Raw genomic sequence first — 57,671 nt, 5'->3', positions numbered from 1 at the left:
ATAAGATATTTCGCTAGATTACTAGGTATTCATGAAGATTATAAAAAAGATTTAAAAGAAACTAGATTACCTAGAAAATTAGAAAAAGATATTTACTCTAAAACCTTAGAAGTAAAATATTCCAAAAATAGTAATGCAGATATTTTGGATAAATTGATTTCTGAATTAGATGAATTAAAAAATAAAGCAAAAAAACATTTGGAAAGTGATGAAACAAAACAAAAAATAAAAGAATTAAAAGTGCGTCATATGGAATTGATAAAGAAATTTTCAAATCCAAAAAAATCCAAAGAAACTTCATCTATTAAAATGATTGTTCCATGTCCAAAGTGTAAAACAGGGACAAAAATATGTAAGTTTGATCATGATAAACAAAACACTATTATCGAAAAAGAAGTTTTTACAAAAAATATAGCTACTCGTCAAAAAATAGGAATGAGTCATATACCAGAAGATCGACATAAACATGGAATGTTGCTGGATGTTAGAATAATGGAGAATATGGTGTTAGAAGATATACCTTTTAAACCTTATTCACGTTATGGGCTAATAAACTCAAAAGAAATTCAAAGAACTGCGCAAGACACAATTAAAAAATTTGATGTTCGTGGAAGTAATTCCGGTTTTTCAATTGCGAGAGGGCTATCAGGTGGTAATCAACAAAAAGCGGTATTGGGTAGAGAAATGACAAGACCACATAAAGTTCTTGTGGTTGTTCAACCAACACGTGGTTTAGATGTAGGTGCTATTGAATTTGTTCATAAAAAAATTCTTGAAGAAAAAGAAAGCGGAGTTGCAATCCTGTTGGTTTCATATGAATTAGAAGAAGTTATGTCACTTGCGGATAAAATTATCGTTCTAAACAAAGGAAGGATTATTGGTGAACTTGATGGTAAAAAAGCCAAACGTGAGGAAATAGGTCTAATGATGGCTGGTGGGAAGAAGGTGATCAATAGTGAACTTTAATGTAAAATTTTGAAATATAAAAACGAAAGGTAAACTTTATAAGAGTTCGAACGAATTACATAATAAAACCAAATATTTAAAAGCTTCAATCTTAGCGATTTTATTCGGTATTGTTATCAGTATGATTGTAATTTTGTGCAATGGTGTTAATCCGTTCTTGTTTTTTTGAAAAAGTATAGAAGTTTCTTTTGGAGTTTTTGATAAAACAAGAACTCTGCAATTTGTTACTTGCTTCACTGTCGCAGCTTTAGCAATAGCAATAGGTTTTAAAACTGGAATATTTAATATTGGAGTTTCTGGTCAAATGCTAAGTGCTGGTTCTGTGGCATTAATAATTGGTATATTATATGGCGATCAAATCGCAAATAATGGGGCAGCTACTTTTGGAGTAATCCTATTATGCATATTAACAGGAGCATTATTGGCAGGAATCGCCGGAGTTTTAAAGGCTTTTTTCAATATTCATGAAGTTGTAACAACTATTATGTTAAACTGAACTGCTTGATATTTCTTGAAATGAGCTTTTACAACTCATTCATCTATTTATGATTCAGGACAAGGAACATCGATTCCTGTTCAAGATGGAGTGCTAAGTTTAGCTGCTGGTGGTAACGAATGAATTATTCCGTTCCTTATAGCCATACTTTGTGTTTTAGGAACTGTATTCTTGTTATCTAGAACTGTTCTAGGTCATAAACTAAAATGTGTAGGTCAGTCAGCAAATTGTTCAAAATATGCTGGGATTGATGTAAAAAATAATATAATTTATGCAACATTAATTTCTGGTGGAATGGCCGGTCTTGCAGGATTTTTGTATTACACAATCGGGTTGCAATCTTCTATTTCATTCACAAGTGATACATTGCCCACTATGGGATTTGATGCAATCGCAGTTACTTTAGTGTCATATAACAATCCGTTCGGAATTTTAGCAACATCATTCTTATGAGGTATTTTAAAAGACGGTACATTTGTGGCTTCACAAATGCCAGAAACTAAAATTTCACGTGAAATGGCATCATTAGTATTTGGTATTATTTTGTATGGTGCAGCAATTTCTTCATTATTCATTAAATTTACTCCAATTCTATGGTACAACCGTAAATTAAAAGTAAAAAATAATATTAAATATGAAGATGATCTTCAAAAATTAAAACAAGATTCATTAGCATTGATACAAGAAAAAAAAGAAATGTACAACACTAAAAAAATAGAATTAAAAGAAGCTTTGAGTAAAGCTCAAAATAATAAAGAAAAACATGAGTTAAAAGTAGAGTTTAAAGAATACATTAAAACATACGAAGATAAATTAAAAAGTTATCGAAATTTAAGAGAAAAAATATATAACGATGTTTTAGATGATTCTAAAAAACGTGGAACTTATGGTATTAAAAATGTTTATAAAAATAAAATTAATAAAATTTACGGAACTACTTTAGATCAAATTATTTTATTAAAAAATGATTATTTTCATAAAGTTGAAGAATTAAAATTACAAAAACAAAGTGGCAAAATAGAAGAATCAAAATTTAAATTAAAAATAACTGATTTAAAATTAAAATTAAATGATGAAGTCATGAAAATTCAGCAAACAGCAGATAAAAATGTTGAAATAAAAATTAAAGAAAAAACTACTTTAATGTTAAGTATAAAAGAAAAAATTAAAAATGCTGATAAGGATGAAATCAAAAAAATTCAAAATATTGACGTTAAAGAATTACAGAAAGGATTGGTGGTTTAATTTATGTGAAATGAGTTTTTTGGTAGTTTTACCATTTTATTTTCAGTTTTTCTAATAGCATCAACTGCTGGGCTTTTTGCAGAAAGGTCAGGGGTAACAAATATTGGTATTAACGGAATGATGATATCGGGCGCATTAACTTTCGCTTTATTTGGTTATTCAATTCATAAAGTTAATCCAGATGCTTCAAATTGATGGCAATTAATTGGTTTCATTCTGGCAATGATGGTTGGAGCTTTATTTGGTTTATTACACGGTTTTGCATCAATTAGTTTAAAAGCTGATCAAGTAATTGTGGGAATGGCGATAAATGTTTTAACAGCAGGAATTGCATTGTTTGTAGTAACATTACCATTTGCAGTTGGAAATAGATTGGATACTGGTTTTGATATTTTAGCTTTAGACGCTTATAATATAGCTTCTCTTTATCTCTTTTTAGCAATTATTTTAATTATTGTAACATTTATCTTTTTTAGATATATAAAAGTAGGTGTATGATTTGCAGCTACTGGAGAAAATCCAAATGCTGTTGACGCAGTAGGTATTAGCGTTGTAAAAATGCGTTATGCTGGAATTTGTATCTCTGGAGCTTTAGCTGCTTTATCTGGTTCAATATTCACGTTTTATATCAGTAGTGCTTTTTTAGGTAATGTTGCTGGTTCAGGATATATTGCTTTAGCAATTATGATTTTTGGACAATGAAGAATTCAATACATTGCTTTTGGAGCAGCACTATTTAGTTTCTTATATGTATTTGCATTCCAAGCTGCCTTCCTTGATGGTGTTCCTGAATGAATTAAAAGTAATGGAGACTTATTAAAAATGCTACCATTTATAATGGCAATTGTGACTATGGTCATCTTTTCCAAAACTTCGAATGAACCCAAAGCATTGGCTCAACCATTTGATAAATCGAAAAGATAAATTATTTAAAAAGAAAAATAAAAACCTAATTCAGGTTTTTATTTTTTTATATCCTATTTTTAATATAGAATGTAAAAATAGGATATAAAAAAATAAACAAATTTTATGGAGTGTAATATGGCCCAAAATTGTATAACAGAAAAACCGAGTAAAAGAGAACATAAACCAGAAGTATTCGCTATTGATATAGATGGAACAATTACCTTTAATGATCATTCCATTTCTGAATATACAATCTCTGAATTTAGAAATATTAAAAAGGATTTTCCGAATATTAGATTTATTTTAGTAACTGGTCGTAGTTACAAAAATGCAGCACGAGTTTGTCACAAACTATCTATCACTGATGATTTATTGATTACAAACAACGGAAGTGTTTTAACAACTATTCATAAATTTGAACCTATGATTCAAAATATTTTAAGTCAAAATGCAGTAGAAATAGTTTTTGAATACGCCAAAAAAAACAATTTAGCAGCAGCAGCACTTTATGGTGATGGTGAAGAAATTTTAATCCCTGAGTTTATAACAAATACAGAAGAAGATATGTTTGCGTGATTAGGCGATTCTAAAATAGTTAGAGATGCCAATAAAATTTATACAGAAAATATTTATCAACTTTGTGTTTTTGGTAATAATAAGTTAATCGAAAAAACTGTGGCATATTTTGAACAATATGGATTAAATGTTTGAGTTTACGAAAGAGAGAAATCTTTTGCTCTAGAAATAAATGGGCCTACCACAAATAAATGAGGAATGATTAAAAAATATTGTAAAAAAAATAATTTATTTATCAATAATGTTGTTGTAATGGGAAACGGTACTAATGACGTTCCGATGTTTGAAAATGCAGCTTATAGTGTTGCTGTGAATAACGCGGTTCCTGTACTGCATGATTTAGCAACAGAAATATGCTTGTCTAATGAAGAAAATGGTGTTGTTAAATTTATTAGAAAACATTTAAATAAATATTATTCTCAAAAATAAAAATTAAATAAATTAAAAAATAATATATAATTAGTACTATTATGTACATTTAGGAGAAACTAATAAATGGCCATTAAATTAGAAGGAATCGGTTCGAGCGAAGGAATTGCTATCGCAAAAGTTTTTAAACTGGTTGAACCTGAAATTATAATTCCAGATAAAAAAATAACAGACGCTGTAAAAGAATTAAAATTATTTAATTTATCGGTGCAAAAAACTAAAAAAGATTTAATTAACTTAGAAAAAATTAGTATGGAAAAACTTGGTTCAGAAAAAGCAGCAATTTTTGGTGCACACCAACAAATCTTAGAAGATCCTGAAATGCAAAAGCAAGTTACTGATTTAGTAAATAATGAAAAAATTAATTGTGCTAAAGCACTTGAACAAGTTTCGAAACAGTTCCAAGCAATGTTCACATCTATGAATGACCCTTATTTCAAAGAAAGAGCTAGTGACATCAAGGATGTTACTAATCGATTATTAAAATATATTTTGAATTTAGAGGTATTAGATTTAGCAACAATTTCAGAACAAGTGGTTATTATCGCTGATGATTTAACACCTTCACAAACTGCACAATTAAATCCGGAATTTGTTAAAGGTTTTGCATGTGATATGGGTGGTCGCACTAGTCATGCAGCTATTATGGCAAGAACATTAGAAATTCCAGCAGTTCTAGGTTTAAAAACAATTGTAAAAAATTCTAAACATAATCAATCAATATTAATGAATGGTAAAACTGGTGAAATAATTTTAGATCCAAGCAAATCTGAAATAGATTCCTGAACAAAGCAAAAAGAACTGTTTTTAAAAGAACAAAAAGAATTATTGTCTTTTAAAGAAAAATCTACACATTCAAAAGACGGAGTAAAATTTGAACTAGAGGCAAATATTGGTTCTTTAAAGGATGTTGATGCTGTTCTTGAAAATGGTGGAGAAGGTGTCGGACTATTTAGAACTGAATTTTTATATATGGACAGTGATCACTTTCCAACAGAAGAAGAACAGTTTGGTGCCTATAAAGCAATTATTGAAAAAATGGGTAATAAAAAAGTTATCATTAGAACTTTAGATATTGGAGGAGATAAAAAATTAAGTTATTTCCAATTCCCTGAAGAATTAAATCCATTTTTAGGTTATCGTGCTATTCGTTTGTGTTTAGACAAAAAAGATATTTTCCGCACACAATTAAGAGCTTTGATTAGAGCTAGTGTGTTTGGGAAAATTGGCATTATGTTTCCAATGATCGCTACAGTAGATGAATTTAAAAGCGCAAAAAAAATATATGAAGAAGAAAAAAATAAACTTATTAAAGAAGGTGTCAAAATTAGCGATGAAATTGAAGTTGGAATGATGATGGAAATCCCGGCTGCAGCAGTAATTGCAGATAAATTTGCTAAATATGCAGACTTTTTCTCTATCGGAACTAATGATTTAATTCAATATAATATGGCAGCCGATAGAATGAGTCAATTTGTGTCTTATTTATACCAACCTTTCAACCCTTCAATTTTAAATATGATTAATTTGATCATCAAAGGTGCTCATAAACACGGTAAGTGAGTTGGCATGTGTGGTGAAATGGCTGGAGACCAATACGCTATTCCTTTATTAATGGGTCTAGAATTGGATTATTTTTCAATGTCAGCTACAAGTATTTTAAAAGCGCGTAAAATTATTTCAGAATTAAATGTTTCTGATATGAAAGAATTGGTTCAAAAAGCATTAAATTCTGAAACTAATGATGAAGTTTTAAATTTGGTTAAAAAAATTTATAATTAATTGTTAATTGATTTAAATGATATTATAATAATAATGTTTTAAAAAAATTATTTATTTTAAAGGAATTATAATGGCAAAAGATATAGTAATATATGCTCCCGTTAGTGGGACTATTAAAGATTTAAGTAAAATTAAAGATGATGTTTTTTCAGAAAAAATGTTAGGGGACGGAATAGCTATTGTCCCGGACAGCAATAAGTTTTTTGCACCAATGGACGGTAAATTACTTACAGTTTTTCCATCAGGTCATGCTTATGGTATTCAACATAAAAAAGGTATTGAAATGTTAATTCACATTGGATTAGATACAGTTAATTTAAATGGCGAAGGTTTTGATGTCAAGGTAAAACAAGGTGATAAGGTCAAAACTGGAAATATTTTAGTGGAGATAGATCTAGAAGCAGTTTCAAAAAAAGTTCCAAGTATGGATACACCAATTGTTTTCACACCTTCGACTTTAGAAGGCAGAGAAATTGAAGTTGTCGCAAAAGGTAAAGTTGAAGTTGGCGATAAAATAGCTATCATTAAAAAAACTAAATAATTTAATATTGTATATTTTAAAATTTCTTTATTCTTATAAAGAAATTTTATTTTTTTTAAAAGGACTAAACTATGAATATTAAAATCAAAAATATTGGTCAGTTAAAAAATGTTAGTTTAGATTTTAATAAGCAAATAAACATCATTTATGCTGAAAATGGAACTGGAAAAACAACAGTTTCTAGACTGTTGGACTCTATTGATAATCAGGAAGCTTTATATAAAATAAAAGAATACTGTCTAGACGATCATAGTGTAAATATTTCATTTGATAATAAAAAACTTAATTTTCAAAATTCTAAATGGGATCAAAATTTTAATAATATTTATGTGTTTAATCAGGATTATTATTCACAAAATATTATTTCGAAAATAGGAGATCGAATCTATTTAGGTGATGATAAAGTAAATAAAATTAGATCTTATTCTCAAATTTGAAAATGGATTTTAGAATTAAAAAAATGTGACAGTAAAATTCCATTCTTTAAAAAAATTTTTTCTACAAAAGAATTATTTTCACTATTGCGTGTTTCTACAGTTAGACCAATTTTTGATTGATATCGACCAGTTTTAAAATTAACAGAATTTAAAAAAATTTCTGTTACAAAACTAAATTATTACATTTCTATCGCTGAATTAGAATACGAAAGAATTAAAACTGACAAAGATAAACTTAAATCTAAAAAATTAACACGTATTGTAGGTTTTATGAACAATCTTTCTAAAAATTATGATAAAAACTCATTTGTTTTAAATTTAAATGATTTTTATAAATATAATGATTACAATGCTAAATCTTCAGATAATTATTTAGGCGCAATAGAACCATGGAGATTTTGAAAAATTACTTTTATTTATCAATTAATGGTTTCTCTTGAAGATGCCCATGATGAGTTACCAGACATTGTGGCAACAAAACAAATTAATGTTAGTGATATTGATAATCAAGAAGAATACAATAAATTAGAAAATTTATTTTTTGATTTAATTAAAATTAATCAAAGTAAGAATGATAAAATCGATAAATATTTAAATATTGTTGGACTTGGGAATAAGTTTTCAATTGAAGATGGTCGCGTTATTCATAAAGGTGGATCTGGTAAGGATGCCATTTCTTTTTTAAGTGAAGCAGAAAATAAATTATTAACACTTTGCTATTTTGTTTCTGACTTAAAAAATAAAATTAAGAAGCCAGCAAAAAACCAGTATATTGTTATAGACGACCCAATTACAAGTATGGATAACAATTATATGCTAAATGTTGTACGTTTATTAATTGATTTATCAACTCGTGAACATCCTGAATTTCATTGAATTATTTTCAGTCATAATACAAATTTTTGTGATATGTTGGTTGAAAAAATTGTTAGAGAACGTAAAAGACAATCTACTAAATTCTTTTTAATGCATTTAAATAATGATTTTCACACAAATATTAAAACTTATAAAAATAATTTTTTTGAAAATGCTATCAAGAGATTAATTAAAGATATTTATGATATTAAAGAAAATATTGATAATTTTAGTTCTATAGATATTTGTAATAAGGCCAGAATCTTATTAGATATATACTCAAATATTCATTCTGGAAATCCAGATTATCAGACATTAATTTTAGATAATAAATTATTTGACAACGATGTTGTCGGTAAATTTAGTTTAGTTGTAGATTGATTAAATAAATATTCTCATGGCGAAATAAATTTAATTAATTCCTTTGATTATAATAGTTTGCAATCAAAAAATAACATTTTAGAATTTATTATAATTGTAATAAAAACTTACTCACCTAAAATTTGAGAACAAAATTTATAAATTGCAAAAAAATAAGACAAATTTAAATTTTTTTATAGGAGTTTTTTTGAAATCAACAGAATCTAAAACTAATTTATTTTGAAAAAAAATAAAATGACAAATCCCTAAGACTAATACCAACAATTATCATGAAATTAATTTTAAAAACATTGATACCAACCCCACGGGATTAGTCTTTTTCTTCACTACAATAATCGCTCCTTTATTTTTAAGTTTACTAAATTTTTTAATTTGAAAAGATAATAGTAGTAATGATTACATTCTTTTTGTTCAATCTATTTTAACTTGAATTATTATCGGAGTGGGATTCTATGTTATTCAAAAACAAATTGGAAAAGATGAAATGTTTCGTAATGGAGCGATGGCATTTTACTTTTTTTATTATATCCCTAATGCTGTTGCTTTAATTTTCAGTTTAGTATTATCTCTGTTAGGAATATCTGAGTATTCTACAACATTATTACTTACTTTTTCTATTATTGGTGATTTAGTTCCTTTGATAATGTGCTTTGTAATGATGCCAATATTTAAAAATAAAATGATAAACACTTTAAAAAATGATTGAAAAATTTTTTTAATAGCAATAACCGCTTTTATTTTTTTAACATTTATTTTAAGTTCATTATTTTCTGAAATTCAACATATAATCACCCCCAATTCTAATTCTAACAATCAAAATGATTTAACTGATTTAGATAGTTGGTGGGATAAAATATTATTATTTATTTTAACAATAATGGTAGCACCTTTTATTGAAGAGATGGCAACCAGACATGGTATTTTTGCTTTATCAAGCAATCGATGATTTGCTTTTTTTAGTTCAATTTTATTTTTTGCTGGAATGCATATTACTAGCTCAAATGATTGAACTCACATAATTGGTTACTTGGGAGGGTCAATAGCGTTAACCACTTGCTTTATGATAGCTCGTGATAATGTAACATATTCTATTTTTACACATATGGGAATAAATTTAATTTCTTATATCTTAATTCTAGCAGTGCCAGGACAAAATTAATGAAAAAAACAGAAATTATAATAAAAGCTAATGATGCCGAACAAACTATTTTTAAATTTATTAAAAAAATTTGCCCTCAAACAAGTATTTCTATTATTTATAAATGATTTCGCAATAAAGATATTCAAGTCAACGATCAAAGAATTAATGATCGTAATTATATAGTTAAAATTAATGATGTTATTATCATTTATGATAATAATGTACACATCATTTCTCGAGGAAATAATATTCGTATTTTAGAAAATAATAAATTAGATATTATTTATGAAGATCAGAACATTATGATAGTAATAAAACCTCATAACATTGAAATGCATAATAATGATAATGATATAATTTGTATGGATAAAAAAGTTAGATCTTATTTTGCTAAAAATGCTAAATATAATCCTAAAAGAGAAAATTCTTTTATAATAAGCAGTGTTAATAGATTGGATAAATTTACAACCGGACTAGTTCTTTATGCTAAAAACAAAAAAGCTTTAAATTATTTTAATGATATTATAAATAATAAAGAGAAAGTAAAAAAATATTATTTAGCAAAAGTTGAAGGTAAATTTAAAAACTCCAACATAACTGTATCTGGGTTTTTACATAAAGATGCAACATCAAAAAAAATGGTTTTTAACAATAAAAGTGAAAATGATTTTAATAAGTTATGCGAAACTAAATTTAAAGTTTTAGTTTCTAACAAGGAATATTCAATTCTAAAAATTAAGTTAATAACTGGTAAAAAACATCAAATTCGTGCTACATTAGAATTTTTAGGACATCCAATTTGAAATGATCAAAAGTATAGTTCTGGTCATATCACTGATAATAAAATGATTTATTTATATGCTTATATTTTGAATTTTGGTAAACTAGACAATGAGTTTGATTATTTATCATCTAAATTTTTTAAAATGAAAAATATAAATTCAGAATTAAATAAATATTTAAAGTTATAAAAGGTATATATGAAGTTTTCAAAAAAAGTATTCGGAATTGCATTAATAGGAGTTTTTTATAATCTATTTATTGCTATTTTTCAATTTTCACTTATTTTTTTAATGATGCAGTGATATGGAACTGAGTTGAACGGGTTTGTTAAAATTTGTATGGTTTTTGCCGGAATTTTTGGTATTTCTGACACAGCGAACGGCATCAACGGAATGCTGCATTTGTTTAAACCATTACAGGCACGTGATTGAACTAAATGTAACGAAATTTTAAGCACCACAAATAAAGGTCATAAAATTGGCGGTTTTATATACACTATTGTATTTTTAGTTTGCTTATTTGGATACACCATTTACACTGATATTACTGGTGGGATTCATATTATTGATGAAAATAATGTGACTGAACAGTTATCTTACTGAAAATCAGTGTTAATTATGTTTTGTATTTCTTCGAAAAATATTTTGTCGTTATTTTGAACAGCTAAGTATGAAAATTTATTATCTGCTGATAATAATAATCATTATCGCTATATTGTAGCACTGATATGTGATTCATTAATTTATGGTTCAACTTTTTTGTTAATAATTAAAGGTGTTGATGTCAGTTTGGTATTTTTACCATTTTTAGCATTTTCATTAATTAAATCTTTATTATTATATATATTTGTAAAATATCGATATCCATGAATTAAAATATCAAAAGAAGTTAACAATTTAGAATTAACAACTAATTCAAAATGAATTTCATTTCGTTTTGTAGGACAAACACTTTTAGCAAACACCGATATTGCAATAATTGCTTTATTATTTGGATTGAATATCTCATCTGCTTTTGCATTGTATATGTTGATTGTTACTGGAATTAGAGAAATTATGATTACTTTAATAGTTGCGTTTCGCGCCTTTTTTGGAAATTGAATTTCTCTTTATGGAAGAGTTAATTGAAGTGTGTTCCGAAGATTCGAATTGTATTCTTATTTAGTAGGATTGTTCACATTTGTGAATATGTTTTTATTAACTCCTTATTTTGTCGACGCCTTATATGGAAGTGTTATTGTAAATTCAGCAAATACATGAACAGATGTTGAAACTCAATTGTATACACAGATTTTTTTAAGACCTGAATTTTCATTATTAATTTCATTAATTAACTTTTTTATAATTATTTCTGAACCGGCCAATACTTTAATTTTCGCAAAAAATCATTTCCGTAAAACATCGAAATTTACCTTATCATTAGGAATTGCGAACACATTAATGATGGTTATTTTCGCCTTTATGTCAGTATGGGTCGGCCATAATTATACCTTCGCCTTGTATTCTATGTTTACAATTGAATGCATTTCTTATTTTATTTTATTTGTTTATCAATGGGTATACGTTCGTCTTTATTTAACTTATAATGCTAACATAAAAGGTTTAAAGCAAAATATATTTTTAATTTTTTCAGTAATATTAATTTCAATTATTATGATGTATGTTTATTTATACCCTTCAACAACTTGAACCTTCAACTCAATAGATGGAACAGGTAGTTCCAATGTTTCTAACTGAACATTTTCACAATTTCTAACCTTTTTTCTAACGACATCTGTCATCACATTTATATCAATATTAGGTCTATTCATAATAACTCACCCAATAAAAAGCCTAAATGTCTTTGTTAAGTTACCAATTATCAATAAAATTTATAGTAAGTATGAAAATAAAAATTTAAATAATTCTATCATCAAAGAACAAGATGAAGATTTATTTAATATTGATTTAAAAAATGAAATTATTTCAAGTCAGGTTGATGATAAACTAGATTCAAGCAAAAGAGAGAAAGAAGTTTATATAATTAATTCGAATTAATGGTGAAAAATGGAAATAAAAAATGCCGAACATAAAATAAAAGTTTTAAAGGAAAAACTGAATTACTATAATTATGAATATTACATCAATAATAACTCGGTAGTTGATGATTTTATCTATGATAATAATTTAAAAGAATTAATAAAACTAGAAATCCAATATCCAGAATTAAAATCGCTAGATTCACCATCGCTAAAAGTAGGGGGTGGTGTTTCTGATAAATTTAATAAAATTAAACATTCTTCACCGATGCTAAGTTTAGCAAATGCCTTCAATGAAAAGGATTTATTAAATTTTAATGATAATGTGGTAAACATTATTAAAAGTAATAATGTTGAATATGTTTGTGAATTAAAAATTGATGGCGTATCAATTTCTTTAATTTATGAAAATTATATATTGAAAAGAGCAGTCACTCGAGGTGATGGCCTTACAGGGGAAGATGTAACAGAAAATGTTCGTAAAATTAAAAGTATTCCTCTAAAAATTAATTTACCTTCTGCGATTGTTCGAGGAGAAATATATTTAAATAAAAATAATTTTAAAAAATTAAATCAAATTCAAGAAGAAAACCAAGAACCTCTATTCGCTAATCCAAGAAATGTCGCTTCTGGTACTTTAAGACAATTAGATTCTAGTGTGGTAAGTAAGAGAAGTTTAGATGCATTCTTTTATTATCTTGCCGATGCTCGAAACAATAATGTTGAAAAACACAATGATGCATTAAAATTATTGCGGGACAATTATTTTCCTGTTAATCCCAACAATAAAATTTGTAAAAATATCCATGAAGTTATAACTTTTATCAAAGAGATGACAGATAAAAGAAATGATTTAGGTTATGAAATTGATGGTATTGTAATTAAAGTGAACGCATTAAACTATTATTCAGAAATTGGGAATACTGCTAAATTCCCAAAATGAGCAATAGCCTATAAATTTCCTGCCGAAATAGTGGAAACTAAATTATTAAATATTTTTCCTACTGTAGGTAGAACTGGAAAAATTACTTATAACGCACAGTTAGAACCAGTTCAACTGGCAGGAACAACTGTTAAGGCTGCTACTTTACACAATGCAAATTTTATAATAAGTCGTGACATTAGGGTTAATGATATTGTTTATTTAAAAAAAGCAGGGGATATAATTCCAGAAGTAATTAGCCCTTTGTTAAAACACCGAATAAATTCATCACAAAAATTTAAAGAAACTCTGAATTGCCCTGAATGTAAGAGCAAGTTAGAGAGAATCGGTTCAGAAGTAGACCAATATTGTATTAATAATTTATGCAAAAGAAGATTACTTAGATCTATTGAGCACTTTTGTTCTAGAACTGCTATGAATATTGAAGGATTAAGCAATCAATTAATTTTAAAATTTCACACCAATGGATTCTTAAACTCAATTGTAGATATTTTTGAATTAAAAAATCATCCAGAAATTATAAATTTAGATAAATTGGGCCAAAAATCTTACAATAATTTATTAACAAGTATTGAAAAATCTAAAGAAAAATCACCGGAATACTTATTATTTGGTTTAGGTGTGCGTTATGTAGGTTTAAAATCAGCAAGAGTTATAATTAAAGAAGTTCAAAATTTAAATAATTTGTTTACCATAAAATATGATGATTTAATTAATTTGCCAGATATAGGAAGCACCATTGCTAACTCGCTACTTGATTATTTTCAAATAGAGAGTAATGTTAAACAATTAAAAAAACTGATCGAACTGGGATTAAATCATAAATATGTAAATCAACAAGTCAGTGATTTATTTGCCAATAAGATATTTGTTATAACCGGAACTCTAACACAGTCTCGTGATTATTATGTTAATTTAATCATTAGCAATGGTGGAAAAATCTCTAATACCATTAGTCAGAAAACTAATTTTCTACTAACTGGAAACAATCCTGGTTCAAAAATTGACAAAGCTAAAAAATTAGGAGTTAATATCATTGAGGAAAATTATTTTTTAGAACAATTAAAACTTTCAAAGGAACAATAATGAATTTAAAAGTAACCCAAAAAGACATTAAAAAATATGTCTTAGATATTATGCTAGACCCAAACGATGAACAAATAATTTTGATGCAAAAAGAATTATTGATTATTTTTGAAACTTTAGATAAAAGTTCAGCAATTGACATCAATGGTGTTGAACCAATGAATTGAGTTGGCGATTTTGAACATAATTTAAGACCGGACACTATTGAAGAAATTTTGACACAAAAAGAAATTTTAGCAAACGCCCCTAAAGTTAAGGGAGATTTTATAGTTATTAATAATAAAAAGGAGAATAATGATTAATAAAACAATTGCTGAAATGCACAACATGTTAATTAATAAAGAAATTACACCGAGTGAATTAGTTAAACAAGCAATCGATAGATTAAAAAAAACTAAACATTTAAATTCTGTAATAACTGATACTTTCGAACAAGCTTTAATACTTGCTAAAAAACTGGATAAAATGGAATTTTCGAAAGATGACTTTTTATTTGGTATCCCTTATTCTACTAAAGATAATTTTTGCACCCTAAATGTCAAAACTACCGCTGGTTCAAAATCATTGGATAATTTTGTACCAAAATATAATTCAAAAGTTGTTGAAATTTTAAATGAAAATAATGCAATTAGTATTGCTAAAACAAATTTAGATGAGTTAGGGATGGGCGGTCATGGTCTATATTCATATAAAGGCAATGTTTTAAATCCGTGAGATAACAAACGAATTTCAGGTGGTTCATCTTCCGGTTCAACTGTGTCAGTGGCTGTCGGTGCTGTTGCTTTTTCACTAGGAACTGACACGGGTGATTCAATACGTAAACCTGCAGCTTATAATGGTATTGTTGGTTTTAAACCTTCATATGGATTAATTTCTAGAAACGGAGTTATACCATATGCACCAAGTTTAGACACAGTAGGTTTTTTAACTAGAAATGTAGAAGATAATGCAATTTTATTATCACACCTAGCCAAACATGATCCCAGGGATATGACTTCAAAAAAACAAAATCTAAATAAAATAAATATTAAATTGAAGAAAATTCAAAATAAGAAAATAGCTTTTTTTCAAAATGTATATGATGTGTTAGCAGAACCTATTAAAAAGAATTATGATGAATTATTTAATAAATTAAAAGCTAATGATATTAAAATTGAATTTATTAATTTTGACCAAGAATTATTAGAATCTTTAGAAATAGTTTACACAGTGATTTCTTATGCAGAAGCAGCAAGTACTAGTTCTGCAATTGATGGAATCAATTTTGGTTTTCGTGTCGAAGGTGATAATTATTCTGAAATAATGCACAGAACTAGAACACAGGGATTTGGTAAAGTTGTTAAGCGTCGTTTTGTAATTGGTTCTTATTGCTTATCAGATGATAATCAAGAATTACTATTTAATTCAGCTAAAAAAATTCGTAGATTAATTTGTAATGCTTTAAAAGTTGTTTTTCAAAAATACGATGGTTTAATTTTACCACCCGCCAATGATTATGCCCCATTAATTAAAGATGTGGAAAAAGATCAGGAAAATCCTTATAAACGTGGTAGTTTTGTAGATAATATTTTATTGATTGCAAATTTATATGGTAATCCATCAATAACAATCCCTTGTGGTTTTTGAGATGATTTACCAATTGGAATTAACATTAATACAGACATCTATCACGAACAAGATTGTTTGGATTTAGCATTTACTATTGAACAATTTACAAATTTAAAAAATTTAGTTTATGAAGGAAAATAAATATGCAAAATTTAGAAGTCGTAATTGGAATTGAAAATCATATTGAATTAAAAACCAAAACTAAAATTTTCTCTCCAGGTACTATCACTTTTAACGCGACACCTAATAGTAAAGTACATCCTATTGATATGGGTTATCCAGGAACTTTGCCAATTTTAAATGAAAAAGCAGTAGAGTTAGCACTTCGCGCTTGTAAAGCATTTAGTATGAAAATCGATCCACTAATGAAATTCGATCGCAAGAATTATTACTATTCTGATTTAAGCAAAGGTTTTCAAATCACACAACAGTTTCACCCTATTGGCAAAGAAGGCTATTTGGGAATCGTCGATATTAATGGAAAAGAGAAAAAAATTGAAATTGAAAGATTACATTTAGAAGAAGATACTGCAAAACAAATTATCAATCAAGATGAAATTTATTTAGATTATAATCGAGCAGGTATCGGCTTAATAGAAGTAGTTACAAAACCAGTTTTCACTAACGCTCATGATGTTTGTGCTTATTTAAAGAAAATTCGTGAAACAGTTCTATTTTTAGGGGTAAGTGATGCAAAAATGAACGAGGGTTCATTACGCTGTGATGTTAATATTTCATTAAGACCAGTTGGTTATAAAGAGTTAGGAACTAAAGTAGAAATTAAAAATTTGAATTCTATTAATAATGTGGAACGCGCAATTAATTTTGAAATTAATCGTCAAACACAATTAATTTCAACAGGGAAAGAAATTCAACAAGAAACCAGAAGGTATGATGATAAAACTAGAAAAACAGTTTTAATGCGTTCAAAAGGTGGGGCATTAGACTATAAATACTTTCCAGAACCAAACATCCCACCTATTCAATTAGAAAAAAAATGAATTGAAAACATTATTAATTCCAATAATAAACTGCCAGATCAAATTAGAAAAGAGTATTTTGAAAAATTTAAATTTAAAGAAGTTGAATTAAATCAGTTGTTGACAGAACCTGTTAATGTTGAATTTTTTGAAGCATCTTTAAAATACACTAAAAAACATCAGCTAGTATTAAATTATTTAAATGCAGAAATTCAAGCCTTTTTAAACGAAAAGAATTTAACTATTACTCAAACACAATTGACACCTGAAAATTTAGGGAATTTAATAAACAAATTAGATAAAGAAGAAATTTCTTCTAAACAGTCAAAAACTATTTTGCTAGAAATGTTGAAAAAAGAAATATCAATTGATGAAGTTATCAGTAAAATGAACATCAAACAAATCACAGATGTAAAACAAATCAAAAATATTTTAGAACCAATTTTTGGACAAAATAAAAAATTATTAGAAGAATATGACAATCGACCTGAAAGAGTTAATAAATTTTTTATGGGACAATTAATGAAAGAGACGCGTGGTCAAGTTTCTCCTAAAATAGGCCAAAAAATTATTGAAGAGTTAATTGCAAAATATAAATAAAAAAGTGTGGAATAATAACCACACTTTTTTATTTATTAATTTGAAGAAGCGTTTTTAAAGTAATCTTGAATATCATTAATTTTCTCTACCTTACTGATAATAAATAATTTATCACCAATTAAAATTTTAGATTCCTCTTTTGCCAATTCTACTTTTTTATCACGAGTAATATGAGTAATATTAAAGTTAGGAATGTTTCATAAATTATTTTCACCTAAACTTTTTCCGTCAAAATCAACATTTTCTACAATAACTTCTAAAGCGACAAAATTATCATCAACTAAATGAATATTAGTATTAATTCCGAACATGGCTTTCATTGCTGTAATTTGACCCGAAATTTCATCACGTAAAATAATATTTTTAACCCCTAATTGTTCTAGAATTTTAGCGTGTCTAGAATCACGAGCTTTTGCAATAATATTTTTTACACCAGCTTCTTTTAATGCGATGACTGTTAAAATTGAAGATTCTAATTCACTAGAAATTGTTAATATTACAGCATCAAAATTTTTAATTCCATAACTTGTTAGCGCTTTAGAAATAGTAGTATCCATAATAATTGAATCAGCATTTGGGAACTGAGAAATGAAATTACTTACCAGTCTTTCATTAGAATCAATAACAGTTACAATACTTTTTTTTGAAAATAATTCTTTTGCAACTGCATTACCAAAGGCACCAATACCTATAATCGCAAAATTTTTCTTTCTAGCCATTTTAAAATCCTTAAGTCTTATTATTAAATTATACTATTTAAAAATGATAATATCAATTATATTAAAATGTAGTATAATTTAAGTGTTTTTATTATTCTTATTTCAATGAAGGGTTAAAATTTTATGAACAACTTATCAATAACTAGTTATTCATCTGTTGATAAATCTTCACTTTTTGATTTTTATTGAATTAAGGATTGATTCAATAATTTTAAAACAAAAAGAAAAGCTAAAAAATCTAAAATGGATAAGCATTTTAGATATAATTTTAATAACATTAGAATTAAAAATAAATTCACAATCATCTTGTTAATTTATCTAACAATTGTGTTAATAGCTGGATTATTATTGGCAATCCCTGGAGTTGTTACTAATTCGGAATATAGTTGAAATTACTTGTATTCTTTGTTCAATGCATCATCTGCTTTTTCTGATACTGGTTTATCGATCCCTAATGCTTCAGCAGATTATTCAATTTTTGGTCAAATTTTAATTTTAATCTTGATTCAATTAGGAGGTTTCGGAGTTTTAACTTTGAAGATTGTAATTTGAAGTGCTTGAGGTAAAAAACCGGATATTCAAGAAATAAAGCTTGCAAATGAAGAGCGTGGAAATAACGATTTAGGAAAAACTGTAAAACTAATCAAAGAAACAGCTTTATTTTTATTAATCTTAGAAGCCATTTCCACATCATTAACCTTCATTATTTTCTTTTTTTATCAACCAGATTCTGTTGTCATTGATAATCCTTACCATAATGTTGGATACTCTTTTTGATTTGCATTATTCCACTCAATTTCTGCGCTGAATAATGCAGGTTTCGATATTGTCGGGAATAACTCTTTTCAACCATATAATCATTGTTACTCATTACAATTTATTATAATTTTTGATTTTGTAATTGGTGGGATAGGATTTCCAGCTTTCTATGAAATTAAGAATTGAAGAAAAGATGAACAAAAAAACCGTACTTTATCATTATTTAGTAAAGTTAATATCGTTAGTTATTTGTTGATTTCCTTTGTAGGTTTAGCGATTATTTTCAGCATTGAGTACAGTCATCAATCTTCATCAGTTATTTTGCAAGAGGCTGACACAAATTGAAATGGATTTATGGCAATTTTGTTTAACACTTTATCCACAAGAAATGCGGGTTTTAGTACTGTAGATACCTCTAACTTTTTAAACGCTTCATTGTTAACACAGTCGTTATTAATGTTTATTGGTTCTGCACCATCATCAACAGCTGGTGGGATAAGAACAACAACCTTCGCAATTGTAGTAATGTTTATTATTACTAAATTAAAAGGAAAAAAAGATTTAGTAATGTTTAAAAAACAAATATCAAAAGATACGGTAAATCAATCATTTAGTGTTTTTGCAACAGGTTTTGTTTTAGTATTTATTGGCAGCATTTTTATTTTAGCATTTAATCCTGATGTTAGTTTTATTGGCACTTTCTTCTTAGTTACTTCTTCTTTCGGAACTACTGGTTTAAACATTATGGATACAACACATATGAAAGAATTAGGTGGTCCATGTTTATTGTTAATAATTACCTTAATGTTTATCGGTCAATTAGGAGTATCGAACACATTATTGTCATGATCAAATAATAAACAACCAACTACAAACTTTCATTATCCAGAAGAAACTATTAAAATAGGTTAGAATTAAAAAAATATTTAAAATTATCATTATTTTTATCTTTTATATTGTAATTATAGTTTCATTCATTATAATGTATATGGTAGTTTTATTTTTGCCTAGTTAGCTCAGTGGTAGAGCATTCGGCTGTTAACCGACAGGTCGTAGGTTCGAATCCTACACTAGGCGCCATTTTTAGGCCTGTTGGTGAAGCGGTCAACACACATGCCTTTCACGCATGCATTCACGAGTTCAAATCTCGTACAGGTCACCATTATCGAGTGTTAGCTCAGTTGGGAGAGCGCTTGCCTTACAAGCAAGATGTCGGGGGTTCAAGTCCCTCACACTCGACCATTTTTTTGCTGGCTTAGCTCAGTTGGTAGAGCAACTGACTTGTAATCAGTAGGTCGGGGGTTCGACTCCTCTAGCCAGCACCATATTTATATTTTATTTTTATATCCGGAATTGGCGGAATTGGCAGACGCACCAGACTTAGGATCTGGCGAGGCAACTCGTGGGGGTTCAAGTCCCTTATTCCGGACCATGATAATTAAAACACAAATTTATTTTGTGTTTTTATTTTTTTAATTTTGGGTTATAATGTTTTTTAGAAAAATAATTCTTGGAGGATATTTAATATGCCGTTAATAAAATATAGTAAAACAGATAATTTAGATACTATAATTAAATCAGGGAAAACTGTAATTGATTTTTATGCAGATTGATGTGGGCCATGTAAAATGTTAGCTCCTATATATGAAGAATTATCGAAAGAAATTACAGATGTTAATTTTTTAAAAATTGATGTTGATAAATTTAAAGATTTATCAACAAAATACAAAGTATCTTCTATACCTGCGTTAATTTTAATTGATAAGAGTGAAGTTAAAAAAAACAATGTAGGATTTATGACAAAAGATCAATTAAAAAATTTTATTTTAGATTAATCTTTAAAGGAATAAATAATGAAATATCGTTTAATTGTTTCGGATCTAGATGGAACTTTAGCTAGCACTAAAAGTATTAGTAAGGTTAACATAGATGCGATTAAAAGAGCTTACAATCAAGGTGTCAACTTGTGAATCGCAACTGGGCGATCACCTAAGAATACTAAACCAATTATTGATAAATTGAGTTTTTTAGGTAAAGACTTAAAAGTGATCTGTTTTAATGGAGCAATAGCTTTTAGTCCGTTTGAAAAAGAAATTTATCACAATGTTTTTTTTGATAGTTCAATTGTTGAAAAAATTTTTCACGAATTAAATGATTTACAATTATCAGCATGATCCTATGTTGTAAATAATCTAGATGAAGACAAATTTGGATTAACTACAAACAAAAAGGGAATGACCACCCGCTTCTTAGCTAAACACAATAATTCTAAAGGGGTTATTTATAATAACGAAAAGCATAAAGAATTAAGTTCTTACAAATTTATAGTCTCAGGAAAACATCATAAAATTGAAGAATTCAAAAACAGATTACAGCAGCAAAATATTAAGTGTACTTTTTACGGGTCTTCCTATGTTGGTATTAATAAATATCGTAGTTGTATTGAAGTTAGTCCAGAAAATGTTAATAAAACAACACCATTAAAATTATTAATTACTAAAGCTAAAATTTCTGAAAAAGAAATTGTATCAATTGGAGATGGCAGTAATGATGTCGAATTGTTGCAATTTGCAGGTTTAGGCGTTGCAATGGGTAATGCTAGAAAAATAGCTAAAAATGCTGCAGATACTTCAACTTCATCGTTTTCTAAAAACGGTTTTGCTAAAATAATAAATCAGGTTATACTAAATAAATAGTTTAAAAATATCATGTTTAGTTAATTTTTGAAAAGGTAAAAAATGGATATAGGACCAAAAATCAGAATATTAAGACAAAAATCAGGTTTAACATTACAAGAACTTGCTGAGCGTAGTGATTTATCCAAAGGTTTTATATCACAAGTAGAAAGAAACTTATCGTCCCCTAGTGTAGAAACTTTGTCTAACATCTTAAGAGTTTTAGGCACTAACATGAGCGATTTTTTCAAGGGAACTAAGAATGATAGATTTGTGTTTACAGAAAAACAAATCTATGTTGAGTCCTGCCAAAGTTATGAAATTCGTTATCTTAGCCCTAGTACTCCAACCAATAAATTAGAACCCTTAGAATTAATTTTAAATAAAAATACTAAATCTAAAATAATTAAACCGTTTCATGGTGAAATATTTGGATATATTATAGAAGGTGAAGTTTCTATAATATATGGTGAACACAAAAAAATCGCAATGGCTGGAAATAGTTTTTATCTTTACGGAAATAAAAGTCACCAAATTGAAAATAATACAAACGATAAAGCTAGAATTATTTGAGTTTCAACCCCACCTATTTTTTAATTTTTTTAATATAAGGAGAGACGTTATGGATAATATTAATATTATTGAGGTTAAAAATATTATCAAGCAATTTGATGGCGAAGTCATCCTTAAAGATTTAAGTTTTAATATCAAACAAGGAGAATTTATTTCAATCCTCGGTCCATCAGGCTGTGGTAAAACAACCACTTTAAATTTAATCAATGGTAAAGAGAAACCAGATTCTGGCGATATTTTATTTCAAGGCGAAAGTTTAAAAAATATCCCTATGAATAAAAGGTTAATTAATACTATTTTTCAAAATTATGCTTTATTCCCTAGAATGACTGTGTTTCAAAACATTGCATATGGTCCAATAGTAAGTAAAAAAAAATACAATGATTATGCTCCTGAAGTTTTTAAATTTTTAAATTTAGTTGGTTTAAAAGGTTTTGAAGATAAAAATGTTTCTGATTTATCAGGTGGTCAACAACAAAGAGTAGCCTTGGCTAGAGCTTTGATTAACAAGCCACAAGTTTTACTTTTAGATGAACCATTTGCGGCTTTAGATGTTCAATTAAGAAAAAAGATGCAACAAGAATTAAAAAAAATTCAAAAAGAAATTGGAATTACTTTTGTTCTAATAACCCATGATCAAGAAGAAGCTTTGAGTTTATCTGATCGTGTAATTGTTTTGAATAAAGGAGTAATCCAACAAGTGGGTTCACCTGAAGAAATTTATAATGAACCAGAAAATAAATGAGTTGCAAATTTTATCGGTGAATCTAACATTATTTATGATGGAGTTTTTATTAAAGATAATTGTTTAGGGATTGATCACTTAAAAATTGATTGTTCTGATACAGGTTTTGGACAAATGGAAAAAAATATTGACATAGTGATTCGCCCCGAAGATATAGATATTGTCCCTTTAGGAAAGGGTTATTTTGATGGTGAAGTTATTTCTACAGTTTTCAAGGGAGTAAATTGAGAGATAATTTTTAAAACAAAATATCGTAATTTTATTATTCATACCACTGATTTAGTAGAAATTGGTAAAAAAATGTCTATTATTTGAAATGCAGAAGATAATCACGTTATGTGGAAGGAGGTAGAATAATTGAGAACTAAAAACAATATTACTGATGACACAAATGAATCAATTAAAAAAAATGATAGCCAAAATAATATTGTTAAAAATTCTTCTGATTTACCTGATCTTGACAAAAAAATACTATTGGCAACTAGCGATAAGGAAACTTGTTCAAAAAAAATTAAATTTCAAAATATGTTAAATAGCGTTAAAAAAAGTAAGACATTTAATTTTACAACTAAAAAAATAACACCACTATTATGACCCTATATTTTAATTGCTGTTTTTTTAATAGTTATACCAATGTTTTTAATTTTTTTGTATTCAATCATAACTCCCACAGGAGATGGAGTGAATTTTCTTATAACTTTTACTAATTTTATTAATTTTTTTACATCACCACCTTTTTTAGTTTCCTTAGGATTAACAATACTTTTGTCTTTTATAGCAACAATTATTGCTATTATAATTGCTTATCCAGTGGCTTTTGCTATGAGTTGTATGAATTCAAAAACATCAAAACAAAATATTTGAATTATAATAACAACTCCAATATGAATAAATATGATTTTGAAAATGATTGGACTAGAAACATTATTCAAATTAATTGCACCTGGATTATTAGGAACTGCTTTTTCAGTTGTAATAGGAATGATATATGCTTTTGTGCCTTTTGTTATTTTGCCTATTTATAGTAGTTTAGAAAGAGTTGATCAGAATCTGGTAGATGCATCTAAGGATTTAGGAGCTAGTAATTCAAAAACTTTTTGAAAAATCACTTTTCGCGAGTCGGTACCAGGTATTATCGCCGGTTTTGTAATTATGTTTGTTCAAGCTGCGACTTCTTTGGTGGTTGTACAATATATGGGTCAAGGTAAAATTAATTTACTGGTTCAAATAATTGAATCGTACTTTTTTAAAGGTGTTAATTACGGAATGGGAGCTAGTATTTCTGTGATTTTTGCTGTTTTACTAGGTTCTATAATTTTAGTTTCCAGTCTTTGGAAAAAAAGATTTGATATTACCAGAGTTAATAAAAATAATAAAAAAAAGGAGATGAAAATAAATGAAAAAATTCTGGAAATCTAGTTATCTTGCGATTTTCATTTCCTTAATATATATTCCGATTTTCATTTTCATTTTATTTTCATTTAATAGCAGTGAAAGTATGGGAATATTTTCTGGATTCAGTGATCGCTGATATAAACAATTATTTTTAGAAACATCATTTTTACAATCTATTTTAGTATCTATCTTTGTGGGAATGGTCGCTACAGTCACTTCTTTAATAATCGGTGTCATGGCATCAATTGGTCTTTCTAAAAGTAGAAAAATAACTCAAAAATCCTTATTAACTGTTAATAACATCCCATTGGTTAATGCTGATATTATTACAGCTGTTGGTTTAATGTTATTGTTTTTATCATTAAGTATTCCATTCGGGACTGTAACATTGGTGTTGGCTCATGTTTCTTTTGACGTACCTTATGTAATTGTGATCGTTTTACCAGCAATATCAAAAATTGACCAAAAAACAATTGATGCATCAGTGGACCTAGGTGCTTCATCTTCTCAAACACTTCGTAAAATTATTTTACCTGCATTAAAAGTTCCGATAGCGGCAGCTGGTGCAGTGGCTTTCGCGATGAGTTTTGATGATTTCATCATTTCATATTTTACTTCTGGTGATCAAACAAATGTTTCTACTTTTATTTATACAATGAAAAGAGTGAAACCATATGTTAACGCTTTTGGAACAATATGTATTTTTGTTATTTCGTTTGTTATTGTTAGTTGAAATTTAGGAATCTTTATTCAAAAACGTAATCAAAAATTAAAAAAAGATTTATTAGAAAATACATACCGTGATAAAAAATTATATAGAATGGAATTAAAATTAATCAAATATTATTCTTTACTAAATGCTGAACAAACTTCTTACAAAAAATTATTAAAAATTAATAAATCAAATTTAATTTTAGAATCTAATCAAACAGATTTGGATGATAAACAAATAAGAAGTAAAGACAAGTTACGAAATGCAATTATTAAATTAGAAGATAAATTGTCAGCAGAAATTAAATGAATAAATAAAAAATGTGAAAAATTTATTGCAGAAAAAGAATCTCGCGAACAATATGAAAAAATTATGCGTGTACGTTTTCCTTGAATACGTCGTACTTGAAAAACTATTTTATTGGTTATTATTGTTGTATCTTCATTTAGTTTGTTAACTGCTTTTTATATTATTAGCAGTAATTATGATTTATCAGTTGCCAACTGAGGAGAATATATTGATCCAGAATTAATTACTGAATTTCAAGATGAGTATGATGTGAAAGTGAAATATACTGTTTATGACAGTAATGAAACTCTTTATAACAAATTAAACACAACTGACTATGATGTCTTTTTCCCAAGTGACTATATGGTTAAAAAATTAGCAGACGAAGATAAAATCGATAAAATTGATTATGCAGAATTAAATAGTCAAATGCCTTTAGTTGATGGTCAACAATATCATTTTTTTAAACCAAATGATTTCAGTGACGAACACATTAATACAAGCAATTATATAGATGTGGATTATGAAAATGAGCACTACCCTGGCGTTTATGATGATTTCATACAACACCAAAATGATTCAGACGTGAGAGAACATTATGGTTCTTTAGATCCTAATTTAGTTCAAACACTATGAATCAATTCTTTAGATACCAAAGAAGAATCTATTGTTGAATATAGTGTCCCTTATTTATGAGGTGACATTTCATTGGTTATAAATCCTACCCCAGAGAATTTAGCAATTTATAATAATTATCAAAACGGTTTGAGTTGACAAATTTTATGAGATGCCGCAGAACAAGGGCGTGAAGTTGTTTTAAATAATGATTATAAAAACTTATTTATGATCGCTAATGAAAAAAATTATCATAGTGTATTACCTAAAAATGAAACAGAATTAGAACAAGATGTAAGTGATTTAAGTGATTTATTAAGTTTTGATGATGTCGGTTTAGAAAATGACGAAATTATTAACACTGTTTCGGATGGTGACTTTGATTTTTCATTTATGTACAATGGGGATGCGATATATTGTGATCAAGTTTCACAAGAAAACCATGCAGCTGACCCCTTTATCATCAAAAAACCTTCATTTAATGAGGAAGGAACAAATATTTATTCTGATAATATGGTGATTTCAAAAAATTGCCATAATAAAGATTTGGCATATAAATTTATCGCCTTCTTAATAACTAATGCTGCAGATACGACTGAATATACAGGTTACACTTCTCCAATTTCTCAAATTTTAAATTTTGAAATTCAAAAGGATTCGACTTTTTATGATTATAAAGAACAATATATACCATCAACTGCCAAAAATTCAGGACCATTTACAATAACATCATTGGATCAAGAAATGTTAGAAGCGTATAACCGCTTAATTGCTTCAAAAATATAATTTTATTTAATTGTAAAGCAAGATAAAAAGTGTTATATTTTAATTGTTTCTGGTACCATAGCCAAGTTGGCCAAGGCAAGGGACTGCAACTCCCTGACCGTCGGTTCGAATCCGACTGGTACCTCCAAATTATAAATTATTATTGAAAAAGCAAAATTATTGATATACAATTTAATTATTGCTTTTTCAATTTGCGCCCATAGATCAATTGGATAGATCGTTTGACTACGGATCAAGAGGCTGAGGGTTCGAATCCTTCTGGGCGCACCAATACTCGGGAAGTGGCTCAGCTTGGTAGAGCACTCGGTTTGGGACCGAGGGGTCGCAGGTTCGAATCCTGTCTTCCCGACCATTGGGCTCGTAGCTCAGCTGGGAGAGCACCTGCCTTGCACGCAGGGGGTCGACGGTTCGATCCCGTTCGAGTCCACCATTTATAAAGCATTTATTAATTTATTTCGGCGGGATAGCTCAGCTGGTTAGAGTGTTCGGCTCATACCCGAAAGGTCAAGAGTTCAAATCTCTTTCCCGCTACCAAGGACTCTTAGCTCAGTTGGTCAGAGCCCCCGGCTCATAACCGGGTGGTCGTAGGTTCAAATCCTACAGGGTCCACCATATTTTGGAAGATTACCCAAGTCTGGTTGAAGGGATCGGTCTTGAAAACCGACAGGCCGGGGAACCGGCGCGGGGGTTCGAATCCCTCATCTTCCGCCATATATCGCGGGGTGGAGCAGTTGGTAGCTCGTCGGGCTCATAACCCGGAGGTCGCAGGTTCAAGTCCTGTCCCCGCAACCAAAGGTCTTGTAGTGAAGTGGTTATCATGCCTCTCTGTCACAGAGGAGATCGCGGGTTCAAATCCCGTCAAGACCGCCATTGGTCCGGTAGCTCAGTTGGTAGAGCATTTGATTGAAGCTCAAAGTGTCGGCAGTTCAAGTCTGTTTCGGACCACCATAAGCAAAAGATACTAGTCAATTTATTGACTAGTTTTTTTATTTATAGATGTATAATTAAAATTATAAATATTATATCTTTATAAATAAAAGAGATAGGTGTTAAAAAATGAATAGTATATTATTAATTACAGTTATTACTTTTTCTTCAATATTTGGTGCAAACGCTGATATAAATAATTTTGTTTTAAAAAATGAAAATGATTATCAAACTAAAAATAAAATTATTGATAATTTTGATAATAATAATAATAATGATTTAACAGAATTTAGGGCATATGTTGATAGCTCAGGTGATACTTGGGCACCAAAAGATAATGTAATTGATTTATATAATGGCAATGGACCAAAAGATACTTGACTTGGTGGAGATGTTAATATTGCACAAATTAATATAAATGATTATTCCGATTCTAAAGAAGACTTTATAAATAATTATAATGTTTGAAATTGTAATTTTAATGTTGCATATAATGGATGAGATAGTAAAAATGGATGAACTAATTCAGCAGGAAAAAATGCACCTTATGGAGAATATTCAGGTTCAATTAACATAAACAATAATAATAAAATGGTAATTGTCACTGATTGATCAGATACAAAAAGAAAAACTCATATTCAATTATGATATGGTTATAAATGAAGTGAAGATGAAAATATTATAAATTTTTATGCAGAAGCAAAGGTTTCATATAGTAAAGATACATTAAGTGTTATAAATCATGCATCTCTTTTAGGATTTCAAATTTCAGATTTTAATGGTTCTGGAAGCAATTCAGATTTTAATATTAAAAACAATGTTTTACCAGTTTCAGGTATTTTGTCAACTTTAAATGATTCTTATATGATTATAAGTTTAGACTCATTGTTCGAATTAGCATATCAATATTATTTAAATTCTATTCAAGAGCATTGATTTATAAGTAATTTCATTAATGCTTCTCTTGAATTATCAGGGACAGGAGCAAATGAAAAAGAAATAGTATTTTCACAATTACTAATATTTAATAATCCAATTTTTTTAGAAGATTTAAATAGTACATTACAAACTGGTATTAAAAAAAATAGTGAATTTAAGTTTGTATCTCACCACATTGGCAACGAATATTATGAGTCTGCGTATTATATCAATGAAACAGGTGAATATTTAATATCTACATCAAATACTATTTTAGTATTAGGTGAAATCAATATATTATATAATGGACTATTAAATACATCTATGATGTATACTATTTTTAATTAATATAATTAAAATTATTATTGTGGTGATTTTTATGATATTAGAGATAAAAGAAATAAACAAATTTTATGGTAAAAAAAATATTTTAAATGATGTGAGTTTAAAATTTTATCCAAATCAAGTTTATGGATTATTTGGAATAAATGGAGCAGGAAAATCAACATTAGCAAAATGTATTTTTAATGAAGTTAAAAAATCTGATAATAGTATATTTATTGATGATCATTTGATTAACATACATAATTATGAAGAAATGTACTATTTTCTAGATAATCCTGATTTACCAAAAGAAATGTTGGTTTATGATTATTTATCCAAATTAAATTTGTTAGCTAATAATGATATGAAAAAATTTAAAAAACAAGTTGTGGAATTAGGTCAAGAGTTACTCCCTAATGTAAATATTAAGAAAAAAAGAATTAAAAATTTATCTTCAGGCCAACAAAAATTAGTCTCATTAATGGGTTGTATATTATTAAGACCTAAAATCATTTTCTTTGATGAACCAACTGCTAATTTAGATTTAAAAAATAAAGAATTAATTTTATCAAGTATTATGAAAATCAAAAATTCAGATAATATTATTGTATTCATGACTCACTTAATAGAAGAAATAGCCCCTTATATTGATCAAATGATTATTTTAAACAATCACAAAATAATTTATGATGCACCAGTTAAGTCAGATGAAAGAAATAAATTAAAAACAATTTTTCTAGAATCAATTCGTAAAGATAATAAACAACAAGGGGAATAAATATGTTATTAGAAATTAAAGATGCCACTTGTGGTTTTGGTAAAAAAACAATTTTAAAAAATATTAATTTAGATTTTAAATCAAATACTATTTATGGTTTGTTTGGATTAAATGGTGCAGGAAAAACTACTTTAATAAAAACTATTTTTAATGAATTACCACTCCAAAAAGGACAGATTATTTTTAATAATCATCCAATCAATATTCAAGATTATCGTCAAATGTTCTTTTTTCCAGAAAATATTGATTTACCAAATCAATACATAATTAAAGAATATTTTAGTCATATTAATAATTATGTAAAATGTAATTCAAAAGCATTTAGCGAAAAAACTAAAGAATTATTCAATATTTTATTACCGCAAGTAAATTATAAAAAACAAACTATTGCTTCGTTATCTTCTGGTGAAAAGAAAACAGTTTCTTTAATTTTATGTTTAGCATTAAAACCTAAAATTATTTTCTTTGATGAACCAACTGCTAATTTAGATGTTTCAAAAAAAGATGAATTAATCAAAAATATTATTAAATTAAAGGGCGAAGAAACGATTTTGGTTCTAGTAAGTCATTTAATAAATGAATTATCTTCATATTTAGACGATATGATTATAATTCATGATTCAAAAGTTGTTTATAATAACAATGTTTCTAATAGAGAATCAAAAGAACTTAAAGAAATATTTTTAAATCATACAATAGGTAAAGTGGAATTAGGAAATTTTGATAAATATGCAACTAAAAAAGACGAAAAATAATAATCTAACACAATCAAATTCAGCTAATAAATGAAAATATTTTTATCCTTTTTATGCTAATTGTAAAGATATTTTAAATAATAGATTTAATTGAATTGTTGGTTCAATTTTTATTATTATTTTAATTTCTTTCCACATTAACTCTATTGTGAATTTAGATAATTATATTAATGACCTTAAAAAAATGACCAATTATTATACAGTTGAAACTATTGTATTATCCATTATTTTTATTATTCAATTTGGTTTTTTATCAATTCAATTATTAATATCTAATCCCAAAAAAGGTTATATAAAAACAGAACAACGATATGGTTATTCAATTGCAAATATTTATTTTTCTCAATTAATTGCATTATGACTATATATTTGTCTATTTTTAGTTATACAAACTATTATCAGTCTTTTATTTTATTCAGCGGTGAATGACGCAGATAAATTATTTGGTTATAAATTATTCATTGAAAATATTGGTTGATTGGCGTTAGTAGCTTTTGTAATTTCAGGTCTTGGATTAATTATAGGTTTATTGACTGGTGAAAAATTCAGTTCAGTTGTAACTACTATTTTATTTATTTTTATATTAGGTTTGTCATTGTATTATTCTTTATTACAACCAATCAAAATAGTAGATGAGCGATATCAATATTATTCTGCATCCGATTACGCTACCTTAATAATTTCAGAAGAACATAATTATCAATTACAACAAAGTATTGATGAAAGTAAAAACAAATATACAAATGATCAAGAATGACAAAAGGCAATTGAACAAGAAATAAATTCAATTTATCAACAATATTGAATTAATGTTCCTGATTATGAAAATATAGATAACCCAAATTATTATGTAAATTATTCAAATACATTATCAACAGGTCTTTTATCTAGCGAAGATCCGTTTATAAATTTTATTGGTCAAAATGCAAATTACGCCACAATGTATTATTCACAACAAATTATTCTGGGAACTCAAATTATTAACATGGCATATATATTTAATGTTCAAACTCTCCAACCCTTATCACCAATTGAGTATATTGAAAATGTATTAGAAACCGCTGTTATTAATGCAGATTTGGCAAGTGAAATTAAATTGCAACAACAATCATCATGACAAGAATCATTGCAGAAAAATATTACTAAAAATTTAATTTGAAATCCTATGGTACAAATTATGAATATGTTTAATGGTATTAATTATTATGATAGTAATGATGGTGATTTAATTAATTGTTCTGCATCATATTGTCCTTCGATAATTGATTGAAATATTAAAGATAATGACAAGCATAATGTATATCCTACTGAAATTTTATATGTAACATATATTTTAATTTCAAATGCTGCATCTGGATTGGGTTACTTCTTATTTAAGAAAAATCATTATAAATAATAAAAGGAGATATTAATTTTAAATGAAAACTAAAATTTATGAAAAATCATTACCATTTAGAGTAGTTGTTAAGAATAAAACAAATCTCAAATTTTCACTAATTGGTTTGGCAACATTTATTTTTATAAGTTTAATTTTAAATATCTATTCTATAGTAAATTTAAAAATAGATGAATTAGGTTACAATGATAGCAATTTTATAAGTGAAAAATATGTTTGATTTACACTTCTTTTATCAATTATCATTGCAGTAGTTTTTATACTTTTGACATCAAAAATATTAATTGGTGATATTAAGAATAATATGCATAAAATAGAAATGCATTATGGTTACTCAAAAGTAAATATCTTTTTTTCAAGATTAGGATATTTATACCTTTGCCTTGGAATATGTATTAGTATAAATGCTGTCATGGGTGCTATTTTTTATGGTTGTAGCAATGATATTTTGCATGGAACAGCATACCAATTATTTTTAGCTAATAATCCATGATTATTATTGACTGGTTCAACATCAATTTTGTTCACTATTATTTTAGGTTTCATGTTTCAAGATAGTAAAGGTAATATATTTGTTTCCATCTTATTAATTATTTTTATTGCATTAGCTTCTATTTTACCAATGATTTTGAATGGATATAATACAGAAGAATCAGAATTAAGAGATAAATTAGTTTGTTTGGTAAATGATAAAAATTTATATAATCAATTAGAAGAAGATGAATTAGGACAACTGATTTTTCAGGATATTGATAAAGATTTACATCAACTTTCAAATGGTAAAAAAACAAATGTTATCGATACTAACTATAACACTGAATGAAATAATATGTTTTCAACCTTATTTAGTGATACTGCATTAATTCAAACTTGAACACAAATTTATGATGAATATTTTAAAAATTTATCAATTCCAAATTGAAATGATAGTAATAATAATCCAGGTACTGATACTAGAAATTTGGTAGGTCAACAATATTTTAATTTTTTCTGCTATCACAGTTTAGACACAAAATGTTCTTTATTAATAGATATTGCCAATAATGTATTAAATTTAAGTGCAGATAATAATTATAAAAAAGAACAAAACAGTTTTTTCTTTGAAGAATTTTTTAAAAACAATTGACATATTCAAAATGAAAATCCGGGCACTATTCAAGATGTTTTTAAATATTCAATTGAACATATTTACACAGATATGATTGGTTTAGAAATGATGTTTGGTGATAATAATTATTATTATCAACCTTGGGCAAATACAGGTTCAGCTTATTATTTGGATATTTTAGAAACTATGGCAAACAATGAAAATCCAAACTATGGAATTGATATAATTCAAAATTATAATAAAAAAATTAGAAAAGAGTATATTTTAAATCCAATAAATCAGTTAACTGCTATTTTTTATGGTTATAATTTGCAAGATCCAAAACAAATCACTACAAACAGTAATATGATTTCTACTATTTCTGTTGATAACATAAAATTATCTACTAATATATCAACACCTATTCCTCCAAATGATGATCAACCAAGACATGATTTAAATGTTAAATTTTTAAATATTGAAACTGTTGATTTAATTAATCGTAATTTGTTAATTGCTTCATATATTATAATTAGTTTAGTGATGTCAAATTTAACTTTCTTTTGATTCTCAAAAAAAATTTCAAAATAACATTTATCGTGACGAATTAAGAGATAATTATGAAATTTAATTTTTTTATCAAATTAATATATAATTAATAAATACAATTATTTATTAAGAGGGAATAAAAATGATACTTTACAATGCAAAAATAATTTTAGAAGAAAAAGTTATCAATGAGGGTTGATTAGAAATTGAGGATTCACAAATTAAATCAATTAATGAAGGAAAATATAAAGGTGATGGAATTGATTTAAAAAATAAAGTGATATTACCTGGATTCATTGATTGCCACGTTCATGGTGGTTATGGGTATGATTTTGAATCGAGTGATTCTGCTAAATTTAGCGCCTTCGCCAAAAAAATAGCGAGCGAAGGGGTGACAAAATATTGTCAAGCAACTGTTGCTCAACCATATGATTTAATTGAATCATCTTTAAGTAATTATGCTATTTGAATGAACACTGAAAACAAAGGTCCGCAAGCTAGGCAAATAGGTGCTCATTTAGAGGGTCCTTTTATTTCAGAAGAAAAACGTGGTGCTCATAAAGTTGAGTATTTAAAAGATGCTGATAAAAAAGTTTTTCAAAAATGAATAAAGGCATCTGATAAAAATATTAGATTGATCACTTACGCAATTGAACGTGATAAATCAAATTTTACTAATTTTTTATTAAAAAATAATGTTTTACCATCAGTTGGGCATACCAACACCACTGCAAAATACTTTAAGGCAGAAGGTGTTGATAAAGGGGTTACTCATGTTACTCACTTGTTTAACGCAATGTCGGGGGTCCAACAACACAATCCAGGTGTTGCTACACAATCACTAATTGATGATCGTGTAGTTTGTGAATTAATTTCAGATGGAATCCACGTAAAAGAAGAAGTCATTAAATTAATTTATCGTTCAAAAGGTTTTCAAAAAATTATCATTGTAACGGATGCAATGAATGCGAAAGGAATGCCTGATGGCGATTATAAATTAGGACCTTTAGATGTTGAAAAACATGGTCAAAAAGTGACACTAAAAGGAACTGATATCTTGGCTGGTTCAGGCGCAACTTATGACCATTGTTTTAGAACAATGAAAAAAATTAATGATTTAGATTATTCACAAATGATTTATATGAGTTCTATTAATGTTTCCAAACAATTAAATATTTTTGAACAAACAGGTTCAATTGCTGTAGGTAAATTAGCAGATTTAGTAGTGTTAGATAAAAAAGATGAAGTTTATTTAACTATTACAGAAGGTGAAATTGCCTTTAAAAATAATAAATAATAAATAAAAAATGAAATCCAATTGGATTTCATTTTTTATTTATTATTTTTTCAATTGTTGTGAAGATTTATTATTTTTTCACATTCTACAATAAATTGTTTTGTACTGTCATTAGAACCAACGGTAAATTTTTGATAAGATAATTTTAATGATTCAAAGGCAGTGTGATTATGTTTCCAACTTTTCTTGAAATGCATTCCAGCAAAAAAAGATGGTCATGCCAAAACTTGCAACACTGCCATGATAATCCCAAATATTGTCTCAGTCCCAGTTTGGTCCTTTCATGTTATTCCGAATCCTAAAATAATCGACAGAATAGTTAAGATGTGCATACTTCAAAAAATTGAACGAGAAATTATTTTCAATAAATAATATTTTTTAGTTTTTTCGTTATAAAAATTTATTTTTTCTAAAAAAACATTTTCAATAAATGTTATCCCTTGTTTGTCAATTTTCAGTTTGTCTTTTTCTCAATTAGAGAAAAAATAATTCATTGGTTTCATTTCTATACCTCTTTTTTTATTATACAAAAAATAAAAAAATGTATATAATGAATTTATAAAAATTTAAGGAGAATATAAAAATGTCAAAAAGAAAAGTTGTTTTAATTGGTTGTGGTGCTGTTGGTACCAGTTTTCTTTATTCAGCAATTAATCAGCAATTAGCACAAGATTATGTTTTAATCGATATTTTTGAAAAGGCAGCAATTGGAAACCAATTAGATTTGGCAGATACTTTAGCTGTTTTAGATAAGTCATATGCTACAATAACTGCGGGGCAATACAAAGATTGTAAAGATGCTGACCTAGTTGTTATTACTGCTGGAAGACCACAAAAACCAGGTGAAACTAGAATTGATATGATTGCTGATAATGCAAAAATAATGAAAGAAATCGCAACCCAAGTTAAAGCATCAGGGTTTAAAGGAGTAACATTAATTGCTTCAAATCCAGTTGATGTTATTACAAATGTTTATCAACATGTTACTGGATTTGATCCACATAAAGTGGTTGGTTCAGGTACTTGATTGGATTCAGCTCGTTTAAGAAGATTAGTAGCGAATAAATTAAATGTACACGCAACTTCAGTTCAAGCTTACATTGTTGGTGAACATGGGGATTCTTCTGTTGCTTTATGATCAACAGCAACAGTTGAAGGTAAACCAATGTCAGCTTTTATCAAAGAAGGTAAAATTACTCAAAAAGAATTAGATGAAATTCATAATGAAGCAGTTAATATGGCTTATAAAATTATTGATAACAAAAGAGCCACTTTCTACGGAATTGGTGTCTCATTATGCCAAATTTCAGAATCTATTTTAAATGGTTTGAATAAAGTGATGGTTGTTGGTGCACAACTAAATGGTGAATACGGAGTAAAAAATTTATACACAGGTGTCCATGCTACAATCAATGAAAATGGTTGAAGCTCTGTGTTAGAACTACCAATCACTAAAGAAGAAGAAACTAAATTTAAACAATCATGTGCTGTATTAGAAGAAACTTTTGCTAAAGCGAAAGAAGCATTAAAATAATTTATAGATATAATGCAAACTAGAACAAAACGACTTTTTTAAAGTGTTTTGTTTTTTTATGTATTGTTATAAATCATAAAAAATAAGGAGAATTTATGAAAAATATAATTATCGGTAATTGAAAAATGAATAAAACAAATAGCGAAACAATCGCCTTTATTAAAGAAGTAGATAAGAAATGTAAAAAAATAGATGTTGTAGCAGGAATCGCTGTTCCTGCTTTGAATTTAGAAACTGCTGTAAAACACACTAAAAATTTATTAGTGGTCGCTCAAAATTGTCACTTTGAAGAAAAAGGTGCATTTACAGGAGAAATTTCTGCAGAAATGTTAAAAGAAATTGGCGTTCATCACGTAATTATCGGTCATTCTGAACGTCGTCAAATGTTCAATGAAACTGATGAAACCGTTAATAAAAAATTAAAAAAATTATTATCATTAAGTATGACACCTATTTTATGTTGTGGTGAAGAATTATCAGTTTTTGAAAAAAAACAAACTAAAAAATTTGTTAATGATCAATTAACAAAAGCTTTAAAAGATATCACTGAAGAACAAGTTCAAAAAATAATAATTGCATATGAACCAATCTGAGCAATCGGAACAGGTAAATCTGCAACTAATGAAATTGCGGAGACAACAATTAAAAATATTAGAGATCATTTAGCAAGTCTTTATAATCAAGAGGTAGCAGATCAAATAGCTATTCAGTATGGTGGAAGTGTTAAACCAGAAAATGTCAAAGGAATTTTAGAACAACCAAACATTAATGGTGCATTAGTGGGTGGTGCATCATTAGAACCACAAATGTTTTTAGGTTTAGTAAAATAATTAAGAGGGGGAGCGATACTTAATGAATGCGAAAAAACCAATTGTGTTAGCAATTCTTGATGGTTGAGGTATAAATGATCAATCAAAAGGGAATGCTGTTGAATTAGCAGATATGAAAAATGTAAAAAAATTACAAAAGGAATATCCATGAATAAAAGCAAATGCCGCAGGTGAATGGGTCGGACTACCAAAAGGTCAAATGGGTAATTCAGAAGTGGGGCATATTCACCTTGGAGCTGGACGTATTCAATATGAATCATTGTCACTGATTAATAATTTAATTGCTTCAGGTGAATTTAAACAAAATAAAGAAATTTTAGGGGCAATAAATAATGTGCAAGCCAATAGTAGTGCGTTACATATTATGGGATTATTCTCTGATGGTGGAGTTCATTCACATATGGAACATATACTAGCAATTTATAAGTTAGCGATTGAAAAGGGTTTAACAGAAATATATATCCATATTTTTGCCGATGGAAGAGATACTGCACCAAAAGCCCTTAAAACATATATTAAAACGTTTAATAAGTTAAAGGTTGAACTAAAATTTGGGGAAATTGCGTCTGTTTCAGGTAGATATTATGCAATGGACCGTGATACACGTTTCGAAAGAACTCAACAAGCATATGACACGTTAGTTAGTCGTAAAGGAAATTCGTTTAACGACCCATTGGAATATGTAGATCAAGAATACGGAAAAGATCGAAATGATGAATTTATTGAACCAGGTTTCAACGCCAACACACCAAACGGTTATATCAAAGAAAAAGATAGTGTCATCTTTGCAAATTTTAGACCAGATAGAGCAATTCAATTAGCAAGTGGTTTTACCAATAAAAACTACGCTTGAAAAGCGACACCTTTTTTGAAAGATATTTATTTTGCAACAATGACTGAATATTCAGATTCAGTAAAAACAGATCACATTATTGTTCCAAAACAAGTAGTAATAAATCCGCTAGGTGAATGATTAAGTAAAAAAGGTTACCACCAATTAAGAATTGCTGAAACAGAAAAAATTGCACATGTTACTTTCTTTTTCGATGGTAAGAAGGATTATTTTAAAAATGGTTTAGCTAAACCAGATGAAATTACTTTAAAAAATGCTGCTATTAATTTAATTGCATCGCCTAAAGTTGCTACTTATGATTTAGCTCCAGAAATGAGTGCTCAAAAAATTACTGATGAATTATGTAAGGAATTAGATAAAGATAAACATGATGTAGTGATATTAAATTATGCTAATCCAGACATGGTTGGGCACACAGGTAATCTTGAGGCTGCTATTAAAGCAGTTAAAGCAGTTGATAAGTGTCTAGGGCAGTTGCACGACAAAATTAAATCAAAAGATGGAACTTTAATTATTACTGCTGATCACGGTAATTCGGAAGTAATGTTTGATGAAAATGGTGGTCCAAACAAAAAACACACATCAATGCTTGTTCCGATCATTATTACCAATAAAGATTTAAAATTAAGAACAAAAGATGTTTCAATAGCTGCGATCGCGCCAACTATTTTGGATTTATTAAATGAAGAACTTCCAAAAGAAATGACTCAACCTAGCTTAATAATTAAGTAATTTTAAAATGAAAAACCACTTTTAATAATTAAAAGTGGTTTTTCATTTTTAACTCAAAGCAATTAAAATGATTTTTTGGTATAATATATATAGTGGTTTAATAAATATTTTAGGGGTTATAGAATGAGTGATATCAAAGAATTTGCCATTAATAAAGGCGATGTAGACAATAAAAAACAAACCCAAGATAAAGTTGTAAATAAAGGCAATTATAAAAAGTGGGATACTTTTAAAAAATTATATTTAAATTTTATCCAACAATTGATTGCTGATGGAAAGATTGTTGATTATTTGTGTCGAAAATGTGAACAACATAAAAAGTCTGAGGATATAAATGTCTATGATTTAATGATGGGTTTTAATGTCGAAGGAATCGATCAAGAAAATCAACAGATTAATAAATTAGTTGTGGATGTTTGTAAGGAATGTAATTATTTAGATGATTCTAGAAATCCCTATATTTCTAATAACAGTTCTATTGGTTTAATTTGTGAAGAGTGCAAAGTTAAAATAGATGAAAATGCAGAATATCTTAAAATTTTAAATAAAATCTTTTGTTCTAAAAAATGCGTGAAGAATTTTTTAAATAAAAGATTTGATTCATAATTATTTATAGAGGGTGGTTAAAATGGATTATAAAAATTTATATAAATCTAAGGTGGTAGATAAAAAACCTATTGATCCAAATTGAATGAAGCAGATTGCAAAGAATTTTAATCATTTTATAAAAGAAATGGATTTAGATTTTTTAAATTGTGTGGCTTGTAATCAATCGGAATCAGAAGTGATTAATAAAAGTGGAAACGATGATTATAAACCGATTGAAGTTCGAAATAAAAAAGTTTGTCACCATGATTTAGAAGATGGGTTTCAATTTTCTAGGGTAGTATCAGATGATGGCTTTCATTTTAAATGTATTAATGTTGATTTAATTAAATGCTGAGCAAATAAATTCAATCCTTGTGCATGTCATAAAAAGGAAGCAGCCTCAGTAGCTTGTTCTTATTGTGGATTAATAAAACCCCAAATTACTAAGTTTGATAATAAAAACTATTGTTCATTAGTTTGTATTAAAAAAAGCTTAAATAATTAAGAGTGACCAAAATTTAATTTAATAAGCATGAATACATAAACCTATTTGGTTTATGTTTTTTAAATTATATTTATGTTATTTTTAATTATAAGGAATAGGAGGAAAAAATATGGCAGAAATTAATAATGATTTATCTTGTGAGATCAAGCAACTGTTTATTGAACATAAAATTATTGATTTAAGAAAATTAATTAGTTCACATCAACCAGCAGATGTTTCAGAAGCTTTATCGCATTTAGAAAAAGAAGAAATTTTAAAAGTTATTCGTTGATTAGATACAGCAACAGCTGCCGATGTTTTTTCTTATTTGGATAATGATATTAAAGAGTATATTATTAATGTCTTTAGTTCAGATGAAATTGAAAAAATTTTAGAAGATGTTTATGCTGATGATATTGTTGATGTTATTGAAGAAATGCCGGCTAATATTGTTGCTAAAATTTTAAAATCAGTTAATTCGGACACTAGAGAAAAAATTAATAAAATTTTAAGATATATTGAAAACACAGCCGGTTATATTATGTCGGTTAATAATTTAGAATTACTAATTAGCGATACACCACGAGATGCTCTTAAAAAAATTCGCGATAATAAGGAATTAATCGAAGAAACTGATTATTTTTATGTAATTGATAAATATCATCATTTAGCAGGGATGATAAGCTTACGAACTCTAATTTTTTCTAAACAAGATGAAAATTTAGAAAGTATTATGGAAAGAAATTTTAAATCTGTTAAAACTAACACCGATCAAGAAGAAGTTTTGCAAATCTTTAAGAAATATGACATCAATGTCTTGCCGGTGGTTTCCGAACAAAACCGTTTAATGGGAATTATTACAGTTGATGATATTATTGACGTTTTAGAAGAAGAAACAACTGAAGATATTCACAAATTAGCCGGGATTACTCCCACAGAAAAAAATTATTTCGAAACTTCTGTTTTTAGAATGGTTAAATCACGAAGTGGTTGATTGATGTTTTTAATGATATCAGCAACTTTATCCCAAATTGTGATTACATGTTTTACCAATTTATATAATGTAGATACTTCATCTGATAATAGCAATATTATTAATTATATTGTCAATGGTTTATTAATCCCGATGTTACCCATTATTTCAGGAACTAGTGGTAATGCTGGGAGTCAGTCCTCAACAACTGTCATCAGGGCATTATCGTTACGACAAGTTAAAACAAAGGAATATGGTCGGGTACTATACAAGGAATTAAGAGTCTCATTAATTGTAGGGCTAATATTGATCACTGTTAATTTTTTAAGAATGGTAATTATTTACTTATCAATCGGAGATCATTTAATTGATAATTATGAATGATACGCAATTGCTACATTATCTATTGCGTTGTACCTAACAGTTGTAATTGCAAAATTAGTCGGTTCAGCATTACCAATTTTTGCCAAAGCAATTAAGTTGGATCCTGCAATTATGGCAGCACCATTATTGACAACAATTGTTGATGCTTTATCAACAGCAATCTTTTTCTCTGTAGGATTAATCTTTTTTTATCAATACATATCCTAAAAATAAAAAACCTTTTAATTAATTAAAAGGTTTTTTATTTTTATTTAATATTATACAATTAATAAAAATTATTTTAATTTTAGTAATTTTTATTTAAAAAGGTTTTAGATTTATATGTTTAAAATTAAGAATGGTACTAAAAATTTATTTTTATTTTGTAGTAAATGCTGAGATTATCAAAATTTTATTTTTTCACAAGGGATTTTTTTTGATAAAGATTTAAAATCAGTTACAGGTAATTGTGAAAAATGTAATTGTGAAAGAGAAGTTATGCTCCAAGATATTATAAAATATTATGAAGATGTTTCAAAAGATAATATTTTTGAATAAATTATTTAAGGGTTAAAATGTTAAATATAGATTGATGAGTTTATTTAGTTATTGCTGGAGTTATCTTAATAATTATTTTAATAATGCCATTTTTTAATAAAAAATTTCGTGATAAATTTACATCTAATGATAAATATAAAAATGCAAAGCCTTTAAAAGTTAAGCAAGATAAAAAAGTAATAGATACAGCTTTAATTAGTCATGAAGAATACGACAACTTAACTGAAGCAGAACAACAAGCATTTCAAATATATCAACATAATTTAAAGTTACACAACAATAACAAGGAAAAATTTTTAGGTATCTATAATGGTTTTGGTTCAAAAACTTCAATGCGATTTGAGCCAACAGTGATTGTTTTAGAAAAAAAGGATTCATGTAAATTATGTCGCCCTTATGAAAATAAAATTTTATCATTATACCCCACATCTAAAAAGTATATGACAATGCAAGAGGCTGTAAACAATGGTTTCCATCATTTAGGTTGCTCGCATAAAGAGTTAGATTATTATCCCTCAGATTCCTTAACCAATGATAATGTTTATGATGATGAAGAAAAAGATAAGAATTATAATTTAAAGTTAAAGCAATTTAAATATGAAGATAAAATTCGTAATCTAAAATTTCAAAAGAATAATTTAACAAATGCAGAAAAAATAGAGGATATTAAAAAACAATTATTAATAATTGTTGAAGAATACCAATTATTTTTAAAAGAAAATAATTTAAAAAGAAATTTACTTAGAGAAGATTATAATATTGATTTTATCGAACAATTTAGTTCATAAAATCAATAAAGGAGATTAATAAAAAATGAATTACTTACTCACTGACTTTTGAACAACCGGAACAATCGCAGAATTATGTATTTTTTTGGGTGGCATTGTTTGCCTATGAGCTTCAGTTTATTGATATAAAAGATTGCGTGATAGAAAAAAAAGTCAATCCTCATCTTTCGAAGATTTACAAGACCATAACCATAAGTATAAAATATTTAATTTGTACATGGCAATATTTTTAATTTTCGCTTCATGTCTTATGATTCTTATGTCTTTTGGTTTTTTTATCGGCGAACTTATCAATTTGTTTTAAATTATTTAACATACTTTATTTTAAATAGTATATAATTATAATGAGGAGGTATATTAAAATGGACAAAAAATTAAAATCCACAACAAATAGTGCTCTTAGGTCTAATTCTAGTACAGGTAGTTCAAATGAATTTACTACTCGTATGAAGGCAGGATGAGACAAATCGCTATCTTGATTAGGGTCGCTAGGGAAAGCGTTACAATTCCCAATAGCTGTTCTACCATTCGCAGCTTTATTAAACCGTTTTGGCGCATTAGGTTTAACCTATACAACAGATGCCCATGGGGATATCACAAACCAAGTTGGTTATTGAATATCATTTATTATTCAAAAACCAGGGGGAGTGATTTTTGATAACTTAGCATTATTCTTCGCTATCGGTGTGGGATTCGGTTTTGCTAAAGATCACCGAGGTGAAGCGGCATTAGCTTCAGTAGCATTTTTCTTTGTTATGACAGGTTTACTATCAGAACACGGGATTGCCAATATGATGTATGACAATGTTAATACATTTACTTGAACTGATGATAAAAGTGTTGTTCATCATAGTTCATCATTGCTTTATGCGAAAAATTTTGACACAAACGGAAATGTCAGCGGGGCAACCTTTGTTCTTGATATTGGCGTTCTAGGTGGTATAGTTGCCGGAGTTATTACTTCAATTCTATACAACCGTTTCAAAGAAATTAAGTTACCAAAAGCAATGTCATTCTTCGGAGGAAGAAGATTTATTCCGATGATGGCAATTGTATTTGCTATACCAATGGCATTTATGTTCGCTGTTATTTGACCTTGAATTCAATTAGGGTTAAATGCATTTGGACAAGCAGTAGCTGGTTCAGGTGATACAAATATTTCACAAGGGTCACAAAATTGAATTTCAGCATCAGGTGCAGCAGGATATGGATTCATTAACCGTTTATTATTACCATTTGGTTTACATCAAGTGTTAAATACATTGTTATGGTTCCAAGTTCCAATTACTGGTGTTGTAGTAGATCCAATTACTGGTGCAGTAGACCCAAATGCGGCTGCTGTTACAGTTAATGGTGATATTAATGCCTTTACAGCAGGAGTTTATGGTTCAGGAGTGTTCCAGTCAGGATTCTTTCCAATAATGATGGGTGGATTGCCAGCTGCTGTTGTTGCGATGATATTTGCAGCTAAAAAAGAAAACCGTGTTAATGTAGCAGGTTTCCTTGGAGGTGCAGCAGGTATATCATTCTTAACAGGTATTACAGAACCAATTGAATATTCATTTGTCTTCTTATCACCGGTTCTATTGTTGCTTCATGCAGCCTTATCTGCAGTATTCTGTTTCATTGTTGTTGCAATGAGAATTGAAGTTGGATTTGGATTTAGTGCTGGGTTTGTTGACTATGCAATTTCAATACCACAAGCATGAGGATTTGCTCAGTACACAGGTGAACTTGCAGGAAATGGTGCGGGAGTAATGGCTAACCCATTATGAATCTTACCAATCACTGCAGGAGCATTTGCAGCTTACTTCTTCTCATTCTTGGGAATTATTAAATGAATGGATATTAAAACTCCTGGACGTGAAGAAGACGTTTCAGGAACAACAGTTAAACCAGCAGCTTCATTAGCGAAAGGTAAAACTGAAACAAAAGATGGTAAAAAAGTTGATAAATATCAAGTAATGGCTGAAATTATTATTGAAGCCATTGGTGCAGACAATTTTACAAAAATTGATAACTGTGCAACTCGTTTAAGATTGGACGTTAAGGATTCTGAAAAAGTTGACCAAGCAAAAGTTAAGTCATCAGGTGTCTTTGGAATTAAAGTTATTTCTAAAGAATCTATTCAGATTGTAGTTGGTCCAGATGTTGAACACGTTGCATCAGCAATGCAAAAAATAGTTAAATTAACTGATTAATCAATCATCTATTTGTATTTTGAAAAATAATTGTTTTTGGCAATTATTTTTTTTATGTTATAATTAAAAAAAAGTATAAATTGTATAAATGGGGTCAAAATATGTCAATCTTTAATAATGCTGTCAGCTCTAAAAAATATTTATTGTTTGCTAAAAATTTTCAAGAGATTTTAAATATTTATTTTAGTTTAAATAAAAATAGCGCCAAACTTATCACTTGATTAAATAATGCTTCCAATCAATTGTTTTCATTTGAATTAAATAATGCTTTCTCCTTATTTAAAATAGATTTTCCAAATAATGAAAAATTAAAAAAAATAAATTTTACTTTTAATAAAGATTTCACTGATTTCACTAGTGATTTCCCTAAAAAATATGAAACCTTAATTTCTACTTTACAAAGTGACACTAGCAAACAAAAAATCATTGACTCTTTTTTTTGTAAAAATAATCAAGTGATATTGTTTTTTGAATTAATTTATAACTTGATAAATATAGTGATATTTGAACATAAAGAAGATCCAAACTTTACAAGTTATGAGAAAACTTCGTTAATATGTATTCAGAAATATATACGTCAAACAACAGATGAATTTAAAATTGGTGTAGTTTCTAAAAAATTACAAGGATACAATGTTTCTGAATTTAAAATAAAAGATATTATTGAAAAAGAAAAAAAAGAATACAAATCTGATGACATAATTTATTTAAATAATTTATTATTATTATTTTCCAAATCACGTGGTTTAAAATCAAAAATATTATTATTAAAAAATTTTGTGCCTTATATTAATAATTTACAAAAAGATATTAAGCACATTAATCCTGACTTAATGGAAAAAATTAAGATTGTCATTAAAGAAATCAAAGATAATGAAAATATTAAAATTAACAATAAAAAATTAGAAGAACAAATTGATGAAGTGATTGAAAGATTAGGGATTGTTTTAATTAAATTAATTTCTGATTTAGTAAAGCAATAAATATTACTTTATAAAGAAGATTATGGATAAAAGTTTGAAAGAAATGACTGAGAAAACTAAAAATAATAATAATAAACAAGCCGATCAAAAATTTAAGGAAGTTTTGGCAGATTTGCACATTATTCTTGAATTAGTGAACACTATGGAAACTAGGGATAAAACCTTATGGAAACAAGATTTATTATTAATTAAAAAACAAACAATGGAAACTATTGATTTATTAAATTGAAACCTAAAATGTCAACATGCTAATTTAGATATAGAACCAATAAAATATAATAAAACTACAAGAATGTTTGTCTGAGGAATTAACTGCAAAGATTGTTTTAAATCTGAACAGTTAGAAGCTCACTTTGATCCAAATAAACCATTTGATGAGCATTTAAAAGGATTTAAATTTAAATAATTTGTGTTCTTTACTTTTTATTTTTTAAATACTATAATATCATCAGCAAAAATTTAAGGGAGATAATTAATGTCATTAATTTCAAATATTGTAGCAAGACAAATTATGGACTCACGTGGTAACCCCACAGTTCAAGTAGAAGTTTATACCGAATTCGGTGGTCACGGAATGTTCAATGTTCCATCTGGAGCATCAACAGGTTCAAGAGAGGCTATTGAATTAAGAGATAACGATAAGAAAAAATTTGGTGGTAAAAGTGTTTTTAAAGCAGTTGATAATGTAAATAAAATTATCGCAAAAGAAATCATCGGTTGAGATGTTTTCGATCAAATTGGAATCGATCGAAAAATGATAAAATTAGATGGTACAAAAAACAAGTCTAAATTAGGTGCTAATGCTATATTAGGTGTTTCTGTTGCCGTTGCAAAAGCTGCAGCTTGTGAATTAGAAATTCCATTATATAAATATTTAGGGGGACCTAACGCCAAAGTTTTACCAGTGCCGATGTTAAATGTTATTAATGGTGGTGAACATGCAGATAATACAATTGATTTTCAAGAATTTATGATTATGCCAGTAGGTGCAAAATCATTAAGAGAAGCTGTTAAAACTGCATCTGAAATTTTTCACACTTTAAAAAATATTTTACATAAAAAAGGTCACATCACTACTGTTGGTGATGAAGGTGGATTCGCACCTGATTTAGCAACAGCTGAAGATGCATTAGACATTTTAGTTCAAGCTATTAAAGAAGCTGGTTACCAAACAGGGGAAAAAGGTGTGATGATTGCTATGGATCCTGCAGCTTCAGAGTTATATAATACTTCAGATAAACTTTACCATTATAAAGGTGAAACAAAAGCAAAAGGTTTAGATAAAGAAGTTACAAGAACGACTGAAGAACAAGTAGAATATATTGCTTCATTGATCAACAAATACCCAATTATTTCAATGGAAGATGGTTTAGCTGAATCAGACTGAGTTGGATTTAAAATGTTAAAAGATAAAGTCGGGAATAAAGCGCAAATCATGGGTGATGATTTATTTGTTACTAACACAGAAATTATTCAAAGAGGTATCAAAGAAGAATGTGCAAATTCAGTTTTAATTAAGGTTAACCAAATTGGAACATTAACAGAATCAATCGACGCTGTACAAATGACACAAAAAGCTGGTTGAACAGCCGTTGTTTCTCACCGTTCAGGAGAAACAGAAGATTCAACAATCGCTGATATTGCTGTTGCATTAAATACAGGACAAATTAAAACTGGTTCAATGTCAAGATCTGACCGTATTGCAAAATACAACCGCTTAATGCAAATTGAAGATGAATTAGGTGAAGATGCACAATTTTTAGGAATTAAAGCGTTCTATAACTTAAAGAAAAACGTTTAGTTTCATCTTTCATAATTAATGATTAAAATAATAAAATAAAAGATGATTTTTAATCATCTTTTATTTTATTTTATGCAAAAAGAAAGTAAAGAGAATGAATAATGGACCAAACACAAACAACTGAATTAGAATTAAAAAAAATTAAAGAAGAAATAGAGAGACTAAAAAACAATCATAAAAAAGATATTGAGAGATTAGAACTCATGTTTAAAGGTCAATCTATTAGTAAAGAAATTACACCTAATGCTCATCTAGAAAATCAACATTCATCAGATGAAAAACAGAATTTTAATTTTGATCTTTATAAAATTCAAGTGGTCAATAACGATTGCTCGAAAATTGAAAAATTTTTAGCTGACAAAAAATTAAAAAAAGTTTGGCACTTTATACCAATTATAGGTTATTTTATTTACCAATATGATTTATCAATAGTTTATGCTGGAATCGATCGAGGTTTACTAAGGCAAAATTATCAAAAATTTTATATTCGTTGAATAGTATTTGAAATTTTACAATGATGCGTTGCATTACCCATGATAATTAATTTAGAACCATTTATAGCAACACATTGCTTTAAAAAAGCGTTAAATAAAACTCGTGAAGATTTAAAAAATATTGACAAAATATAGCCAAAATCTCAAAAAAAGGTAATTTATCATTAAAAAATAATTAAATATTTAACTATAATAGTCTTTTTCTTTAAAATAAAAGGTTTATAATAAAAATAATAGTTTAATCAAAGGATTTCATATATGAATAAACATCCATTAGTAAAAGAAATTTTATTTGACCATGAACAAATAAGAGTTGAAACAAAAAAAGTTGCCGAAGAAATCGCTAAGTTTTATCAAACATCACATCAGGTTGATAATGCAATAATTTGTTTAGGATTATTAAAAGGTTCTATACCATTCATGGCAGAATTCTTAAATAATTTTAATATTGATTGTGAAACAGAATATATGATCACAAGCTCATTTTATGGTGGAGTAAAGGCGAAAGGTGTGCCCGAAATTAAATTGGATATGTTAACACCAGCAACAAATAGAGATATTTTAATTATCGAAGATATAATTGATAGTGGAAATACACTGAAATTAATTAGGGATTATTTGCTTCTAAAAGGGGCAAAAACAGTTAAAATTGTTACTTTACTTGATAAGAAATCAGGTCGTAAAGTTGATATCGATAGTGACTGAACAGTTTTTGAAATTCCTGATTCTTTTGTTGTAGGGTTTGGTTTGGATTATCAAGAAAAATTAAGAAATTTACCTTATATCGGTATTGTCGATGACAATAAATTAGCAAGTTGAAAATGGAAATATTAATTACTTAATATTAAATAAATGTTATAATTATTATTGTGTTTTAGGAGATTTTATATGATTAAAAAAATAGGTGTGTTAACCTCTGGTGGCGATTCTCAAGGAATGAACGCTGCTGTAGCAGGTGTTATCAAAGCTGCCTTTAAAGAAAATATTCAACCGTACATTGTGAAAGATGGCTATTTTGGTTTAGTTAACAATTTGATAGAACCTGCAACGTATGATTTTGCTGAATCTATCATGAAATGAGGGGGAACAGTCATTGGTTCTGCTCGTTTGCCAGAATTTAAAGATTTAGAAGTTAGAAAAAAAGCTGTTGATAACTTAAAAAAACATAATATTGAAGCATTAGTAGTCATCGGTGGTGACGGTAGTTATATGGGCGCTTTAAAACTAACTGAAATGGGAATTAATTGTATTGGAATTCCAGGAACAATTGATAATGATATCGCTTCTTCTGATTTTACAATTGGTTTTGATACAGCGATTAATATTGTTGTAGATTCATTGGATAAAATTAGAGATACAATTCAATCACACAACCGTTGTGCTGTTGTAGAGGTAATGGGTAGATACTGTGGAGATATCGCTTATTATGCTGGAATCGCCTCTGGTGCTGATGTAATATCTATTTCTGAAAATAAAATATCTGAAGCAGATATCATTGATAAAGTTAAGAAATTAAAACAATCAAACAAGCGCAGTGTTTTAGTTTTAGTCTCTGAGCATTTGTACGATGTTGATCAATTAGCTAAAGATATTGAAAAAACATCAGGTTATGTTAGTCGCGCTTCTGTTTTGGGACATATCCAAAGAGGTGGAATCCCTACAGCTTTAGATCGTTTTAATGCTTTTATGATGGGTGTTGAAGCCATTGAACAGCTTAAACAAGGCAAAGGTGGATTGTGTATCGGTATTGTTAATAATAAATTTATTGCTAATGATATTACAAAAGCATTAGATATGAAAAGACCTTCACGAAAAAAAGAAGTTAACAAAATAACAATTATTAATGATAATTATTCGAAATAAAGGAAATACAAATGGCAAAAGTAGATTTAAGTAAATTAAAAAGAACAAAAATTATCACAACAATTGGACCCGCATCACACTCAGCAGAATCTTTAAAAGAATTATACAAGGCAGGGATGACAACAATCCGTTTAAACTTTTCACATGGTGATCATGTAGAACAAGGTGAAAGAATGGAATGGGCAAAAAAAATTAGCAAAGAAATGAATTTGCCAGTTTCTATTTTATTGGACACTAAAGGACCAGAGATCAGAATTGGTAAAATGAAGGGTGGGACACAAAAAATTGTAGCGGGAGCAACAGTTTTAATTGATACTGACCCTAAATTATTTGCAACTCAGGAATGTGAAAACAACCACTTAACAGTTTCATTTGATATGTCACAAGATTTAAAAGTTGGTGATGTAGTGTTAGTAGATGATGGAAAATTACAATTAAACGTTACAAAGGTTGAACCAAAATTAGTGACAACTAAGGCATTTAATCATCATGATTTAAAAACTAATAAACGTGTTAATTTACCAGGTGTAGATTTCTCATTACCTTTTTTAGCTGAAAAAGATATTAATGACATTAAATTTGGAGTTAAAGTGGGAATTGATTATATTGCTGCTTCTTTTGTTAATACCAAAGATAATATTTTAGAAATAAGAAAATTATTAAAAGCAGAAAAAGCAGAAAAAGTTCAAATCTTAGCTAAAATTGAATCACAAATTGGAATTAATAATATTGATGATATTATTGCTGCTGCTGACGGAATTATGATCGCTCGTGGTGACTTAGGTCTAGAAATTCCTTATTATGATGTTCCTTATTGAGAAAAAGTAATTATTAGAAAATGTCGTGCCGCTGGAAAGATTGTAATAGTTGCAACTCAAATGTTAGAAACAATGACAGAAAACCCACACCCTACAAGAGCAGAAGTTACTGATGTATATTTCGCAACAGAATTAGGTGCTGACGCAACAATGCTATCTGGTGAATCAGCCAATGGTGAATATCCAGTAATTACAGTTGAAACTATGTCTACAATTAACCGTCGTGCTGAAAATGAATTCTATTCTAAATTATATTATGAAGAAAATTTTAGAAACGCTGTTAAAAATTCATCAGGTCCAAGAGCGAAAATAGCTCAACAATTAGCTGAAAAAACAAAAGATGGAAATTATGAATATGCCATTGTGTTGTCAAATACAGGTGAGTTGTTGAAAACTGTTTCAAAATTCCGTCCAAATGCAGCAATTTTAGGAATTACAGCTGATGATGTAATATACACTGCTTTTGGTTGTTGACATTCAATTTTTATGAATAAAGTAGATGATGTAAATAATTATAAAAATGATGATGCAAAATTATCTATCATAGCTCAAAAATGGGGAGCAAAAAAAGGTGATAAAATTTTAATTGCTCATAACGAAGATTTAAAAGAAATTTTAATTAAATAATTTTAAATTAAAAAAATCTTATATAAACATTGACTTTTTAATCAGTGTATGGTATATTAAGAACATACAAAACAATAAGAAAGACAATAATTTTAGTACATGATACCCGACCCCCCCTCCTTTCATTTAAATGTTATTGTCACATTTCTAGATAATTGTAAATAAGAGTAAACTAGTTAGTTTACTCTTATTTTTTTGTTAAATCATTCTTTTTATGTAATAATAAAAACAATAAATACAATATTGAAATAAATATATTTATAAAGGTGAACATGAAAATAAAGTTAAAAGATGGAAATAAAAAAGTGTTCAATATTCCAATGACAGTTGTCGGAATAGCACGCAATATTTCGATTTCACTGTCAAAAAGAACATTAGCTGGTATTGTTGATGGCGAGTTGGTGTCTTCAGAATATTTAATTAGCAAAAGTTGTGAATTAAAATTTGTTACAACAGAAGAACCAGAGTCAATCACTGTGTTGAACAATACTGGTTCTATAATGTTAGCATTAGCACTATCAAATATGGATCCTGATATTCAAATTGCTGAAATGAATTTAAATGATGATGGATTTTATGTTGATTTCAAGATGTCAAAAGAATCAATAAAGGAGGAAGACTTACCATTTTTAGAAAAGAAAATGAAAAGAATTTCTTCAGATAATTATGCATTTGAAAGATTTAAAGAAATTAAAACTGATGGTTTGAATGATTTTCAAATGGAAGTGAATAAAGAAGTAAAAAGAGGTTTGGTTTCAAATGGTGTTAAACTTCTAACTAAATATCCATTTGCAAAATTTTCTAATGTTAAAGCTTCCAAGTTATTTTCTGTTGCAGGAGTGTATTGGAATAACGATAAAAACAATGAAATGATTCAACGGATCTATGGTTATAGTACTTTTGACAAAGACCAACTAAGTTTAAAAATTCAAGAGAAAGATTCTCGGAAAGAGCAGGATCATAGAACGATAGGAAAAAAGTTGGAGATCTTTAGTTTTGAAAATTTGGTAGGTCAAGGATTACCAATCTGACTTCCCAATGGAAAAATTCTTAAAGATCAAATAAAAAACTTTATTAAGCAAAAAGAATGAGAATATGATTTTATTGAAGTAGAAACTCCAATTTTAGGTTCTAAAAAATTGTATGAAACGTCAGGTCATTGAGAACATTATAAAGATGATATGTTTCCTTTGATGAAATTAAATACAGATTCACTAGTTTTAAGACCAATGTCATGCCCGCATCACATTGCGATATACAAAAGTAAATTGCGTAGTTATCGTGATTTTCCAATTCGTTTTTCAGAGCATGCAATTTTATCTCGTTTTGAATCATCAGGTTCATTGAGCGGTTTAGAACGTGTGAGAATGATGGAATTAACTGATTCTCACATTTTTGTTCGTCCGGATCAAATTAAAGATGAATTTAAGCATTGCTTTAAAATGATCGAAGAGACATTAAAGGTTTTTAATATTCAAATTGATTACTACTCTTTATCATTACGTGACCCTAAAAATAAAGCTAAATATTTTAATGATGATAAAATGTGAAATCATGCTGAACAACTTTTAAAAGAAGCTTTAAATGAATCTAAAATTAACTATAAGGAAATGATCGGTGAAGCAGCCTTTTATGGTCCGAAGTTAGATATTCAAATAAAAACTGCATTAAATCATGAAGTCACTATTTCAACTTTACAATTTGATTTTTTATTGCCTGATAAATTCGATGCTTCATACATTAATGAAAAAGGAACTAAGACACAGCCAATAATAATTCACAGGGGCTTAATTGGGACATATGAACGTTTTATCGCCATCTTATTGGAACAAACTAAAGGGAACTTGCCGTTATGATTGGCACCATGTCAGATTGATATCATTCCTGTTTCAATTGCTGAGAGTAGTAAGCATTTAGAATACGCTCATCATTTAAGAAATGAATTTAAAAAAGAAATGTTACGTTCAAAGATTGACTCTCGTGATGAACGTTTAAGTTACAAAATAAGAGAGTCGCAAACTAAAAAGGTACCATACCAGTTAGTTATTGGTGATAATGAAGTAAAAAATAAGATGATCACATATCGTCAATATGGAAATGAAGAAACTAAGACAATAACCTTGTTAGAATTCATAAAAACAATAAAAAATAAACTTAAAAATTAGTTTTAAGTTTAACTCTATGTCTAAAAAACCCTTATTTTATAGACTTATTTAAAATCACTCTTAAAAATGATATAATGGATATAGTTTATATATTTTTTAGGGTGAGTATAAATGTTGGGTTACAAATTTTGGGGAACAAAAGCCCTAGAACATTATTTTTTATTTTATGGTCGTAATGGTAAATTGATTGCCTTTTTTAATACTGAAAAAGAATTTAATTGTTTTTTAAAAAAAATGAATATTATGAATTATGATATTCGTTGAATTAATAATGTCGCTCTAATTGATTTTGATTTCAGATATGCGATTAAAAATTGTAGAAATCGAAAGTTAGATGATATCTTTTTTTCTGAAACAAGAATAGATGAATTTAAATTTAATCGTTCAAAAAATGTAATGGAAATAGTAAAAAAACTTAAATTTGATAAATTAAAATAATAAATTATTTGAATAATATTCATTAAATAATGGTTTTTATAGTGTATAATGAATAAGTATTTTTTATATATTTAGTATTAAATTATAATAAAGGAGTTATATTTGGCACCCATAAAACAAAAAAGAGTAAAAGAGCAAGTTAATGAATTTATTTTCGCAAATGAATTATTAGTTATAATGCCGGATGGTTCTAGACAAGGACCCATTTCAAAAACAGAAGCATTAAGACTTGCTGAAGAAAAAGGTTTAGATTTATTAGTAATCAATCCTAATCAAAAACCACCAGTCGCTAAAATTTTAGATTATGGGAAGTTTAAATATGAAAGCAAGAAAAAAACAAAAGATCTAAAGAAAAAACAACACATTATCTTAAACAAAGAAATGCGTTTAAGAACAGGTATTGGTGACCATGACATGGAGACAAAAGCTAAAAAAGTACGTGAGTTTTTAGAAGATGGAAATAAAGTTAAAATCTCTCTAAATTTTAGAGGTCGTGAAGCAGCAAAGCCAGAATTTGGTGTACAAACTTTAAATAGATTTTTTGCAAAGATTCAAGATATTGCAGTTATTGAAAAACCACCTAAGCAAAATGGTCGTTTTTTAGATATGTATATTGTCCCTAAAAAGAAATAATAATTAATGAAAGAGAGTTATACAAAATGCCTAAAATGAAAACTAAAAGTGCATTAGCGAAAAGAGTGAAAGTTACCGCTTCAGGTCAAATGAAAAGAAAAAACGCTTATACATCTCATTTAGCACAAAATAAATCAACTAAACAAAAACGTCAATCACGTAAATCTACTTTAATGGATCATTCAGATTTTAAACGTAATAAACATTTGCTACATAATTAGTTAGTTTAAAATTAAATTATATAATTATTAATAGATAAAAGGGTTAGGAGAATTAAAAATGGCAAGAGTTAAGGGCGGACCTCAAACTAGACAACGTAGAAAAAAAGTAATTAAACAGGCTAAAGGTTTTTACGGAACTAAGTCAACTCATTTTAAAAAAGCAAAAGAACAACAAATGAAGTCATTGGCATATGCTTACCGTGATCGTAAACAAAGAAAAAGAGATTTCCGTAGTTTGTGAATTCAAAGAATTAATGCTGCAACACGTCCACATGGATTAAGTTATTCTAAATTCATGAATGGTTTAAAATTATCAAATATTGATATAAATCGTAAAATGCTAAGTGAATTAGCAATTAATGATGAAAAACAATTTTTATCATTAATTGAAAGTTCAAAACAAGCTTTATCAAAACAAGCTGCAATTAAATAATTTTTCATAATAAAAAACCTTAGATTAAATCTAAGGTTTTTTTTATATATTAATTTAAATATAAAAAAATAAAGACAATATATTATATAGTCTTTATTTTTTTTGTCAAAAATTATATAATAATTATATATACTTTATTTTGATTTGTGCAGTGTATAAAAGGGTTACTTATTATGGGGTTAAATAATAAAACAAATACATTTGTTTCAAATAATGATACTAATTCATTAATAGAAGATAAAAAAATTGATAGCTTAGAAAAAATTGGCGAAGAGCAAATATCTAAAAACGAAAATAAAATTTCTACAGATTATGAATATGATGTTTCGGCAACTAGAATTCATTTCACCACCTTTGGCGATTCAATGGGTCGAGGGTTAATCATTTTTTCACAACTAGCGGCAATAGTGTCTATATTTTTACCCTTAGGTAGCTTAAGTGCTGTTTTAACCCAAATAATTCCTTTTTCACCAGAATTAGATATTTTGGCACCTTATATTTGAAAGTTACTAACGGTTATTTTTGCTATTATTGGAGTTTTGTCGACCCTACTCTTTTTAATACCAGCTATTTTAGTTAAAAATATTCGGAGTTTGACCATCTGATCAATTGTATTTTTGGTGTTCGGGAATATATTTAATATTATTTTAGTTTTAGTAAATATTTTAAATTTTTTATTTTCAGATGTCCCAGGCACTATTGTTGGGGTCGTTAGTTCTTGTTTGGGTTTAATTTTATTTTTATTAGGTAGTTTAATTTTATTAACTACTGCAAAAAAATATCGTGAAAACTTAGAAATGACAATTTCGAATTCTATTCGAAAAACAAGTATTACCCAAATACCACAAATAAATTAATTTTATTAAAGGATTTGAAAATGCGTAAGAATAAAAGTGATTGAGAAAAAGTTAATAAATTAACTAAAACTATAACTTTTCCCAAGTGATGAAAAAAAGCATCAAGTATTTTTTTTACAGTAATATTTTTTATCGTTGGTGGAACATCAGCTTTTTTTGGTATTGAGGGATTGGCTAAATATTTTGATTATGACGACCTTCACTTTCATGGTGATTGAATTCCATCACAAGATTTTTGTGATTTTATGAAAAAAATAGGGGTTGATGTACCCGTTTGTAAAACTGTGTATCCAATTAATTTGGGAGCTATTAGTATTCGTGACACTGATTATGAAGAATATGTAACTCATAATGATACAAATGATACTCAAAACTATACAGGTTCAGACGCCCAGTATAAAGTGGTGGGGAAAAACGGGCAAATTAAATCTAATAATTTAAGATACGAATATGTTTACAATACCATTGTGAATCAAATAGTATCAAATAGTGATATTTTCCCAGATATGAGCAATGCTTATGTTTCAGGTATATATTCTACTTCCAATGTACAAGAAGATACACCTGAAAATTTTTTAAAAATTGAAGATGTGACTTCAGATCAATTGAACATTAATCAAGAATGAACTATAGAAATTAGTCAAAACCCTAATGACCCCGATCACTTAAATATGAGTTTTCCAGTATTTATTTATAATAATTCTACTTTTTTAAATAACTTTGCAAACTTTTATCTTAGTTATTATGCACAAACTGATTATCAAGATGTGTCAAATCAAGTTGGTACCTTTGTCCAAGGTGAAAGTTCTCGTTCAATCTTAGTGACTAATGCTGTTATTAATAAATCAAAAAATGATAATATTGATGACAAAAAAGCTATCAATGATTATTTGTATAACAATTTCAATATTTTTGTAAATAATATTTATAAATATCATATTCAAGAATTTCAACCATGAAATAAACAAACATCAACAATAGATGACGTTGATTATAGTCAAAATCCTTTTGGTAATTTTATAATTAATTATACTCCTAATATTAATAGTTTTGATCAAACAAAAATTATAGATAACCCAAATAACCCGAATAATTCGCTAGACCCGCAAAATCAAACGTATTTAACAGCTGATCAAGTAAATCAAAATTGTTTAGTTTCATTATTATATTTACCAGTAAGTGATAAAGATCAAGATGGTACATATGATTTCAATTTACAATCGATTATTCAGATGATAAATGATAGCGACATGACATTAGACGAATTTATTAAAATCATTCAGGATATTGAAAACGGAAATACTCAAGAGTTTCTTAAATTAATAAGTGAAATGCCCGAACTAATGGATATGAACGCGTTACCT

General features: G+C 27.7%; 53 protein-coding genes and 15 tRNA genes (1 of these 68 running past the window's edge). 66 read left to right on the top strand and 2 right to left on the bottom strand.

All coding sequences use genetic code 4. The annotated features are described in order from the left end of the window. The 14 genes from AAHM77_RS03095 to gatB all read left to right on the top strand — a co-directional run. Positions 1–966, top strand: the 3' portion of a protein-coding gene (locus AAHM77_RS03095) for an ABC transporter ATP-binding protein (protein ID WP_342252664.1). The gene continues 954 nt to the left of window position 1, outside the view; the window shows 966 of its 1,920 coding nt (coding positions 955–1,920); its start codon lies off the left edge, out of view; the stop codon is at positions 964–966. Next, the gene (locus AAHM77_RS03090) at positions 956–2,707 is read left to right on the top strand and encodes an ABC transporter permease (RefSeq protein ID WP_342252663.1); all 1,752 of its coding nucleotides are present in this window, start codon (positions 956–958) and stop codon (positions 2,705–2,707) included. Before AAHM77_RS03095 ends, AAHM77_RS03090 begins: the two co-directional genes overlap by 11 nt. Before the next feature lie 3 nt (positions 2,708–2,710). Then, a complete protein-coding gene (locus AAHM77_RS03085) occupies positions 2,711–3,631 on the top strand; it encodes an ABC transporter permease (protein WP_342252662.1) in 921 nt (306 codons plus the stop codon). Positions 3,632–3,748: 117 nt separating this feature from the next. Beyond that, a complete protein-coding gene (locus AAHM77_RS03080; RefSeq protein WP_342252661.1) occupies positions 3,749–4,618 on the top strand; it encodes an HAD-IIB family hydrolase in 870 nt (289 codons plus the stop codon). A 66-nt stretch (positions 4,619–4,684) separates the two neighbouring features. Then, complete coding sequence (gene ptsP, locus AAHM77_RS03075) at positions 4,685–6,400, top strand: phosphoenolpyruvate--protein phosphotransferase (protein ID WP_342252660.1); 1,716 nt, start codon at positions 4,685–4,687, stop codon at positions 6,398–6,400. Between the two features lie 70 nt (positions 6,401–6,470). Beyond that, complete coding sequence (locus AAHM77_RS03070; protein ID WP_342252659.1) at positions 6,471–6,941, top strand: PTS sugar transporter subunit IIA; 471 nt, start codon at positions 6,471–6,473, stop codon at positions 6,939–6,941. A gap of 71 nt (positions 6,942–7,012) precedes the next feature. Next, positions 7,013–8,755: an AAA family ATPase gene (locus AAHM77_RS03065; protein ID WP_342252658.1), complete on the top strand. Its 1,743-nt coding sequence runs from the start codon at positions 7,013–7,015 to the stop codon at positions 8,753–8,755. A 46-nt stretch (positions 8,756–8,801) separates the two neighbouring features. Further along, on the top strand, positions 8,802–9,773 hold the full coding sequence (locus AAHM77_RS03060; protein WP_342252657.1) for a CPBP family intramembrane glutamic endopeptidase: 972 nt from the start codon (positions 8,802–8,804) through the stop codon (positions 9,771–9,773). Continuing rightward, complete coding sequence (locus AAHM77_RS03055) at positions 9,773–10,726, top strand: pseudouridine synthase (RefSeq protein WP_342252656.1); 954 nt, start codon at positions 9,773–9,775, stop codon at positions 10,724–10,726. Before AAHM77_RS03060 ends, AAHM77_RS03055 begins: the two co-directional genes overlap by 1 nt. A 9-nt stretch (positions 10,727–10,735) precedes the next feature. Continuing rightward, the gene (locus tag AAHM77_RS03050) at positions 10,736–12,574 is read left to right on the top strand and encodes a hypothetical protein (RefSeq protein ID WP_342252655.1); all 1,839 of its coding nucleotides are present in this window, start codon (positions 10,736–10,738) and stop codon (positions 12,572–12,574) included. Positions 12,575–12,583: 9 nt separating this feature from the next. Next, on the top strand, positions 12,584–14,584 hold the full coding sequence (gene ligA, locus AAHM77_RS03045) for an NAD-dependent DNA ligase LigA (RefSeq protein WP_342252654.1): 2,001 nt from the start codon (positions 12,584–12,586) through the stop codon (positions 14,582–14,584). Next, positions 14,584–14,886 (top strand): Asp-tRNA(Asn)/Glu-tRNA(Gln) amidotransferase subunit GatC, encoded by a 303-nt coding sequence (locus AAHM77_RS03040; RefSeq protein ID WP_342252653.1) that lies wholly within the window; start codon positions 14,584–14,586, stop codon positions 14,884–14,886. The genes ligA and AAHM77_RS03040 overlap by 1 nt, the downstream gene beginning before the upstream one ends. Beyond that, entirely contained in the window at positions 14,879–16,333 is a 1,455-nt protein-coding gene (locus AAHM77_RS03035) for an amidase family protein (RefSeq protein ID WP_342252652.1), read from the top strand. Before AAHM77_RS03040 ends, AAHM77_RS03035 begins: the two co-directional genes overlap by 8 nt. A 2-nt stretch (positions 16,334–16,335) precedes the next feature. Next, positions 16,336–17,772 (top strand): Asp-tRNA(Asn)/Glu-tRNA(Gln) amidotransferase subunit GatB, encoded by a 1,437-nt coding sequence (gatB, locus tag AAHM77_RS03030; protein WP_342252651.1) that lies wholly within the window; start codon positions 16,336–16,338, stop codon positions 17,770–17,772. A gap of 35 nt (positions 17,773–17,807) precedes the next feature. On the opposite strand, the gene AAHM77_RS03025 is transcribed toward gatB, so the two are convergent. Continuing rightward, entirely contained in the window at positions 17,808–18,491 is a 684-nt protein-coding gene (locus tag AAHM77_RS03025; protein ID WP_342252650.1) for a potassium channel family protein, read from the bottom strand. A gap of 123 nt (positions 18,492–18,614) precedes the next feature. On the opposite strand from AAHM77_RS03025, the gene AAHM77_RS03020 reads away from it, so the two are divergent. The 28 genes from AAHM77_RS03020 to nagA all read left to right on the top strand — a co-directional run bounded on the left by AAHM77_RS03020 (position 18,615) and on the right by nagA (position 35,070). After that, on the top strand, positions 18,615–20,162 hold the full coding sequence (locus AAHM77_RS03020) for a TrkH family potassium uptake protein (RefSeq protein WP_342252649.1): 1,548 nt from the start codon (positions 18,615–18,617) through the stop codon (positions 20,160–20,162). Between the two features lie 93 nt (positions 20,163–20,255). Beyond that, positions 20,256–20,330 (top strand) — tRNA-Asn (locus AAHM77_RS03015). Positions 20,331–20,336: 6 nt separating this feature from the next. After that, positions 20,337–20,412, top strand: a tRNA-Glu gene (locus tag AAHM77_RS03010). Between the two features lie 4 nt (positions 20,413–20,416). Further along, positions 20,417–20,492: transfer RNA gene (locus tag AAHM77_RS03005), tRNA-Val, on the top strand. 7 nt (positions 20,493–20,499) lie between these two features. Further along, positions 20,500–20,575, top strand: a tRNA-Thr gene (locus AAHM77_RS03000). Between the two features lie 22 nt (positions 20,576–20,597). Continuing rightward, positions 20,598–20,682: transfer RNA gene (locus tag AAHM77_RS02995), tRNA-Leu, on the top strand. 94 nt (positions 20,683–20,776) lie between these two features. Next, complete coding sequence (gene trxA / locus AAHM77_RS02990) at positions 20,777–21,085, top strand: thioredoxin (RefSeq protein ID WP_342252648.1); 309 nt, start codon at positions 20,777–20,779, stop codon at positions 21,083–21,085. An 18-nt stretch (positions 21,086–21,103) separates the two neighbouring features. Further along, positions 21,104–21,946: an HAD family hydrolase gene (locus AAHM77_RS02985; protein ID WP_342252647.1), complete on the top strand. Its 843-nt coding sequence runs from the start codon at positions 21,104–21,106 to the stop codon at positions 21,944–21,946. 42 nt (positions 21,947–21,988) lie between these two features. Continuing rightward, positions 21,989–22,522, top strand: a complete 534-nt coding sequence (locus tag AAHM77_RS02980; protein ID WP_342252646.1) for a helix-turn-helix domain-containing protein — start codon at positions 21,989–21,991, stop codon at positions 22,520–22,522. A 25-nt stretch (positions 22,523–22,547) separates the two neighbouring features. Beyond that, positions 22,548–23,600 (top strand): ABC transporter ATP-binding protein, encoded by a 1,053-nt coding sequence (locus AAHM77_RS02975; protein WP_342252645.1) that lies wholly within the window; start codon positions 22,548–22,550, stop codon positions 23,598–23,600. Beyond that, complete coding sequence (potB, locus tag AAHM77_RS02970) at positions 23,601–24,662, top strand: spermidine/putrescine ABC transporter permease (protein ID WP_342252644.1); 1,062 nt, start codon at positions 23,601–23,603, stop codon at positions 24,660–24,662. Further along, positions 24,640–27,039, top strand: a complete 2,400-nt coding sequence (locus tag AAHM77_RS02965; protein ID WP_342252643.1) for an extracellular solute-binding protein — start codon at positions 24,640–24,642, stop codon at positions 27,037–27,039. The genes potB and AAHM77_RS02965 overlap by 23 nt, the downstream gene beginning before the upstream one ends. Before the next feature lie 51 nt (positions 27,040–27,090). Further along, a tRNA-Cys gene (locus AAHM77_RS02960) sits at positions 27,091–27,166 on the top strand. Positions 27,167–27,232: 66 nt separating this feature from the next. Continuing rightward, positions 27,233–27,309: transfer RNA gene (locus tag AAHM77_RS02955), tRNA-Arg, on the top strand. Positions 27,310–27,314: 5 nt separating this feature from the next. Continuing rightward, positions 27,315–27,391 (top strand) — tRNA-Pro (locus AAHM77_RS02950). Between the two features lie 2 nt (positions 27,392–27,393). Beyond that, positions 27,394–27,469: transfer RNA gene (locus AAHM77_RS02945), tRNA-Ala, on the top strand. A 27-nt stretch (positions 27,470–27,496) separates the two neighbouring features. Then, positions 27,497–27,573 (top strand) — tRNA-Met (locus AAHM77_RS02940). A gap of 1 nt (position 27,574) precedes the next feature. Then, positions 27,575–27,651, top strand: a tRNA-Ile gene (locus AAHM77_RS02935). A gap of 6 nt (positions 27,652–27,657) precedes the next feature. Next, a tRNA-Ser gene (locus tag AAHM77_RS02930) sits at positions 27,658–27,750 on the top strand. Between the two features lie 5 nt (positions 27,751–27,755). Then, a tRNA-Met gene (locus tag AAHM77_RS02925) sits at positions 27,756–27,831 on the top strand. A gap of 2 nt (positions 27,832–27,833) precedes the next feature. Then, positions 27,834–27,909 (top strand) — tRNA-Asp (locus tag AAHM77_RS02920). Between the two features lie 2 nt (positions 27,910–27,911). Then, positions 27,912–27,987 (top strand) — tRNA-Phe (locus AAHM77_RS02915). A 108-nt stretch (positions 27,988–28,095) separates the two neighbouring features. Next, on the top strand, positions 28,096–29,232 hold the full coding sequence (locus AAHM77_RS02910; RefSeq protein WP_342252642.1) for a hypothetical protein: 1,137 nt from the start codon (positions 28,096–28,098) through the stop codon (positions 29,230–29,232). Between the two features lie 31 nt (positions 29,233–29,263). Next, positions 29,264–29,986: an ATP-binding cassette domain-containing protein gene (locus AAHM77_RS02905; RefSeq protein WP_342252641.1), complete on the top strand. Its 723-nt coding sequence runs from the start codon at positions 29,264–29,266 to the stop codon at positions 29,984–29,986. A gap of 2 nt (positions 29,987–29,988) precedes the next feature. Then, positions 29,989–30,741 carry an ATP-binding cassette domain-containing protein gene (locus AAHM77_RS02900; protein WP_342252640.1) on the top strand — a complete coding sequence of 251 codons (753 nt, stop codon included), beginning with the start codon at positions 29,989–29,991 and terminating at the stop codon, positions 30,739–30,741. Further along, complete coding sequence (locus AAHM77_RS02895; RefSeq protein ID WP_342252639.1) at positions 30,716–32,137, top strand: hypothetical protein; 1,422 nt, start codon at positions 30,716–30,718, stop codon at positions 32,135–32,137. The genes AAHM77_RS02900 and AAHM77_RS02895 overlap by 26 nt, the downstream gene beginning before the upstream one ends. Before the next feature lie 22 nt (positions 32,138–32,159). Continuing rightward, positions 32,160–33,815 (top strand): hypothetical protein, encoded by a 1,656-nt coding sequence (locus AAHM77_RS02890; protein ID WP_342252638.1) that lies wholly within the window; start codon positions 32,160–32,162, stop codon positions 33,813–33,815. A 100-nt stretch (positions 33,816–33,915) separates the two neighbouring features. Next, a complete protein-coding gene (nagA, locus tag AAHM77_RS02885; protein ID WP_342252637.1) occupies positions 33,916–35,070 on the top strand; it encodes an N-acetylglucosamine-6-phosphate deacetylase in 1,155 nt (384 codons plus the stop codon). A gap of 35 nt (positions 35,071–35,105) precedes the next feature. On the opposite strand, the gene AAHM77_RS02880 is transcribed toward nagA, so the two are convergent. After that, on the bottom strand, positions 35,106–35,573 hold the full coding sequence (locus tag AAHM77_RS02880) for a hypothetical protein (RefSeq protein ID WP_342252636.1): 468 nt from the start codon (positions 35,571–35,573) through the stop codon (positions 35,106–35,108). Between the two features lie 74 nt (positions 35,574–35,647). On the opposite strand from AAHM77_RS02880, the gene AAHM77_RS02875 reads away from it, so the two are divergent. From AAHM77_RS02875 to AAHM77_RS02760, 24 genes are all read left to right on the top strand, one after another. Further along, positions 35,648–36,604 carry an L-lactate dehydrogenase gene (locus AAHM77_RS02875; RefSeq protein WP_425288824.1) on the top strand — a complete coding sequence of 319 codons (957 nt, stop codon included), beginning with the start codon at positions 35,648–35,650 and terminating at the stop codon, positions 36,602–36,604. A gap of 95 nt (positions 36,605–36,699) precedes the next feature. Continuing rightward, entirely contained in the window at positions 36,700–37,434 is a 735-nt protein-coding gene (tpiA, locus tag AAHM77_RS02870; protein WP_342252634.1) for a triose-phosphate isomerase, read from the top strand. Between the two features lie 22 nt (positions 37,435–37,456). Continuing rightward, entirely contained in the window at positions 37,457–39,019 is a 1,563-nt protein-coding gene (gene gpmI / locus AAHM77_RS02865) for a 2,3-bisphosphoglycerate-independent phosphoglycerate mutase (protein WP_342252633.1), read from the top strand. A gap of 123 nt (positions 39,020–39,142) precedes the next feature. Beyond that, a complete protein-coding gene (locus tag AAHM77_RS02860; RefSeq protein ID WP_342252632.1) occupies positions 39,143–39,625 on the top strand; it encodes a hypothetical protein in 483 nt (160 codons plus the stop codon). Between the two features lie 22 nt (positions 39,626–39,647). After that, positions 39,648–40,112 (top strand): hypothetical protein, encoded by a 465-nt coding sequence (locus tag AAHM77_RS02855; RefSeq protein WP_342252631.1) that lies wholly within the window; start codon positions 39,648–39,650, stop codon positions 40,110–40,112. A gap of 109 nt (positions 40,113–40,221) precedes the next feature. Continuing rightward, positions 40,222–41,655, top strand: coding sequence for a magnesium transporter (mgtE, locus tag AAHM77_RS02850; protein ID WP_342252630.1), 1,434 nt, complete (start codon positions 40,222–40,224; stop codon positions 41,653–41,655). A gap of 114 nt (positions 41,656–41,769) precedes the next feature. Next, the gene (locus tag AAHM77_RS02845; protein ID WP_342252629.1) at positions 41,770–41,985 is read left to right on the top strand and encodes a hypothetical protein; all 216 of its coding nucleotides are present in this window, start codon (positions 41,770–41,772) and stop codon (positions 41,983–41,985) included. A gap of 17 nt (positions 41,986–42,002) precedes the next feature. Then, positions 42,003–42,773, top strand: coding sequence for a phage minor capsid protein (locus AAHM77_RS02840; RefSeq protein WP_342252628.1), 771 nt, complete (start codon positions 42,003–42,005; stop codon positions 42,771–42,773). Positions 42,774–42,798: 25 nt separating this feature from the next. Then, positions 42,799–43,077, top strand: a complete 279-nt coding sequence (locus tag AAHM77_RS02835; protein WP_342252627.1) for a hypothetical protein — start codon at positions 42,799–42,801, stop codon at positions 43,075–43,077. 58 nt (positions 43,078–43,135) lie between these two features. Further along, positions 43,136–44,974: a PTS transporter subunit EIIC gene (locus AAHM77_RS02830; RefSeq protein ID WP_342252626.1), complete on the top strand. Its 1,839-nt coding sequence runs from the start codon at positions 43,136–43,138 to the stop codon at positions 44,972–44,974. 101 nt (positions 44,975–45,075) lie between these two features. Further along, entirely contained in the window at positions 45,076–45,957 is an 882-nt protein-coding gene (locus AAHM77_RS02825) for a hypothetical protein (RefSeq protein WP_342252625.1), read from the top strand. Positions 45,958–45,979: 22 nt separating this feature from the next. Next, positions 45,980–46,363, top strand: a complete 384-nt coding sequence (locus AAHM77_RS02820) for a hypothetical protein (RefSeq protein WP_342252624.1) — start codon at positions 45,980–45,982, stop codon at positions 46,361–46,363. 69 nt (positions 46,364–46,432) lie between these two features. After that, complete coding sequence (gene eno / locus AAHM77_RS02815) at positions 46,433–47,758, top strand: phosphopyruvate hydratase (RefSeq protein ID WP_342252623.1); 1,326 nt, start codon at positions 46,433–46,435, stop codon at positions 47,756–47,758. Between the two features lie 101 nt (positions 47,759–47,859). Beyond that, on the top strand, positions 47,860–48,387 hold the full coding sequence (locus AAHM77_RS02810) for a hypothetical protein (RefSeq protein ID WP_342252622.1): 528 nt from the start codon (positions 47,860–47,862) through the stop codon (positions 48,385–48,387). A 123-nt stretch (positions 48,388–48,510) separates the two neighbouring features. Then, positions 48,511–49,086 carry a hypoxanthine phosphoribosyltransferase gene (gene hpt / locus AAHM77_RS02805; RefSeq protein ID WP_342252621.1) on the top strand — a complete coding sequence of 192 codons (576 nt, stop codon included), beginning with the start codon at positions 48,511–48,513 and terminating at the stop codon, positions 49,084–49,086. A gap of 54 nt (positions 49,087–49,140) precedes the next feature. Beyond that, positions 49,141–50,115 (top strand): 6-phosphofructokinase, encoded by a 975-nt coding sequence (pfkA, locus tag AAHM77_RS02800; RefSeq protein WP_342252620.1) that lies wholly within the window; start codon positions 49,141–49,143, stop codon positions 50,113–50,115. Positions 50,116–50,126: 11 nt separating this feature from the next. Next, a complete protein-coding gene (gene pyk / locus AAHM77_RS02795) occupies positions 50,127–51,560 on the top strand; it encodes a pyruvate kinase (protein ID WP_342252619.1) in 1,434 nt (477 codons plus the stop codon). A gap of 272 nt (positions 51,561–51,832) precedes the next feature. Then, positions 51,833–53,725 (top strand): threonine--tRNA ligase, encoded by a 1,893-nt coding sequence (gene thrS / locus AAHM77_RS02790; protein ID WP_342252618.1) that lies wholly within the window; start codon positions 51,833–51,835, stop codon positions 53,723–53,725. A gap of 111 nt (positions 53,726–53,836) precedes the next feature. Next, a complete protein-coding gene (locus AAHM77_RS02785; RefSeq protein WP_342252617.1) occupies positions 53,837–54,163 on the top strand; it encodes a hypothetical protein in 327 nt (108 codons plus the stop codon). Positions 54,164–54,265: 102 nt separating this feature from the next. Then, entirely contained in the window at positions 54,266–54,796 is a 531-nt protein-coding gene (gene infC, locus AAHM77_RS02780; RefSeq protein WP_342252616.1) for a translation initiation factor IF-3, read from the top strand. Between the two features lie 26 nt (positions 54,797–54,822). Continuing rightward, positions 54,823–55,017 carry a 50S ribosomal protein L35 gene (gene rpmI / locus AAHM77_RS02775; RefSeq protein ID WP_342252615.1) on the top strand — a complete coding sequence of 65 codons (195 nt, stop codon included), beginning with the start codon at positions 54,823–54,825 and terminating at the stop codon, positions 55,015–55,017. 58 nt (positions 55,018–55,075) lie between these two features. Further along, a complete protein-coding gene (rplT, locus tag AAHM77_RS02770; protein WP_342252614.1) occupies positions 55,076–55,450 on the top strand; it encodes a 50S ribosomal protein L20 in 375 nt (124 codons plus the stop codon). Positions 55,451–55,623: 173 nt separating this feature from the next. Beyond that, entirely contained in the window at positions 55,624–56,307 is a 684-nt protein-coding gene (locus tag AAHM77_RS02765; RefSeq protein WP_342252613.1) for a hypothetical protein, read from the top strand. Positions 56,308–56,327: 20 nt separating this feature from the next. Further along, positions 56,328–57,671: hypothetical protein (locus tag AAHM77_RS02760; RefSeq protein ID WP_342252612.1), on the top strand; the 1,344-nt coding region annotated here is incomplete at its 3' end.

Origin of the sequence: Spiroplasma endosymbiont of Amphibalanus improvisus (assembly GCF_964030645.1) — a bacterium.
Classification (GTDB): domain Bacteria; phylum Bacillota_I; class Bacilli_A; order Mycoplasmatales; family Mycoplasmataceae; genus CAXIPX01.
This window is presented reverse-complemented; position numbering and strand designations above follow the sequence as displayed.